This is a genomic window from Streptomyces sp. NPDC037273, from assembly GCF_055603625.1.
On the sequence record NZ_JBVJVO010000001.1, the window covers coordinates 617839 to 661087 of the forward strand.

Annotated in this window: 42 protein-coding genes; 18 read left to right on the forward strand and 24 right to left on the reverse strand. The window is 73.2% G+C overall.

Annotation, left to right across the window (positions count from 1 at the left end; translation table 11 throughout):
• The first annotated feature begins 244 nt into the window (after positions 1-244).
• The gene (locus tag ACZ7G1_RS02695) at positions 245-1501 is read left to right on the forward strand and encodes an MFS transporter (protein ID WP_470882017.1); all 1257 of its coding nucleotides are present in this window, start codon (positions 245-247) and stop codon (positions 1499-1501) included.
• On the opposite strand, the gene ACZ7G1_RS02700 is transcribed toward ACZ7G1_RS02695, so the two are convergent.
• The 5 genes from ACZ7G1_RS02700 to ACZ7G1_RS02720 all read right to left on the reverse strand — a co-directional run bounded on the left by ACZ7G1_RS02700 (position 1456) and on the right by ACZ7G1_RS02720 (position 6328).
• Positions 1456-2706 (reverse strand): MFS transporter, encoded by a 1251-nt coding sequence (locus ACZ7G1_RS02700; RefSeq protein WP_470882018.1) that lies wholly within the window; start codon positions 2704-2706, stop codon positions 1456-1458. The two genes, ACZ7G1_RS02695 and ACZ7G1_RS02700, sit on opposite strands and share 46 nt — an antisense overlap.
• 99 nt (positions 2707-2805) lie before the next feature.
• A complete protein-coding gene (locus ACZ7G1_RS02705; RefSeq protein ID WP_470882019.1) occupies positions 2806-3522 on the reverse strand; it encodes a flavodoxin family protein in 717 nt (238 codons plus the stop codon).
• Positions 3523-3673: 151 nt separating this feature from the next.
• Positions 3674-3937, reverse strand: coding sequence for a DUF6296 family protein (locus tag ACZ7G1_RS02710; protein ID WP_470882020.1), 264 nt, complete (start codon positions 3935-3937; stop codon positions 3674-3676).
• A 36-nt stretch (positions 3938-3973) separates the two neighbouring features.
• A complete protein-coding gene (locus ACZ7G1_RS02715) occupies positions 3974-5410 on the reverse strand; it encodes an eCIS core domain-containing protein (protein ID WP_470882021.1) in 1437 nt (478 codons plus the stop codon).
• A 123-nt stretch (positions 5411-5533) separates the two neighbouring features.
• The gene (locus ACZ7G1_RS02720) at positions 5534-6328 is read right to left on the reverse strand and encodes an N-formylglutamate amidohydrolase (protein WP_470882022.1); all 795 of its coding nucleotides are present in this window, start codon (positions 6326-6328) and stop codon (positions 5534-5536) included.
• A 218-nt stretch (positions 6329-6546) separates the two neighbouring features.
• Between ACZ7G1_RS02720 and ACZ7G1_RS02725 the strand changes: the two genes are divergently transcribed.
• Together ACZ7G1_RS02725 and ACZ7G1_RS02730 are read left to right on the forward strand one after the other, a co-directional pair.
• Positions 6547-7101, forward strand: coding sequence for an HPP family protein (locus ACZ7G1_RS02725; RefSeq protein WP_470882024.1), 555 nt, complete (start codon positions 6547-6549; stop codon positions 7099-7101).
• 251 nt (positions 7102-7352) lie between these two features.
• Positions 7353-8825 (forward strand): SulP family inorganic anion transporter, encoded by a 1473-nt coding sequence (locus ACZ7G1_RS02730; RefSeq protein ID WP_470882025.1) that lies wholly within the window; start codon positions 7353-7355, stop codon positions 8823-8825.
• On the opposite strand, the gene thpD is transcribed toward ACZ7G1_RS02730, so the two are convergent.
• The 6 genes from thpD to ACZ7G1_RS02760 all read right to left on the reverse strand — a co-directional run bounded on the left by thpD (position 8794) and on the right by ACZ7G1_RS02760 (position 13816).
• On the reverse strand, positions 8794-9690 hold the full coding sequence (thpD, locus tag ACZ7G1_RS02735; RefSeq protein ID WP_470882027.1) for an ectoine hydroxylase: 897 nt from the start codon (positions 9688-9690) through the stop codon (positions 8794-8796). The genes ACZ7G1_RS02730 and thpD overlap by 32 nt on opposite strands.
• 61 nt (positions 9691-9751) lie before the next feature.
• On the reverse strand, positions 9752-10156 hold the full coding sequence (locus tag ACZ7G1_RS02740) for an ectoine synthase (RefSeq protein WP_470882029.1): 405 nt from the start codon (positions 10154-10156) through the stop codon (positions 9752-9754).
• Between the two features lie 38 nt (positions 10157-10194).
• Complete coding sequence (gene ectB / locus ACZ7G1_RS02745; RefSeq protein ID WP_470882031.1) at positions 10195-11478, reverse strand: diaminobutyrate--2-oxoglutarate transaminase; 1284 nt, start codon at positions 11476-11478, stop codon at positions 10195-10197.
• A 45-nt stretch (positions 11479-11523) separates the two neighbouring features.
• A complete protein-coding gene (gene ectA / locus ACZ7G1_RS02750; RefSeq protein WP_470882033.1) occupies positions 11524-12054 on the reverse strand; it encodes a diaminobutyrate acetyltransferase in 531 nt (176 codons plus the stop codon).
• Positions 12055-12359: 305 nt separating this feature from the next.
• A complete protein-coding gene (locus ACZ7G1_RS02755) occupies positions 12360-13163 on the reverse strand; it encodes an endonuclease I family protein (RefSeq protein ID WP_470882035.1) in 804 nt (267 codons plus the stop codon).
• A 188-nt stretch (positions 13164-13351) separates the two neighbouring features.
• On the reverse strand, positions 13352-13816 hold the full coding sequence (locus ACZ7G1_RS02760) for an Lrp/AsnC family transcriptional regulator (RefSeq protein WP_033211184.1): 465 nt from the start codon (positions 13814-13816) through the stop codon (positions 13352-13354).
• Between the two features lie 118 nt (positions 13817-13934).
• Here ACZ7G1_RS02760 and ACZ7G1_RS02765 point away from each other — a divergent pair, with 118 nt between their 5' ends.
• From ACZ7G1_RS02765 to ACZ7G1_RS02780, 4 genes are all read left to right on the forward strand, one after another.
• Positions 13935-15050, forward strand: a complete 1116-nt coding sequence (locus ACZ7G1_RS02765; protein ID WP_470882037.1) for an asparaginase — start codon at positions 13935-13937, stop codon at positions 15048-15050.
• 89 nt (positions 15051-15139) lie between these two features.
• Positions 15140-16576 (forward strand): aspartate ammonia-lyase, encoded by a 1437-nt coding sequence (locus tag ACZ7G1_RS02770; protein WP_470882038.1) that lies wholly within the window; start codon positions 15140-15142, stop codon positions 16574-16576.
• 68 nt (positions 16577-16644) lie between these two features.
• Positions 16645-17445, forward strand: coding sequence for an aminoglycoside adenylyltransferase family protein (locus ACZ7G1_RS02775; RefSeq protein WP_470882040.1), 801 nt, complete (start codon positions 16645-16647; stop codon positions 17443-17445).
• A gap of 88 nt (positions 17446-17533) precedes the next feature.
• On the forward strand, positions 17534-19183 hold the full coding sequence (locus tag ACZ7G1_RS02780) for a GMC oxidoreductase (RefSeq protein WP_470882042.1): 1650 nt from the start codon (positions 17534-17536) through the stop codon (positions 19181-19183).
• A gap of 72 nt (positions 19184-19255) precedes the next feature.
• On the opposite strand, the gene ACZ7G1_RS02785 is transcribed toward ACZ7G1_RS02780, so the two are convergent.
• From ACZ7G1_RS02785 to ACZ7G1_RS02800, 4 genes are all read right to left on the reverse strand, one after another.
• Positions 19256-19744, reverse strand: coding sequence for a carboxymuconolactone decarboxylase family protein (locus tag ACZ7G1_RS02785; protein WP_470882043.1), 489 nt, complete (start codon positions 19742-19744; stop codon positions 19256-19258).
• The gene (locus ACZ7G1_RS02790; protein WP_470882044.1) at positions 19741-20820 is read right to left on the reverse strand and encodes an NAD(P)H-dependent amine dehydrogenase family protein; all 1080 of its coding nucleotides are present in this window, start codon (positions 20818-20820) and stop codon (positions 19741-19743) included. Before ACZ7G1_RS02790 ends, ACZ7G1_RS02785 begins: the two co-directional genes overlap by 4 nt.
• Before the next feature lie 102 nt (positions 20821-20922).
• On the reverse strand, positions 20923-21363 hold the full coding sequence (locus ACZ7G1_RS02795; protein WP_470882045.1) for a GNAT family N-acetyltransferase: 441 nt from the start codon (positions 21361-21363) through the stop codon (positions 20923-20925).
• 52 nt (positions 21364-21415) lie between these two features.
• Entirely contained in the window at positions 21416-22828 is a 1413-nt protein-coding gene (locus ACZ7G1_RS02800) for a pyridoxal phosphate-dependent decarboxylase family protein (RefSeq protein ID WP_470882046.1), read from the reverse strand.
• 192 nt (positions 22829-23020) lie between these two features.
• On the opposite strand from ACZ7G1_RS02800, the gene ACZ7G1_RS02805 reads away from it, so the two are divergent.
• The gene (locus ACZ7G1_RS02805; RefSeq protein WP_470882048.1) at positions 23021-23818 is read left to right on the forward strand and encodes a hypothetical protein; all 798 of its coding nucleotides are present in this window, start codon (positions 23021-23023) and stop codon (positions 23816-23818) included.
• Positions 23819-23841: 23 nt separating this feature from the next.
• Here ACZ7G1_RS02805 and ACZ7G1_RS02810 read toward each other — a convergent pair whose 3' ends face one another.
• Entirely contained in the window at positions 23842-25221 is a 1380-nt protein-coding gene (locus tag ACZ7G1_RS02810; RefSeq protein WP_470882050.1) for an NAD(P)/FAD-dependent oxidoreductase, read from the reverse strand.
• Between the two features lie 58 nt (positions 25222-25279).
• On the opposite strand from ACZ7G1_RS02810, the gene ACZ7G1_RS02815 reads away from it, so the two are divergent.
• Positions 25280-26860 (forward strand): aspartate:alanine exchanger family transporter, encoded by a 1581-nt coding sequence (locus ACZ7G1_RS02815; protein WP_470882052.1) that lies wholly within the window; start codon positions 25280-25282, stop codon positions 26858-26860.
• A 34-nt stretch (positions 26861-26894) separates the two neighbouring features.
• On the opposite strand, the gene ACZ7G1_RS02820 is transcribed toward ACZ7G1_RS02815, so the two are convergent.
• From ACZ7G1_RS02820 to ACZ7G1_RS02830, 3 genes are all read right to left on the reverse strand, one after another.
• A complete protein-coding gene (locus ACZ7G1_RS02820; protein WP_470882054.1) occupies positions 26895-28073 on the reverse strand; it encodes a hypothetical protein in 1179 nt (392 codons plus the stop codon).
• A 295-nt stretch (positions 28074-28368) separates the two neighbouring features.
• A complete protein-coding gene (locus tag ACZ7G1_RS02825; protein ID WP_470882055.1) occupies positions 28369-28950 on the reverse strand; it encodes a dienelactone hydrolase family protein in 582 nt (193 codons plus the stop codon).
• Between the two features lie 142 nt (positions 28951-29092).
• Positions 29093-29500: a hypothetical protein gene (locus ACZ7G1_RS02830; RefSeq protein WP_470882057.1), complete on the reverse strand. Its 408-nt coding sequence runs from the start codon at positions 29498-29500 to the stop codon at positions 29093-29095.
• 202 nt (positions 29501-29702) lie between these two features.
• On the opposite strand from ACZ7G1_RS02830, the gene ACZ7G1_RS02835 reads away from it, so the two are divergent.
• The 4 genes from ACZ7G1_RS02835 (at position 29703) to ACZ7G1_RS02850 (ending at position 33600) form a co-directional block, all read left to right on the forward strand.
• Complete coding sequence (locus tag ACZ7G1_RS02835) at positions 29703-30911, forward strand: RNA ligase (protein ID WP_470882059.1); 1209 nt, start codon at positions 29703-29705, stop codon at positions 30909-30911.
• A 2-nt stretch (positions 30912-30913) separates the two neighbouring features.
• Complete coding sequence (locus ACZ7G1_RS02840) at positions 30914-31828, forward strand: phosphatase domain-containing protein (protein WP_470882061.1); 915 nt, start codon at positions 30914-30916, stop codon at positions 31826-31828.
• Positions 31829-31905: 77 nt separating this feature from the next.
• Entirely contained in the window at positions 31906-32628 is a 723-nt protein-coding gene (locus ACZ7G1_RS02845) for a ribonuclease H family protein (protein WP_470882063.1), read from the forward strand.
• Between the two features lie 288 nt (positions 32629-32916).
• Entirely contained in the window at positions 32917-33600 is a 684-nt protein-coding gene (locus ACZ7G1_RS02850; RefSeq protein WP_470882065.1) for a GNAT family N-acetyltransferase, read from the forward strand.
• 299 nt (positions 33601-33899) lie between these two features.
• Here the strand turns inward: ACZ7G1_RS02850 and ACZ7G1_RS02855 are convergent, their stop codons facing one another.
• The gene (locus ACZ7G1_RS02855) at positions 33900-34331 is read right to left on the reverse strand and encodes a cupin domain-containing protein (protein WP_470882067.1); all 432 of its coding nucleotides are present in this window, start codon (positions 34329-34331) and stop codon (positions 33900-33902) included.
• A gap of 114 nt (positions 34332-34445) precedes the next feature.
• Between ACZ7G1_RS02855 and ACZ7G1_RS02860 the strand changes: the two genes are divergently transcribed.
• Together ACZ7G1_RS02860 and ACZ7G1_RS02865 are read left to right on the forward strand one after the other, a co-directional pair.
• The gene (locus ACZ7G1_RS02860) at positions 34446-35549 is read left to right on the forward strand and encodes an enoyl-CoA hydratase/isomerase family protein (protein WP_470882069.1); all 1104 of its coding nucleotides are present in this window, start codon (positions 34446-34448) and stop codon (positions 35547-35549) included.
• Complete coding sequence (locus tag ACZ7G1_RS02865) at positions 35546-36469, forward strand: glutaminase (RefSeq protein ID WP_470882071.1); 924 nt, start codon at positions 35546-35548, stop codon at positions 36467-36469. The genes ACZ7G1_RS02860 and ACZ7G1_RS02865 overlap by 4 nt, the downstream gene beginning before the upstream one ends.
• Positions 36470-36487: 18 nt before the next feature.
• Here ACZ7G1_RS02865 and ACZ7G1_RS02870 read toward each other — a convergent pair whose 3' ends face one another.
• Complete coding sequence (locus ACZ7G1_RS02870) at positions 36488-37096, reverse strand: TetR/AcrR family transcriptional regulator (protein ID WP_470882073.1); 609 nt, start codon at positions 37094-37096, stop codon at positions 36488-36490.
• Between the two features lie 94 nt (positions 37097-37190).
• Here ACZ7G1_RS02870 and ACZ7G1_RS02875 point away from each other — a divergent pair, with 94 nt between their 5' ends.
• Positions 37191-37643 (forward strand): DUF4345 domain-containing protein, encoded by a 453-nt coding sequence (locus ACZ7G1_RS02875; RefSeq protein WP_470882075.1) that lies wholly within the window; start codon positions 37191-37193, stop codon positions 37641-37643.
• Positions 37644-37658: 15 nt separating this feature from the next.
• Here the strand turns inward: ACZ7G1_RS02875 and ACZ7G1_RS02880 are convergent, their stop codons facing one another.
• A complete protein-coding gene (locus tag ACZ7G1_RS02880; protein ID WP_470882077.1) occupies positions 37659-38384 on the reverse strand; it encodes a lysophospholipid acyltransferase family protein in 726 nt (241 codons plus the stop codon).
• Positions 38385-38581: 197 nt separating this feature from the next.
• Between ACZ7G1_RS02880 and ACZ7G1_RS02885 the strand changes: the two genes are divergently transcribed.
• Together ACZ7G1_RS02885 and secD are read left to right on the forward strand one after the other, a co-directional pair.
• Positions 38582-38974 carry a hypothetical protein gene (locus tag ACZ7G1_RS02885; RefSeq protein WP_470882078.1) on the forward strand — a complete coding sequence of 131 codons (393 nt, stop codon included), beginning with the start codon at positions 38582-38584 and terminating at the stop codon, positions 38972-38974.
• A 139-nt stretch (positions 38975-39113) separates the two neighbouring features.
• A complete protein-coding gene (gene secD, locus ACZ7G1_RS02890; RefSeq protein WP_470882080.1) occupies positions 39114-41393 on the forward strand; it encodes a protein translocase subunit SecD in 2280 nt (759 codons plus the stop codon).
• Positions 41394-41447: 54 nt separating this feature from the next.
• On the opposite strand, the gene ACZ7G1_RS02895 is transcribed toward secD, so the two are convergent.
• Together ACZ7G1_RS02895 and mgt are read right to left on the reverse strand one after the other, a co-directional pair.
• A complete protein-coding gene (locus ACZ7G1_RS02895) occupies positions 41448-41846 on the reverse strand; it encodes a nuclear transport factor 2 family protein (RefSeq protein WP_470882082.1) in 399 nt (132 codons plus the stop codon).
• A gap of 9 nt (positions 41847-41855) precedes the next feature.
• Positions 41856-43073 carry a macrolide-inactivating glycosyltransferase gene (gene mgt, locus ACZ7G1_RS02900; protein ID WP_470882083.1) on the reverse strand — a complete coding sequence of 406 codons (1218 nt, stop codon included), beginning with the start codon at positions 43071-43073 and terminating at the stop codon, positions 41856-41858.
• Between the last annotated feature and the right edge of the window lie 176 nt (positions 43074-43249).

Sequence of the window (43249 nt, forward strand, 5' to 3'; positions counted from 1 at the left end):
CCCCACCTCCCCACCCAAGCCCACCACCCCCCCCCCCCCCCCCCCCCCCCCCCCCCCCCCCCCCCCCCCCCCCCCCCCCCCGTCCCGCTCGGGCACCGACCTCATCACAGCGTCTCCACTCCTCCGCGCACGGCGGCCGCTCGTCGGGACCATCTTGCGCCATGAGGTCAGTTCCCGATAGAAACTCACCCGGAACGAGTGAGTTCCCAAAGGAGACTAACGAGACCCAGGGGGTGGGCGCCGTATGGGCGGGACACGAACGATCCCGGAGCACGACCGACACGACGACGAGCGGGAGACCTCGCCGCCCGGCGTCTTCTGGCGCTACTGGGCCGCCGCCACCGTCAGCGGCGCGGGCAGCGCCGTCACCGCCCTCGCCCTGCCCCTCGTCGCCCTCACCGTCCTCGACGCCACCGCCTTCGAGGTCGCCCTGCTCGCCGCCGCCGGACAGGTCTCCTGGCTGCTGCTCAGCCTCCCGGCGGGCGTCGTGGCGCAGCGCGTACCGCTGCGCCGGCTCCAGGTCACCCTCGACCTCGTACGGTTCGCCGCGCTCGGATCGCTGCCGCTCGCCTGGTGGCTCGGCACCCTCACGTACCCGCACCTGCTCTTCGCGGCGCTCGTCACCGGCGCGGCGACGGTGCTGTTCGACATCGGCAACTCGACCTTCCTGCCCGCCGTCGTCCCGGCCCAGCAGCTCGCCGCCCGCAACAGCGTCATGTCCGGCACGCATGCCGTCACCGACACCGGCGGCCCCTCCCTCGGCGGCGTCCTGATCGGCGCGACCGGCCCCGTCGGCGCCCTCGTCGTCGACGCCGCCAGCTACCTGGCCTCCGCCGCGCTCCTGCGCACCCTCCCCGAGAGCCGCCCCGGGCCCCGCACCGGCGAGAGCGCGCTCCGGCTGATGCGCGAGGGCTGGCGGTACGTCACCAGGCACCCCGTCATGCGGCCTTGCATGATCTGGGCGAGCGCCGCCAACTTCCTCAACGCGGCCCTCGTCGCCCTCACCCCCCTCTACCTGGTCCGCGAGGCCGGCCTCGACTCCGTACAGCTCGGTCTCGTCCTCGCCATGGACGGGGTCGGCGCGCTCGCCGGCGCCGCCGTCGCGGTCCGGGTGACCACCCGCCTCGGCACCGCGTGGGGCATCATCGCGGCCGACCTGGCCGGCGGTGCGCTGCTGCTGCTCGCCCCGCTGACCACGTCGGCGGGTGACGCGTACTGGTTCGCCCTGGGCAACGCCGGCTTCGCCTTCGGCACCGTCATCGGCTCCATCACCACCCGCACCTACCGGCAGACCCAGTCGCCCCCGGAGCTGCTGTCCCGCGTGATGGCCACGGTCCGCTTCGTCTCCTGGGGCGCCCTGCCGCTCGGCGCGCTCACCGCCGGACTCCTCGCCACCTGGGTCGGCGCCCACACGGCCCTCTGGACCGTCTGCGCCGCCGCCTTCCTGCCCCCGGTCTACCTCTTCTCCACCGGAGTGGGCCGCCACTGCGACCTCGCCTGACGCCCCGCGAACCTCCCCGTCCAGTGGACCCAGACCACGGGAATCACCAGGACGGCCGCCAGTCCGCCCAGCACCATCACCGTGGAGGGCGAGGAACGGTCGAGGACGGCTCCTCCCACCAGGGCCCCGAGGGAGATGGTGGCCTGGAAGGAGGCGGTGAAGAGGACGGAGGACGCCTCCGGGGACTCGGGGGCGGCCTTGGAGAACCACGTCTGCGAGCAGACGGGGACGGCGCCGTAGGCGACGCCCCAGACGACCAGCAGCGCCACCGCGCCCGCGTCCGACCGTCCCAGGACCGGCAGGAGCAGGGTCGCGGCGGCGATCAGGGCCGCCGCCGCGGCGAAGGTGGACCGCGGGCGGCGCCCCACCGCGGATCCGCCGAGGAAGTTGCCGGCGATGCCGGCCGCACCGTAGACGAGCAGGTAGACCGTGATGAGACCGGAACCGACGTGGGTCACCCGCTCCAGGAAGGGGGTGACGTACGTGTACGCGCCGAAGTGGGCGAGCACGACGAAGAAGGTCGCGACCAGGGCGAAGCGGGTGTCGACGCGTCGGAGCGTGCCGCCCAGGACATCGAGTCGCGTCGCCCGGTCGGCGGGCAGGGGTGGGACGACCGCGAGGAGCAGCACGAGGACGGCAAGGGCGAAGACGCCCATGACGAGGAACGCCGTCCGCCAGCCCGCCATGTCGCCGATCAATGTGCCCAGCGGTACTCCGACCACGGAGCCGAGCGGTACGGCGGAGAAGATCACCGAGGTCGCGCGGCCCACGGACTTCGCGGGAACCAGCTGACCGGCGAGCCCGGCCCCGATGGACCAGAAGCCGCCGATGGTGACGCCCACCATCACGCGGGAGATCAGGACCAGCCAGTAGCTCGACGCCGCGGCGGCAAGGAAGTTGGCCAGCGCCAGGAGAAGGATGAACACGCCCAGCATGACCCGCCGGTCGACACGTCCTGTGGCCACCGTGACCACGGGGGCCGAGACCGCGGCGAGGAATCCCGGCATGGTCATCATGAGACCGGCCATTCCGTCCGAGATCGCCAGACTCGATCCGATCGACGTGAGCAGGCCGATCGGAAGGATCTCGGTCGTGACGATGGAGAAGATCCCCAGCATCACCGAAACGACGGCCAGCCAGGAGACGAAAGGCGAGCGGTCCGGCGATGCCGGGGATCGGACCGAAGAGATGGTTGCTGTGGACATGAATCCCGTCCTGAGGTGGTCACCGCACGGAGCGTGCGACCTCCAGTCCAGCAGCGACGGGCGCCGACGTCTGGCAGGTTCCCGACGCCGATGACCGGCTCAGCGGTGCTCGGGGTTCTCGAAGTCGAAGCGGCAGCCCGCGTCCCACTCGGAGCGCTGGTTTCCGTAGGCCGGGATGCCGCCGGCGTCCTTGAGCATCCTCGCCAGGTGGAGCTGGTTCCAGGTCATGAAGGTGGTGTTGCGGTTGGTGAAGTCGTTCTCCGGCCCGCCCGAGCCCTCGTCGAGGTAGGAGGGGCCGGGTCCGGCCGGGCCGACCCAGCCCGCGTCCGCCTGCGGCGGAAGGACGTATCCGAGGTGCTGCAGGCTGTAGAGGACGTTCATCGCGCAGTGCTTGGCGCCGTCCTCGTTGCCGGTGATCAGACAGCCGCCGACGCGGCCGTAGTAGGCGTACTGGCCGCGCTCGTTGAGGATCGACGAGCAGGCGTAGAGACGCTCGATCACCCTCTTCATGACCGAGGAGTTGTCACCCAGCCAGACGGGTCCCGCCAGGGTCAGGATGTCGGCGGCCATCACCTGCGAGTAGATGACCGGCCACTCGTCCGTCTCCCAGCCGTGCTCCGTCATGTCCGGCCAGACACCGGTCGCGATGTCGATGTCCACCGCCCTGATCACGTCGACCCGCACGCCCTGGCGCTCCATGATCCCGGTGCTGATGTCGATCAGCCCCTGCGTGTGGCTCCGCTCCGGCGACCGCTTGAGGGTGCAGTTGATCACCAGGGCGCGGAGATCACGGTAGGACGTGCCGGTGTCGGTCATCGATGCGTTCCCCTGCGGACGAGTGGGTGGCCGGACGACCGGCCACGCGCGGTGGCCGGCGTCGAGAGGGCCCCGGGTCGGTCCGGCCGAGAATCCCGTCCACTGTCCCGCCCCGTCGGGCGGAACGACCGAGTGCCGCGCCGAAGGTCCCTCAGGCGGCCGAACCCGCGGAATCGCCCGGACCGGTCTCGGGCAGGGGGCGAGCCACCACCCCTTGGACGAACTCCTGGTGTCCGCCGGAGGCGAGGATGCGGACCTCGTCGCGGTCGCTGATCTCCGCGCGGATGATGCCGGTCGCGTCGGCGTAGACGGGGTGGCCCCCGGACCCCGTGGAGTCCGTACGCTCCACGACCACGACGTCCCGGGCCGCCCCGGTGGCATCGGAGAACACCAGCTCGTACCTGAGTGTGCTCATCTGCCATATTTTACGCTGTTTCGCTCGGGCGACCGGTTAGGCGTCGCCGCCCGGGGCGGGGCCTTCGCCCTGCTGGTCGTCGGGCTGCTGGGGGGCGGGCTGCTGGGCCGCGTTCTGGGCGCGAAGGAACTGGATGGCGTCGCGCGTGGCGTTCAGGGCGGCGACGATGGCGGCGAAGAGCGCGAGGTAGCGGCGCTGGGCCTCCGCGCGCCAGGTGTCGAAGTTCCGCCGGTCGGCCGGCGCGGTGAGCCGGTTGTCACGTACCTTCTTCGCCGCGTCCGCGTCGTAGATCCGCGCGGCCAGATAGGCCGGCCACGCGGTCGCCTCCGAGGCGGTCACCATCTCCTGGGGGACCGACCAGGACTGTGCGGCACAGGTGGTCGCCAGAGTGCCGAGACTGCGGCTGAAGTCGCTGTACGTGGTGGAGTTGGCGTCCTCGCCGACCGTGGAGTCCTCCGGCAGGGTGGCGATGTAGGAGCTGAACGGGGAGCCCTTCTTCGGGTGACCGTACTCGTGGGCGGCCCTCGCCGCCGTTTCCAGGGCCGTCATGGCCGCCCGTTGCGCGGTCCGGAGCGCGGTCCATTGCGCCCGCAGGGCGGCGGACGCCCCGATGGCATTGCGCGTGGCGGTGTCGAGGGTGTCGGAGTACGTCGTCAGCGCGTTGTTGAGCTCCGTGACGATGTCATCGGCGGCGGAGTCGAGGGAGTTGAAGACGTGGTCTCCCTGGACCTTCCCGCCCTTCCCGCCCTTCGCCGGCTTCGACGACCCTTCGCCAGGATTCTTCTTCCCGCCCTTCTTGTCGCCCGGCACCCGCTGGACCGAGACATCCCCGCCGGACTGTCCGGAGGCGGCCCGCTGGAGGGGTGCCTCGCCGGGAGGCGCGCTCATGACGCGGCGGGCGTTGGCCTCCGCCTCGCGCTCGAAGCGGTCGGAGGGATCGGAGACCTTGAGGCCGGCGCCGTTGTCGGAGCCGGCGACGGGGCCCTGGCGCTGCTGGACGACATGGGTGAGCTCGTGGGCCAGGGTGTGCTTGTCGCCGCCGCCGTCACCGATGACGACATGGCTGCCGGAGGTGTACGCGCGGGCGCCGACCTCGGCGGCGGAGGCCCGGGCCGCGGAGTCGTCGTGGATGCGGACGTCGGAGAAGTCCGCGCCGAGACGGGCCTCCATGTCGGTACGGGTCGCCTCGTCCAGCGCGCGTCCGCCGGAGCGCAGGACCTCGTGGACGGCGGAGCGCTGCACGGCCGGCCGCTCGGCGTCGGCGTGCCCGCAGCCGGCTCCGTGCCGGTGCTCCTCCTGGGCCCAGGCGTGCCCGGAATTCTTGAGCAGCTGCACCACGGCGGCGTTCCCCGCCAGCCGCTGTATCCCGGCGAGATCGGGCCGCTCCGCCCCGAGGGGAGCCGGGGCCGGAGACCTCCGCCGCTCCGGCCGGCCGGCGGCGGACGCCGTTTCGGGCGCCTGGTCGTGCCTCATCGAGTGCCTTTCGTCGGATGCGGGACGCATCCGACTCCACCGGAGTCCCGGGAGCGGCGGAAGGGCCCCGGGTGCAGCCCTTCGGGCAGACCGCGCTGCCCGAAGGGGCGCCGGGCGCGTCCGCTACCCGGCGGCCACCGCGTCGACCAGCGCCGCCAGCGCCGCGCCGAGGGCCTCGACGCCCTGGCCCGCCGCCCCGCCCGGCTCGTCCATGTAGAGATCGCGGCGGATCTCGACCATCAGCGCCGTGACCCGCGGATCGCGGCCGTAGTACCGCAGCGGCACGTACGTCCCGGCGAAGGGCGTGTCCGTCTCGACACCGCCGAAGCCGCCGAAGGCCCGCCGCGCCGCGTCGAGCAGCGCGGGCGGCGTGTGGAACGCGTCCGTGCCGAGGCAGACCGGCGGGCGGGGCCCGGCGCCGTGGAGCTCGTACGGCAGCGGCTTCGTCGGGTACGAGTGGACGTCCACGATCACCGCCCTGCCGGTCTCCCGGAGCCGCCCCGCCACGGCCTCCGTCATGGCTTCGGCGTACGGGGTGAAGTACCGGTCGATCAGCGGCTCGGGGTCGAAACCGGCGGGCCGCAGCCCGGCGCGGTGCGTGGTGCGGGTGTACACCGCGCCCATGCCCACCGAGAGCATCTCCTCGCGCTCGTCGGGGAAGCGCTCCGGGTCGACGACCAGTCGGGACAGCCGGTTGACGAACCGCCAGGGGGTCGTGCCGGCCGCCCCGGCCGCGACGGCGGCGATCGCCTCGGTGTGGGAGTCGGTGATGTGGGCCAGTTCGAGGGCGAGTTCCTCGTCGTCGAGGACGATGTCCGCGCGCACGTCCGGAGGCACCACGGGCGAGGAGTGCGGTACGTGGAGGAGGACGGGGGAGTCCGCGGCGCCGGCGACGAGGGCGAAGGAGTCCTGGGTCATCGGACCACCCTTCCACAGACCGGCGCGCCGCCGGGGGCTTCGCGTCCCACCCCCCGCCCGCCCCGCCGCATAAGCCCTGGTTAGAGTGGTGCGAGGTCGCGCCGACGCACCAGGTTCGGACGCGCAACCGGGCCGACTGTCGACCACAGGGTCCCGCAAGACCACCCTGCCACCCGTCGTCCCGGCCCACGGCCGCCCGCCCGGAAACGCCGCATCACATGAGTACCGACACCGCCCTGCGCCCCGACGCGCGTTCCGCCGGCTCCGGGGGCTCCCGCCGAGCGAGGATGGCCGGACGGGCACCGGCCCGCCCGGCGCCCGTGGCGGCGTTCCACAGCGTGAGCGCCGCGACGGCCGCGCTGCTCGGGCTCGTCGCCATCGGAGCCCTGATCCACGAGCCGGTCCTGATACCGCCGCTGGCGGCCAGCGCGGCCCTGGTCCATTGCGCACCCGCGCTGCCCCTGGCCCAGCCGCGCAGTGTGGTCGTGGGCCATCTGCTCGGGGCCGCGGCCGGCTACGCGGTGGCGGCGGCCGCCGGGCACAGCGCGTGGGCGGCGGCCGTCGCCGCTGGGGTGACCCTCGCGCTGACCACCCTGGCCAGGACCCCGCACTCCCCGGCCTGCGCGACCTCCGTCGTCATCGTGCTCCAGTCGCCCGCGCCGGCCCGTTTCGTCCCGCTGCTCTTCGGGTCCACGATCCTGCTGGTCCTGACCGCGTACTGCGCGTCCCGGATCCGCCGCCGGGCACCGAGGTATCCCGCCTACTGGTGGTGAGCCGGGCCCGCGCCCCATATGAGCGCCGTACGCCCTCCGCGGCGCGGGTGAGCGGGCGCTTGCGGCCGGTGCGCCCCTGATCATCGCGCTCCCGGGCGCCGTTCCCGTAGGTGATCGGGTCAGCTTGCGGACGGTTCCGGCCGGAAACCCCGGTGTTGCCCCGGATCGTCCACGTCCGGCGCCCCCGAGGGCGTATCCCCTTGGGTGCCGACGCGCGAACGCGGGTCGGCGCCTTGAGGGGAGAGAACCCCATGCCGTCCTCCTTGCCTCATCTCCGGCAGGACTTCGCCGCGTCCCTCGTCGTCTTCCTCGTGGCCCTTCCGCTCTGCATCGGGGTGGCCGTCGCCTCGGGCGTCCCCGCCGAACTCGGCCTGGTCACCGGCATCGTCGGCGGGGTCGTCACCGGCCTGATGCGGGGCAGCAGCCTCCAGGTGTCCGGTCCCGCCGCGGGGCTCACCGTGCTGGTCTTCGAGGCGGTCCGCAGCTTCGGACTGCCCGCCCTGGGCGTGGCCGTGCTGCTCGCCGGGCTGCTCCAGGTCATGGTCGGCCTGCTGAAGTGGGGCCGCTGGTTCCGGGCCATCTCCGTCTCGGTCGTCGAGGGCATGCTCGCCGGCATCGGCCTCGTCATCGTGGCCGGCCAGCTGTACGCGGCCGTCGGCCTCAGCGCCCCGGCCTCCGGCCTCGCCCGGCTCTTCGGACTGCCCGCCGCCCTCTGGCGGGGGCTGACCGGCGCCGCGACCACCCTGGCGCCGCTCGCCGTCGCGGCCGCCACCGTCGTCGTGATCGTGGGGTGGCGGCACGCCCCGAAACGGGTGCGGGCGGTGCCGGGCGCGCTCGTCGCGGTCGTGCTCACGGCCCTGGCGACCGCCTTGCTCGACCTGCCGGTGGCCACCGTGCGGGTGAGCGGGGTGCTGGACGCGGTCCGGCTGCCAGGACCGGACGCCTTCGCCGCCCTCGCCGATGTCGCCCTCCTCGGAACGGTCCTCGCTTTCGCCCTGATCGCCTCCGCCGAGTCGCTGTTCGGCGCGGCGGCGGTGGACCGGCTGCACGACGGACCGCGCACCGACTACGACCGGGAACTGGTCGCCCAGGGCCTCGGCAACACCGTCTGCGGTCTGCTCGGGGCGCTGCCCATGACCGCCGTGATCGTCCGCAGCTCGGCCAACGTCCAGGCCGGTGCCAGGACCAAGGCCTCCCGCGTCCTGCACGGGGTCTGGCTGCTCCTGTTCGCCGCCCTGCTCCCCGGCACCCTCACGCACGTGCCGCTCGCGGCGCTCGCCGGCATCCTCGTCCACGCCGGCTGGAAGCTGATCCCGTTCAGGGGAGTGGTGGCGCTGTGGCGCGGCCACCGCGGCGAGGCGCTCGTCCTCGTCGTGACGGCCGTCGCCATCGTCACCCTCGACATGCTCCAAGGGGTCCTGACCGGTCTCGTCCTCTCCGTCGCCAAGGCGGCCTGGGACGCCTCGCACGTCCGGGTCGAGCACACCGACGACGGCGAAGGGCCGGTGCGGGTGCGGCTCTTCGGCAACGCGAACTTCCTGCGTCTGCCGAAGATCCTGGACACCCTCGAAGACCTGCCGGGCGACCGCCCCGTCGAGCTGGACCTCGCCGGGGTCCACCACCTCGACCACGCCTGCCGCGCGGCCCTCGACGCCTGGGCGGAGCGTCACCGCGCGGCGGCGGCCGCCTCCGTCACGACCGGTCCTCCGGGCGGGCCGCGATGAACGAGGGACGGCGGACCGGGGCCGCGAACGGCAGCTCCGGCAGGTTCTCGACGCTGTTGAAGACGAGGAACACATTGCTGCGCGGGTACGGGGTGATGTTGTCGCCCGACCCGTGCAGGGCGTTGCAGTCGAACCAGGTGGCGGAGCCCGCGGGTCCCGTGAAGTGGCGGATCCCGCAGGCGTCCGCGAAGGTCGTCAGCGCCTCGTGGGACGGCGTCCCGGCGTCCTGCATCCGCAGCGACTGCTTGTAGTTGTCCCGGGGCGTCTCGCCCGCGCAGCCGAGGAACGTGCGGTGCGAGCCCGGCATGATCATCAGGCTGCCGTTGGTCGTGTGGTTGGCGGTGAGCGCGATCGACACCGAGACCGTCCGCATCTGCGGCAGGCCGTCCTCGGCGTGCCAGGTCTCGAAGTCGGAGTGCCAGTAGAAGCCGCTCGCGCCGAAGCCGGGCTTGACGTTGATCCGCGACTGGTGGACATACACCTCGGAGCCCAGGATCTGGCGGGCGCGGCCCGCGATCCGCGGGTCCGCCGCGAGCCGGGCGAAGACCTCGCTGATCCGGTGGACCTCGAAGACGGAGCGGATCTCCTGGGAGCGGGGCTCGACGACCGCCCGCTCGTCGGTCCGTACGGCGGGGTCGGCGACGAGCCGGTCCAGCTCGGCCCTCAGCTCGTCGACCTCGGCGGGGGTGACGAGCTCGTCCACCGTGACGAACCCGTCGCGGTCGTACTCGGCGAGCTCACGGGCCCAGAACGGTCCGGGCGTGCCGGGCTCGGACCACACCACGGGGTCCTTGCGGCCGATGAGCACCTCCTCGGCGCCGCGGGTGGGGTAGAGGTCGACGGGGCGGGCGGGGGCGGAGGTCATGGGGTGACGGTGCCTTCCTTGCGCGTACGGACGGGGTGCGGGTTCGGTGCGGGAGGGGGGATCAGGCCGGGCCGGGTTCGGTGAGCAGCGGGTAGACGCCGTTCGCGTCGTGGTCCTCGCGGCCGGTGACCGGCGGGTTGAAGACGCACAGGCAGCGGAAGTCCCGCTTGACCTTGAGGGTGTGGCGTTCGTGCCGGTCGAGCAGGTACATCGTCCCGGGCAGGATCGTGTACGTCAGGCCCGTCTCGTGGTCGGTGAGTTCGGCCTCGCCCGCGGTGCAGACGACGGCCTCCACGTGGTGCGCGTACCACATGGACGTCTCGGTCCCGGCGTACAGGACGGTCTCGTGGAGGGAGAAGCCGACCCGCTCGCGCGCGAGGACGATCCGCTTGCTCTCCCAGGTCCCGGAAGCGGCCCTGACATGCCGCTCGGTGTTCTCCAGCTCGTCGAAGGAACGGACGATCATGGGTGGTGCCTTTCCGTTGGCGGGTGCGCGGCGGGTGCTCAGGCGGCGCGGCGGTCCGCGGTGTGGCGTACGGAGCGGGCCAGGATGCCGAGGCCCTCGTCGAGTTCGTCGTCGGTGGCGGTCAGCGGCGGCAGGAGTTTGACGACCTCGCCGCGCGGCCCGGAGGTCTCCAGGAGCAGCCCGAGTTCGAAGGCGCGCCGGCACACGGCTTCGGCGCGCTCGCCGTCGGCGAACTCCAGGCCCCAGACCAGGCCTCGGCCGCGGACGGTGAGGCCGGCCCGCCGGTCGCCGCCGCAGAGGTCGAACAGGGCGGCCTCCACGCGGGCGGCGCGGCCGAGGGTGCGGTCGCGCAGGGTGTCGTCGCGCCAGTACGCGTCGAGGGCGGCGGTGGCGGTGACGAAGGCGGGGTTGTTGCCGCGGAAGGTGCCGTTGTGCTCGCCCGGCTCCCAGACGTCGAGCTCCGGGCGGAACAGGCAGAGGGCCAGCGGGAGGCCGTAGCCGCTGATGGACTTGGAGAGGGTGACGATGTCCGGCGTGATGCCCGCGGCCTCGAAGGAGAAGAAGTCGCCGGTGCGTCCGCAGCCCATCTGGACGTCGTCGACGATGAGGAGCATGTCGTGCCGGCGGCAGAGTTCCGAGAGCGCGCGCAGCCACTCGGCGCGGGCGACGTTGACGCCGCCCTCGCCCTGGACGGTCTCGACGATCACGGCCGCGGGGCGGTCGAGGCCGGAACCGGGGTCGTCGAGGAGCCGCTCGAACCAGAGGAAGTCCGGGACCCGGCCACCGAGGTAGTGGTCGAAGGGCATCCGGGTGGCGTGCGGCAGGGGTACGCCCGCCCCGGCGCGTTTGGCGGCGTTGCCGGTGACGGCGAGCGAGCCGAGCGACATGCCGTGGAAGGCGTTCGTGAAGGAGACGACCGTCTCGCGTCCGGTGACCTTGCGGGCGAGTTTCAGGGCCGCCTCGACGGCGTTGGTGCCGGTGGGGCCGGGGAACATCACCTTGTAGGGCAGGGCGCGGGGTTCGAGGACCACCGAGCGGAAGGTCTCCAGGAAGGCGCGTTTGGCCGTCGTCGACATGTCGAGGCCGTGGGTGACGCCGTCGGCGGCGAGGTAGTCGAGCAGGGCGCGCTTGAGCACCGGGGCGTTGTGCCCGTAGTTCAGTGAGCCCGCGCCGGCGAAGAAGTCGAGGTACGACCGTCCCTGCTCGTCGTACAGCCTGCTGCCTGTGGCGCGCTCGAAGACGACCGGCCAGGCGCGGCAGTAGCTGCGGACCTCCGATTCGAGGGTCTCGAAGACGGAGGGGGCGATGTCGGTGAGGGTCACGGAGTGTCTTCTCCAGAGGTGGTGCGGGTGGGTGGGCGGGCCGGTTCAGGGCGTGGGGGAGCCGAGCGGGCCGATGCGGTAGAGCACCTCGGACTCGTGTCCTGAGGTCGGGAAGGCGGCGGCGGGGAAGAGGACCTCCTGGGTCAGGTCCGCCCCGTGCCGGCGCGCGTAGGACCGGAAGAGCCGGTCGGACGCCAGGTTCCCCGGCGTGACGGTCGCCTCGATCCGGTGGAGTCCCCGCTCGGCCGCCACCCGGTCGGACAGGGAGTCGAGCAGGGTCCCGGCTACCCCGGTTCCGCGGTGCGAACCCTCCACGGCGACCTGCCAGACGAAGAGGGTGCCGGGCGCGTCGGGGCGCAGGTATCCGGTGACGAAGCCGACCGGGCGCCCGGAGTCGTCACGGGCGACGGCGGTGGTGTCGGCGAAGTCGCGGCACCACAGCAGGTAGCTGTAGGGCGAGTTGAGGTCGAGTTCCCCCGAGCCGCGGGCGATCCGCCAGAGGTCGGCGCCGTCCGCGACGCGGGCCGGGCCGACGGAGACGCCGTCGACCGGTGAGGTCAGAGGGGCAGTGGTCATGTGCGCCGAAGTTACCGAGCGGCTGCCGGAACTTCCTGGGGTGAAGGGCTTGTTCGCGCACTGCTCGCGTGATAGGTGCGCCGAGGGGCCCGCCGGCTGAAATGGACCTCTGAACGCACGGCGTAGCGTGTGATTCTCGGGCAAAATGCCCGTTTATCACGGATGGATAACGCCTCCGGGGTCATGCGTACGGACTCTCAACAACATGAGAAAATCCCGCGCTTCGCGTTTGAAGACGGCGGGACCGGTGAGGCGTGAGGGTCGGCCCGGACGCCCCTCGGGGCGCCCGGGCCTTCGTGCGGGGTCTACCAGATCGCCTCGACCCACTCCGGGTGGTCGATGAACGGGTTCCGGTTGCCCTGGTAGGTGTTGAAGATGATGTCGTTGCGGCGCTCCTCGAAGGCGCTCGGCGGGTCCTGCTCGTTCCACTGCTTCAGGATCGAGAGGCGGCCGTGGAAGGGGACGCTGCCGTTGGTGGTCGACTCGTTCGGCTCCAGGTCGGCGAAGGCGTCGTCGCCCTCGTACCGGACGGCCATGTAGAGGATCATGCGGGCCACGTCGCCCTTGTCGGCGTTGCGCGGCTCGAAGGAGTTGGAGTCGGTGTAGCTGCCGGTGGCGCCGCTGACCGCGGTCCCGCCGAGGTCCCAGTCCTTGTTGCCCCGGGTGCTGTTGACCTGGACGTCGCAGGCGCGCAGGTGGTGGAGGTCCGTGCCGGGTCCGGCGCCGGTGCCGAAGTTGCCGTGGGACTGCGCCCAGACGTGCTCGCGGTTCCAGTCGCCGACGTCGCCGCCGTTGAGCGACTTGCTGCGCGAGACGCCGCTGTAGAGCAGGATGACGTTGTTGGTGTTGCCGGGGTCCTGGTCGGTGACCTTCAGCGCGTTCCAGACCGCGTCGTACGAGATCTTCGTCTGGCTGCTGATGATGGTGTGCAGCGAGGACTTGAGGCTCGTGCCCGTCTTGCCGACCGCGTTCTTGTAGTACGTGCTGTCGTACGCCGTGGTCGTGGCGCTCGCGGGGGACGCGGCCACGGTCGGCAGGGTGAGGGTGACGAGGACGGCGGCTATCGAGGCCGCCCAGCTCTTCCAGCGGCCTGTCTGTGCAGCGGACATGGGGGGTGCCCTTTCCCGGGTGCGTCACGCGCCGGTCCGCGGCCCCGGCTCAAGGGTTCCGCGTTCTACGCGTGTTGACTTCGTGTCAGCCGGGAGCGTGGCACAAGACAGGTACCTGTCATGTAACGGGGAGGAGGCTGTTGCGTGACGTTCCGGCATCCTGCGCAACGGAACCGTCCCAGGAGCGGTCAGACGCCCCTGACGTCCACCGGCATCCCCTTCGGTTCCTTGATCCGCTTCATGATGATCTGCGAGTTGACCTCGGTGACCCCGGCCAGCGTCGTCAGCCGCTCGATCCACAGCCGCTCGTAGGCGGCGAGGTCCGCCACCGCGATCCGCAGCAGGCAGCCGGGGCTGCCGAACAGGCGGTACGCCTCGATGACGTCCGGGACGTCCTGGAGCGCCTCCTCGAAGGCCTCCACCGTCTCCCGGTCCCGTCGCACCTCCACCGAGACGAGCACCTCGAAGCCCCGGCCCACCGCCTCCGGGTCGATGATCGCCCGGTAGCCCTGGATCACCCCGTCCTGCTCCAGCTGGCGCACCCGGCGCAGGCAGGGGGAGGCGCTGAGGCCGACCCGCTGGGCCAGCTCCTGGTTGCTCAGCCGGCCGTCGTTCTGGAGCTCACGCAAGATGTGGAGATCGATTCGGTCCATGGCGCAATTATCTATCACGCTGAAACGTTGGTGCGGGTGATTTCGCAATCGTCTTGCGCACCCCCTGGCCTATCGTTGCCGCAGCAAGGCATATCGGTACGGAGCGAGGGCGGCAGGCATGAAGCGGACGAACGACGGGGGAGAGCGCCGGATCGTCGTCATCAGCACCGGCGGCACGATCGCCAGCCGCTGGCAGGGCACCGGGTACGCGGCCGACGCCTCCGGCGACGACGTGCTCGCCACCGCGCCCCTGCCCGAGGGCGTCACCGTCGAGGTCGTCGACCTCTTCAACGTGAACAGCTCGCGCATGACCAGCGCCCACCAGCTCGCCGTCCTGCGGACCGTCCACGAGACCTTCGCCGACCCCGGCGTCGACGGCATCGTGATCACCCACGGCACCGACACCCTGGAAGAGACGGCCTTCTTCCTGGACCTCCACCACGCCGACGCCCGCCCGGTCGTCCTCACCGGCGCCCAGCGCCCCTTCGGCACCGGCGACGGCGACGGCCCCGGCAACCTCTACGACGCGCTCCAGGTCGCCGCCACCGTCCGCGACCTCGGCGTCCTCGTCGTCTTCGACGGCCGCGTCCACGCGGCCCGCGGCACCGTGAAGACCCAGACCCTGGCCGCCGACGCCTTCTCCGACCCGTCCGCCGAGCGCCTCGGCCGCGTCGGCTTCTCCCGCGTCGACATCGAGCGGCAGCCCGAGCGCCCCGCCCCGCTGCCGCTGCCCGCCGCCGCGCGGACCGCGATACCGGGCGCCACCGGCCCCGACGCCACCCCGCTGCCGCGCGTCGACATCATCAGCCACCACTCCGACGGCGACACGCTCCTCTTCGACGCGGCAATCGCCGCCGGCGCCCGCGGCATCGTCCTCGAAGCGACCGGCGCGGGCAACGCCACCCCCGAGATCACCGCCGCCGTCGCCGACGCGGTGTCCCAGGGCGTCCTCGTCGCCGTCAGCACCCGCGTCCCCGCCGGACCGCTCGCCGAGCTCTACACCGGCGGCGGCGCGGTCGACCTCGTCGCCGCCGGCGCCCTGCTCACCGGCACGCTCCGCCCGGCCCAGGCCCGTATCGCCCTCCTCGCCACCCTCCTGGCCGACGGCGCCGCCGGTGATCCCGCCCGCACCACCGCCGTCCTGCGCCGCCTCCTCGAAGGCCCGGTCCGCGCCGAGCCCGCCCTCGCCACCCACGGCTCCCGCCCGGCCACGGCCGTCGCCGGCCGCGCCTGACTCACCCCCCGGAACCCCGGTTCGCGGGCGGCGCACCCTCCTGCCCGCCCGCGACCCGGCGCCCACCCCTGCCCCGAAGGACAGCACTCATGGTTCCCGCACCGGCTCCGCACGCCTCCGCGCCCGTCCGCAGCGAGCACGACCTGCTCGGCGACCGGGACGTGCCCGCCGACGCCTACTGGGGTGTGCACACCCTGCGCGCCACCGAGAACTTCGCGATCACCGGCACGCCGATCTCCGTCTACCCGCTGCTGATCGAGGCGCTGGCCGCCGTCAAGGAGGCCGCGGCCCGCGCCAACGAGGAGCTGGGGCTGCTGCCCGCCGACAAGGCGGACGCCATCGCGGGCGCGTGCCGGGAGATCCGTACGGGGCACCTCCACGACCAGTTCGTCGTGGACGTCGTGCAGGGCGGGGCCGGCACCTCGACCAACATGAACGCCAACGAGGTCGTCGCCAACCGCGCCCTCGAACTCCTCGGCCACGCCAAGGGCGACTACGCGCACCTGCACCCCAACGAGGACGTCAACCTCGGCCAGTCCACCAACGACGTCTACCCGACCGCCATCCGCATCGCCGCGATCGGCGCGGCCCGCGAGCTCCTCAAGGCCATGGCCGTCCTCCAGGACGCCTTCGCCGAGAAGGCGCTGGAGTTCCGCGAGGTCGTCAAGATGGGCCGGACCCAGCTGCAGGACGCGGTGCCCATGACGCTGGGCCAGGAGTTCTCCACGTACGCCGTGATGCTGGAGGAGGACCGGGGCCGGCTCGCCGAGGCGATCGAGCTGATCCACGAGATCAACCTCGGCGCCACCGCCATCGGCACCGGGCTCAACGCCGCCCCCGGCTACGCCGAGACCGCCCGCCGCCGGCTCGCCGAACTGACCGGGCTGCCGCTCGTGACCTCCGCGAACCTCATCGAGGCCACCCAGGACTGCGGCGCCTTCGTCCAGCTCTCCGGCGTCCTCAAGCGCATCGCGGTCAAGCTCTCCAAGACATGCAACGACCTGAGGCTGCTGTCCTCCGGCCCGCGCGCGGGCCTCGGCGAGATCAACCTGCCGCCGGTACAGGCCGGTTCCAGCATCATGCCCGGCAAGGTCAACCCGGTGATCCCCGAGGTCGTCAACCAGGTCGCCTTCGAGGTGATCGGCAACGACATCACCATCACCATGGCCGCCGAGGCCGGGCAGCTCCAGCTCAACGCCTTCGAACCGGTCATCTTCCACGCCCTGTCCAAGAGCATCCTCTCGCTGCGCGCCGCCTGCCTGACCCTCGCCGAGCGCTGCGTCACCGGCATCACCGCCAACGCCGAGGCGCTCAGGACCGCCGTCGAGAACTCCATCGGCCTCGCCACCGCCCTCAACCCCCACCTCGGCTACACCGCCGCCACGGCCATCGCCCAGGAAGCCCTCGCCACCGGCCGCGGCGTCGTCGAACTCACCCTGGAGAAGGGCCTCATCCCGGCCCACCGCCTCGCCGAACTCCTCACCCCCGAACGCCTCACCGGCGCCCCGGGCCCCTCCCTGGCCTGACCGCCCGCACCACCGCCGCTCCGGTACGGTGACGGGCCCCGCGCCCGTCACCCCCCAGGAGCCGTCGCATGCCCAGCCACGCCGACGAAGGCCGCGCCCGCGAGAACGCCTCCCACGCATCCGCCCGCAGGGTCGTGCGGATCGTCCGCGAGACGCTCGGCGAGGACGCCGTCCTCGCCGCCTGCCCGCACGGCTCGGCCGTCCTCGGCGGCCTGCGCCCCACCAGCGACGTGGACGTCCTCGTCGCCCTCACCCGGCCCACCACCGAGGCCGAACGCCGCACCCTCACCGACGCCCTGCTCGCCGTCTCGGGCGAGCGCGCCCACGAAGGACCCGCCCGGCCCGTCGAACTGAGCCTGGTCGTCCACGCCGACGTGCGCCCCTGGCGCTACCCGCCGGTCTGCGAGTACCTCTACGGGGAATGGCTCCGCGACGACTACGAGCGCGGCCTCACCCCCGCCCCCGCGCCCTGCCCCGACCTCGCCCCGCTCCTCACCATGGCCCGCGCCGGAGACGTCTCGCTCCACGGCCCCCGCCCCTCCGAGGTGTTCGATCCGGTGCCGGAAGCCGATCTGCGGGCCGCGATCGTCGCGGGCGTACCCGAACTGCTCGCCGACCTCGACGGCGACACCCGCAACGTGCTGCTCACCCTGGCCCGCGTCCTCACCACCCTGCGCACCGGCCGGATCCTCTCGAAGGACGCGGCGGCGGCGTGGCTGCTGGGCGAGCTGCCGGAGGAGCACCGGGAGGTGCTGTCCGTGGCCCGGGACCAGTACCTGGCGGGGGAGTACGGGGAGTGGGCGGAGCTGCTGCCCGAGGCGCGGGCGCATGCCGCGTACGTAGCAGAGGCGATCAAGGGGGCCTCTTAGGACAGAAGTTACTCGGCAGTTTCTCGTGACTTCCTCGGCGGGCGGTCGTAGAACGTGTTCCCATTCACTCGCGAGTGAGGAAGATCACATGAGTGAACACCCCTTGTCCGCCCGGGTAAATCACGGAGTCAGCCGCCGCCGTTTTCTCACGGGAACAGGTTCTGTTCTCGGCGCGGCCGCCCTCGCCGGTACGGTCACCGCCCCCGCCCGCGCCGAGGTGCCCGGCCTGAACTGCACCCCCATCACCGACGGCTCGCACGTGCGGGCGCTGGTCGTCGGCACCGGCTACGGAGGGTCCGTGGCGGCGCTGCGGCTCGCCAGGGCCGGAGTCGACGTGCACATGATCGAGATGGGGATGGCCTGGGACACGCCGGGCCCCGACGGGAAGATCTTCGCCAACACCACCACGCCGGACTACCGGTCGTTCTGGCTGCGGACCCGCACGAAGCAGCCGCTGAGCCAGTTCCTCGGCTTCCCGCTCGACAAGGACGTGCCCCTCCACACCGGCATCCTCGACGCGGAGGACTTCGCCGGCATCACCGTCTACCAGGGGAGGGGCGTCGGCGGCGGGTCCCTCGTGAACGGCGGCATGGCCGTCACGCCGCTGCGGGAGCGCTTCCCGGCGATCCTGCCCACCGTCGACCCGGCCGAGATGTACTCCACGTACTACCCGCGCGCCAACGCGGGCCTGGGCGTCACCTCGGTCGACGTCAACTGGTGGGAGAACGCGGACTGCTACCAGTACGCCCGGGTCGGCCGCAAGCACGCCCAGCGCTCCGGGTTCCCCTTCGTCTTCGTGCCCAACGTCTACGACTGGGACTACATGAAGCAGGAGGCCGCCGGAGGCGTCCAGAAGTCGGCCCTGGCGGGCGAGGTCATCTACGGCAACAACGTCGGCAAGAAGAGCCTCCAGAAGACCTATCTCGCCCAGGCCGCCGCCACCGGCCGCGTGAACGTCTCGCCGCTGCACCGGGTGACCTCGGTCAGCCCGGCCGCCGCCGGCGGCTACACCGTCGTCATCGAGCAGATCGACACCACCGGCGCCACGCTCGTGACCAAGACGGTCCGCGCCGACCGGGTCTTCTTCGCCGCCGGCAGCGTCGGCACCAGCAAGCTGCTCACCCGCCTCAAGGCGACCGGCGCCCTGGGCTCGCTCAACGAGCACATCGGCAAGGGCTGGGGCGACAACGGCAACGTCATGTGCGGCCGCGCCAACCACATGTGGGACCCCACCGGAAAGCTCCAGTCCTCCATGCCCACCGCGGGCATCGACAACTGGGACGCCGGCGGCGCCTTCGCCGAGGTCGCCCCGCTGCCCACCGGCATCGAGACCTACGCCTCCTTCTACCTCTCCATCACCCGCACCCCCCGCCGCGCCGAGTTCTCCTGGAACCCGAGCACCGGCCGGGTCGACCTCAGCTGGGACCGGGCCTGGAAGCAGACGTCCATCGACATGGCCAAGTCCATCTTCGACAAGATCAACAGCAAGGAGGGGACGATCTACCGGACCGACCTCTTCGGCGCCTACAAGATCTGGGGCGACCACCTCACCTACCACCCGCTCGGCGGCGCCGTCCTCGACCGGGCCACCGACAACCACGGCCGCCTCCACGGCTACCAGGGGCTCTACGTCATCGACGGCTCCCTCATCCCGGGCAACACGAGCGTCAACCCCTTCGTCACCATCACCGCCCTCGCCGAGCGCAACATCGAACGCATCATCGCCGAGGACTTCTGACGCGGCGGGCACGTGAAGGGGCCGGCCGGTTCTCGAACCGGCCGGCCCCTTCACGCGCGCGCGTGCCGGCCGTCAGCCCGTGGGCAGGACGCACACCTCGTCGAGCCCGAGCACCCGGTTGAGCCGCCCGAACGCCAGCCACGAGCCCAGGCTCATGGTCAGCTCCACGATCTCCGCCTGGCTGTAGCGGGCCGTCATCCGCTCCCAGAACTCCTCGTCCAGGCCGTGGTGGTCGAGGGCGTACCGCTCGGCGTACTCAGCGGCGAGGCGGGTGCGTTCGTCGAAGAGCTCCGAGACCTCCGTCGTGCGCCAGGCCGCGACGAGCTCGTCGAAGCCCTCCTCGACCTTGACGCCGTCGCGGTCGGTCCGCCAGTCCAGACAGAACCCGCAGCCGTTGATCTGCGCGATCCGCAGCCGCGCCGCCTCGAACTCGCGCAGCCCCAGCGTCGTATGGGCGTACACCGACAGCGAGAAGTTCGCCGCGGCCGTCCCGATCTCCGGGACCATGTCGCCCCACACGTACCCGATCGGCTCCTGGCCCTCGGGAATGTCGATGATCATCGTGGTCTCCTTCCCAGCTTCCCGACCGCCGGCCGCAGCGGCACGTCCAGCGCGTCGTACAGTCCCGGTTCCGCCGCCACCAGCCAGTCGATCGCGCCGACGAGCCGGCCGACCGCCGTGGCGTTGCCGCCCGCCGAGCGGTTCTCGCCCTCGTCGGTGGCGGCGACCGTCACCTCGATCCGCGGGCTGCCCTCGACGATCACCCGGTGGGCGCCCGCGCCGTCCGGCGGCACCGGCCAGTCCGGCGCGCAGGAGGGGTGGATGCGGGTGACGTGCTCGATGACGATGCGCGGCTCCCCGCCGACGATCCCCTGCACCTCGAAGCGGATCGCGCCCTGCGTCCCCGCCTCGAAGACGCCCATCGTCCGCGTCTTCACCGTGGACTCCAGCGGACGCCGCTCCATCGTCTCGCGGATCTCGTCCACCTCGGCACCGAGCGCGCGGGCCATGAGCCGTATCTGACCGCCCCAGATCATCGTGGGCACCGAGGGCCACAGCATCGGCGGGTCGTAGTCCAGGGGCTTGCCCATGCCGACCAGCTCGCGGACGGACTCCTCCTGCTCGTACGTCGAGTAGTCGAAGATCTCCTGGCAGCGGATCACGTCCACCGTGGCGACGAGCCCGCTCACGAGCAGCGGCAGCACGTCGTTGCCCCAACCCGGGTCCACACCGGACACGAACAGCGAACCACCGCCCTCGGCGACCGCCGCGAGCACCGGGTCCCGGAACTCCGGCGGCGCGTTGCGCTGGTCGTAGAGCGGATAGAGCGCGGGCGTCACCACCACGGCGCCCGCCGCCACCGCCCGCGCCACATCGGCGAGCGCCCCGTCGGGCCGCGTGTCGCCGGAGGCGGCGTACACCACCGCCCCCGGCCGCCCGCCGAGCACCGCGGCGACGTCGTCGCTCGCCGCCACCCCGAGATCGTGCCCGAGCCCCGCGAGCCGGCCCGCGTCACGGCCGACCTTGGCCGGATCGGACACCAGCACGGCCGCGAGTTCGAGTCCTGGATGGGCGTCCACAGCGCGAATGGCCGCGCGCCCGACATTTCCGGTACCCCACACCACCGTCCGAATCATGCGCGGAGGGTAGCGCCGGGCCCCGAAGGTTCCCAGACCCGCGACGCCACGATCTGACGATTCGTCAGTTCTCTTGGCCGGGAAGGGCTTCCGGCCGGCCGCTCAGGCCAGTCTCAGCGTGACGAAGGCGATCGTGTCGCCCGGCAGGACGTACCGCTCCACCTCCACGAACCCGCGCGCCAGGGCGAACCGCAGCCCCTCCTCGTTCGAGGCCAGGACCACCGTCTCGACGCCCTCCTCGCTCAGCGTCCGCGCGTGCGCGAGCCCCCGCTCGTACAGCGCCGTCCCGAACCCGCGGCCCCGGAACCCGGGCAGCGTCCGGGCGATGACCGTCGCCGCCGGGGTCTCCCCGTCGGGCGGGCGCACCGTCGAGCAGCCCACCGCCACGTCCCCGAGATAGGCGACCTCCAGCCGGTTCCGGCCCGCCCGCTCCCGCACCTCCTCGGCGGAGAGGACCGCCGTCGGGATGATCGTGTTGTGGACGGCCCGCCAGTCGGCGAGCTGCTCCGCCGTCCGCGCCCGCTCGATACGAAGATCACTCATCCCGGCAGCAAACCGCCCGCCCGCCGGGCGGGTCAAGCGCATTCAGGGGCCGTCACGCGCCCTTCGCGGCCGGGAGCCCCGCCACCGCCCGCGCGAGCGCGTCCCGCACCCGGTCCGTGTCCGCCTCTGTCGTACGCCAGTTGCTGAAGGCGGCGCGCAGCGCGGGCGTCCCGTGCAGGACCGTGGGCGTCAGGAAGGCCTCGCCGGAATCGGCGACCGCCCCGGCCAGGGCGGCGAGGCGTTCCGCCGTCGGATCCTCGGCGAGGGTGAAGCAGACGACGTTCAGGTGCACCGGCGCGAGGAGCCGGAGACCGGGGACCGCGGCGACGCCCTCCCCGAGCCGCCGGGCCAGCGCGGCGCAGCGCTCCACGATCTCGGCGTGGCCCTCGCGCCCGTACGCCGTCAGCGAGAACCAGGTCGCCAGGGCGCGCAGCCGCCGGGAGTTCTCCGGCGTGAGGTGCAGGAAGTCGGGGGTGCCGGTGGGGAGGCCGAGGTACGGCGACTCGTTGTGGAAGACCCGCACCTGGAGGTCCTGCCGGCGGGTGAACTGGACGGCGGCGTCGTACGGGACGTTCAGCCACTTGTGCAGGTCCACGCAGATCGAGTCGGCCGCGTCGAGCCCCTCGACGAGCGAGGCGTGCGCGGGGGAGAGGGCGGCGAAAGCGCCGAACGCCGCGTCCACGTGCAGCCAGAAGTCGTACCGCTCCTTCAGCGCGGCGATCGCCCGCAGATCGTCGAAGTCGACCGTGTTCACCGTCCCCGCGTTGGCCACCACCACGGCGGGCTCCCCGTCGAGCGCCTCCAGCGCCTCGGCCAGCCGCGCCACGTCCACGGCCTCCCGCGCCCCGCCGAGCAGCGGCACCTTCCGCAGCCGGTCCCTGCCGACTCCCAGGACCGACAGCGCCTTCGTGACGCTGGAGTGCGGGCTCCCGGACAGCACGTGCACCGGCCCGAGCGCGCCCACCCCCTCCCGCGACACCGACACGCCCCGCCGCTCGCCCAGCCACTCCCGGGCCACGGCGAGGCCCACCGTGTTGGACATCGTGGCCCCGCTGACGAACGCGCCCTTGTGCTCCTCGCCCAGCGCGAAGAGCTCACGCAGCCACCCGACCGTCTCCAGTTCCAAGGCCTTGGTGGTCGAACCGCCGCCGCTCGAACCGTTCTGGTCGTACGTGCCGGTGAGCCAGTCGCCGGCGAGCGCGGCGGGCGTGGTGCCGCCGGTCACGAAGCCCAGGTAGCGCGGCCCCGCCGAACCGGAGAACCCGGCCTCCCAGCGCTCCGCGAACCGCTCGACCGCCCCCCGCGCCCCGACGCCTTCCGCCGGGAGCCCCTCGGGTTCCGGCGCCCTCGCAGCGGTGGCGGCCGGCCGCTCCCCGATCCCGGAGAGCTCACGGGTCGCGAAGTCGCGGGCGTACTGGAGGAGTTCGGGAAGCCGGTCGAGGTCGGCGGCGAGCGTGGGATGCATGGAGCCAGGGTAATCAGGCCACTGAGGCGTGCGCGGGGGCCAATTCGAGGAAAGTGGCCTGGTGTCGGCGGAGCCGTCCGCGGAGCCCCTACGGACGCGGCCGTACGGGTGAGGGCGCGGGCCCGGCGCGACGCCGGACCGCCGAAGGGGTACGGATCGCTGCATTGCCCCCCGCCAGGAGGTTGCCGACCCATGTCCGTACGCAAGGGCGCCCCCGCGCTGCTGAGCGCCGGCACACTGTGCGCGGCCCTGCTGCTCACCGGCTGCGCGAGCACCACGCCCCCCGCCACCGGCGCCGCCCGGGCGCCGGCGAGCGCGCCCGCCGCCGGTGACTCCCGCCCCGAGGCGGCCCCGCCGGACACCGCCGCCAACAGCCTCGCGTCCGCGCCGGTCGCCCCGCCCCGCATCCCCGGCATCGGCCCCGCCACCCACGCCTTCGTCCCGGACGGCACCTCCCAGGCACTCGTCGTCACCGGCGCAGGCCCGGACGCCAACACGGCCGTCGCCACGCTGTACGCGCGGGACCCGTCCGGCCGCTGGACCGAGGCCGCCGGGCCCTGGCCCGCGCACAACGCGCTCCAGGGCTGGACGTCCGACCACATCGCGGGCGACCTGCGCACCCCGATCGGCGTGTTCCGGCTCGGCGACGCGGGCGGCCGGCTGCCCGACCCCGGCGCCCGCATCCCGTACGACCAGGACGAGGAGTTCGCGATCAGCGGCACGGGCTTCTCCGGCGAGCCGCTGGAAGGCTCCTTCGACCACGTCATCGCCATCGACTACAACCGGGTCCCGGGCAGGACCCCGCTCGACAAGGAACGCCCGCTCGGCGCCGACAAGGGCGGCGGGGTCTGGATCCACGTCGACCACGGCGGGCCCACCCAGGCCTGCGTCGCCCTGGAGATGGACGCCCTGCGCGAACTCCTCCGCGCCCTCGACCCGGCGAGCGAGCCCGTCGTGGTCATGGGCCCGGCCCCCGAGCTCGCGCGCTGACGGCGACCCCGCGCGCGAGCCCGTCAGTTCCCGCCCGCCCCCACCGCCCCGCGGAACGAGGCCGTGTGACCGCGGACCTGCTCCGGTGTCAGATAGGCGTCGGTGTACTCGAAGTCCCGCAGCGTCCCCGACTTCGAGGCGAGGAACCCGGTCCGTACGTAGTCGTCGCCGGCGGCGGCGTTGAGCAGCCAGTTCGTCATCACCCGGGTCTTGGCGACGTTGGTCCGCAGCGCCGCCCAGTGGTAGGCGCGGGCCACCGCCTGGGCGGGCATGCCGTGCAGCTCGACACCGAGCGGCTTCGAGACGCCGTCCATGCCACCGAGATCGACCACAAGACCCAGGTCCTTGTGGATGTACGGGTGGGTGGGCTCACCGCGCAGGGTGGCGACCAGGTTGTCGGCGACCGCCTTGCCCTGCCGCATCGCGTGCTGCGCCGTCGGCGGACAGATCGCGCCCTCCTCGCCCTTGGCGAGGTCGGGCACGGCGGCCGCGTCGCCGAGCGCCCACACGTCGTCGAGCCCCGGCACGGCCATCTCGGCGGAGACGACGAGCCGCCCGCGAAGGGTCTCCGCGCCCAGGGTGCCGATCAGCGGACTGGCGGCGACGCCGGCCGTCCAGATCAGGGTCCGGCTGGGCAGCACGCGCCCGTCGGTGAGCGTCACCGTCTCCTCGTCGACCGAGGCCACCGAGACGCCGAGGGAGACCTCGATGCCGCGCTTGGTGAGGATGTCCATGGCGGCGGCGCCGAGCTTCTCGCCCAGTTCCGGCATCAGCTTCGGGGCGATGTCGACCAGATGCCACTTGATGAGGTCCGGGTCGAGCCGCGGATACCGCTTCACCGCGTTGCGCGTGAGCAGCTGGAGGCAGGCCGCGGTCTCCGTACCCGCGTAACCGCCGCCGACCACCACGAACCGCAGCCGGGCGGCCCGCTCCTCGTCGTCGTTGCTGGCGTCGGCCAGATCGAGCTGGGCGATGACGTGGTCGCGGATGTACACGGCCTCGGCCAGGGTCTTCATGCCGCGCGCGTGCTCGGCGAGCCCGGGGATGTCGAAGCTGCGGGTGACACTGCCGGGCGCGAGGACCAGGTGGTCGTAGGGCTCGGTCACGTACTCGCCGGAGATCGTGCGCACCACGCAGACCTTCGCCGCCGTGTCGATCCCCACCACGCCACCGGGCACGATCCGCGTCCGGTGCCGCTGGCTGCGCCGCAGCGACAGCGCGACCGACTGCGGGGTCAGCACCCCCGCCGCCACCTGGGGGAGCAGCGGCAGGTACAGCTGGTACGAGAACGGCGACAGGAGCGTGATCATCGCCTCCCGCTCCGTGAGCCGCCGTTCGAGCCTCCGCACACAGCCCACTCCGGCGAATCCCGCGCCCACCACCAGAATCCTCGGTCGAGTCACGCTGTCCGCCCTTCCGTATGAGCGTGCAATACGCCATCGAATATGGCTGAGTAAGCCCATGTGGCAATTTTTCGCTGACTATCCGTGGTTCACCCTTTTTATCGTCATTGCGGCCGGATCGCTCTTCGGCATGGTCCGCTTCGGGCCGGTGAAGCTCGGGGCCGCGGGTGTCCTCTTCGTCGGTCTGCTGCTCGGCGCGCTCGATCCCGACATCGGTCCGGCCGTCCCCGCGGGCCTGTCCGTCCTCGGCCTGGCGCTGTACGTGTACACCGTCGGCCTCGAAGCGGGACCGGCGTTCTTCCGCGAACTCCGGCCGCAGCTCGCGGTGATGGTGGGCGCCGTCGCCGCGCTGGTCGTCACCGCCCTCGCCGTCGGCTTCCTGGGCAGCAAGGTATTCGGCATCGACGGCCCCTACCTCGCCGGCGGCTACGCGGGCATCGGCACCACCACCCCCGGCCTCGCCGCCGCCCAGGCCGCCTCGTCCGACCCGGCGGAACCCGCCACCGGGTACGCGATCGGCTATCCGCTCGCCGTCGTCCTCACGATCCTCTTCGTCGCCGCGATCGCCTCCGTACGGAACTGGCCCGCCCGTCGCGATCCCGGCGCCGGACTGCCCAGGGAGCTGATCACCCGCACCGTGGACGTCACCCGGCCACTGCGCTGGGCCGACGTGCCCGGTGCCGCCGACGGCTCGCTCCTCGCCAGCGTCCACCGGCCCGCCGGCGGCACGCCCGCGGTCGCCCGCGAACTCGACGCCCTCGCCCCCGGCGACCAGGTCGTCCTCGTCGGCGGCCCCGAGGCGGTCGCCGCCGGCGTCGCCGCCCTCGGCGCCGAGGCGCCCACGCACCTCCTCGACCGGCGTGACGTCGTCGACTACCGCCGCATCCTCCTCACCAACCCCGACCTGGCCGCCCGGACCGTCGCCGAACTCGGCCTCGGCGACCGCTTCGGAGCCAAGGCCACCCGCGTCCGCCGCGGCGACCAGGACCTCCTGGCCCACGACGACCTGCTGCTCCAGCTCGACGACCGGGTCCGGGTCGCCATGCCCAGGGACCGCACCGCGGAGGTGACGGCCTACCTCGGCGACACCGAGGCCAGGGTGAGCGAGGTCAGCGCCGTCAGCATGGGCCTCGGCCTCGCCGCGGGCTTCCTCATCGGCATCCCCAAGCTGACCCTCGGCTCGACGGTCCTGTCCCTCGGCACCGCCGCCGGGCCGCTCGTCATGGCCATGGTCCTCGGCAGGCTGCGCCGCACCGGCCCGCTGGTCTGGGTCCTGCCGACCCGCGCCAACCTCACGCTCCGCCAGATCGGCCTGCTGATCTTCCTCGCCTGCGTCGGCCTCACCTCGGGCTACGCCTTCCGCCGTGACGCCTTCTCCCTCTTCGGCCTCAAACTCCTCGCGGTGCTCGTCATCGGCGCCGTCCTCAGCTACGCCCTGATGGTGCTCGTCGCCCGGCTGCTAGGCCAGAGCCGGCCCCGCACGATGGGGCTGCTCGCCGGCTACGTCGGCAACCCCGCCATCACCGCGTACGCCAACAGCCGGGTCTCCGACAGCCGCGTCAACACCGGCTACGCGACCCTCTTCGCCCTCGCCATCCTCGTCAAGATCGTCTGCATCCAGCTCATCGTGGGCCTCTGAGGCCGCGCGTGAGGCTCCGGAGACCGAAGGCCGGTCAGAGGACCACGATCCCCAGCGGCCGCGAACCGGCCGCCAGGCGGTGGGTGTCACCCGAGGCGAGGTCGACGACCGTCAGCCCGTCCCAGTACCCGTCCCGGGTGAAACCGCCGGTCACATAGGCGGTGCGCCCGTCGCGGGACACGGCCACGTTCTCGTGCGGCCCCTCCAGCGGGTAGACGCGCTCCTTGCCCGCGGGCGTACGGACCGTCAGGGAGGGCCCGCGGTCGACGTCCGGGTCGATCGGGCCGGTGCCCACCGTGAGCAGCGTGCCGTCGGGGGTCACGGTGGCGCCGTGCTGATGGGTGTTCGCCGTCATCGGCTCGATCGTCGTCCGGCCCGTCCTGGGGTCGACCACCGCGAGCCGCTCGCCCTCGAAGGGCAGCAGCAGCTTGCCGTCCGAAGGGCGCACGGCCGTGTAGTGCGGCTTGAGCCACGAGCCGAGCCCGCCCTCGGTGCCGTACGGGGCGACCTCCACGCGGCGCGTCCGCAGGGTGCCGGCGGCGACGACGGCGACGTCGAAGGAGTCGTGGTTCGTCGCGTACACCTCGGCGCCGTCGCGGGACACGTCCACGTCGAAGGGACGCCTGCCCACCTCCACCGCGTCCGTGATCCGCAGCGTCGACGTGTCGACGACCTCCAGGACGCCGTTGCCGCCGGGCACGTTCACCCCCACGTACACCCGGCGCCCGTCCGGCGACAGCGCGATGCCCATCCCACCGCCCCGGTACTCGCCCGTCGTCACCGGCCCGGTGTCCGTCCGGTACGGGATCAGGGCGAGCCGCTGCCGCGTACCGGTGTCCACGACCGCCACCCCTTCGGCGGTCGCCACCCACGCGCGCCCGTCCTCGCCGAGGACAAGCCCGTACGGCGCGGTCCCCACCTTCACCGAGCCCGTCGCCCCGCGCGCGGGGTCGACGAAGGTCACGGTGTCGGAACCGAAGTCGGAGACGAGCAGCGTGCCCCGGGCCGCCCCGGCCGAGCCGCTCGGCACCGGGGTCACGGTCACGGAGGAGCCCGGCGCGGTCGACCCCGCCGAGACCCCGGCCGACGGGGTCGCGTCCACCGCGGAGGCCCCGCCCCCGGCCCCCTGAGCGCACCCCGCGAGCAGGGCGACGGCCACCGCCACGGGCACGAGCACCCGGGCGGAACGGGACGGACGACGGAACGCTGTCATGACGGGACTCCTCGGTACGGGGGACCGGACGGCCCGCCCCGAGAACCCGTCCCACGGATCAGGCCCCAGGGCCGGCGCCCTGCCCCGATCCTCCGCCCGCGTCCCGCCCCGCGCGGTCCACCGCGCGGCCCCACGCCCACGGCGGATCGGACGACCCCGGGGTCCACCGATCGGCTGACCCGCCCCCCCCCACGCGCGAAGACCGGCTGGACGCCGCAGACCGGCTCAGCGCGAAGACCGGCTCAGCGCTTCAGACCGGGTCAGCGCGAAGACCGGCTGAGCGCTTCAGACCAGTTCAGCGCTTGAGACCGTCCAGGAAGCAGAGCACCCGCTCCACGCACAGCGCGGTCGCCTCCGGCACGAAGGACGCGGCCCCGCGCTCGGCGAACAGGTGCGAGGTGCCCGGGTACAGGAACAGTCTCCGGTCCGCGGAGTCCGCCACGAGCGCGCGCGCCGCGTCGATGTCGCCCTCGCCGACGAAGAACGGGTCGGCGTCCATGCCGTGCACCTGCGCGGGCACGCCCTCCGGCCAGGCCGTGCCGAAGGCGTCCACCGGCACACAGGCGCTCAGGAGCACGGCGCCGCGCGCCCCCACCCTGGTCTGCGCCAGCTTCTGGGCGGGCAGCACACCGAGCGAGAACCCGCCGTACACGAGCTCGTCCGGCAGACCGTCCGCGGCCCGCACCCCACGCTCGGTCAGCGTGTCGAAGCCGACCTCCTCGGCAAACCCGGCACCGGCCTCCAGGTCCGTGAACGTACGCCCCTCGTACAGGTCGGGCGTGTGCACCGTGTGCCCGGACCGGCGCAGCTCGTCCGCGAAGGCGGCGACCCCCTCCGTCAGTCCGAGCACGTGGTGGAAGAGCAGAACCTCGGCCATGTCGTCATCCCCGATCCCGTACGCGGCCCGCCCCCTTCGCGGCACAGGCCGTTTGCGGGGACAGCATGGCGTACGGCACTGACAACGGGAGATCGGCGCCCGAACCGGCGGGCGGGCACCGGGAGAGCGACCCGGGTCGGTCCTAGTGCAGCGGGCGCTGCGGCAGCGCGACGGCCCCCGGCTGCGGGTGCGCCATCACGGCGGCGCCCTGGCCCATGCCGTTCATGCCCGGACCGGCCTGGCCCATGCCGCCGGGGCCCATGCCGCCGGGGCCCATGCCGTTCATGCCCGGACCCGCCTGGCCCATGGGACCCGGGCCCATGCCGTTCTGGCCCATGCCGCCCGGGTGGCCGGCGACGGCGACCTGGGCGCCGACGCCCGCGTGCGCCACGGGACCCTGCTGCGCGGGAACGCCCTGCGGCGGCATCTGGATGACCCGGCTCAGGTCCCGCAGAACGTCCTCGGCGGCCTGACGGACGTCACCCGGAACATCCCCCCGCTCCCGTATGAGCTCGGCGTAGATCGGTGCGGTGCCGTCCGCGTGGTTCATGGGGCTCGCTTCCTTCGACTGCGCCGGTTCGTCACCGACGGGGCGACGGCGAGTCTACGGGGCACCACCGACACGCCCGGGCTCGGGAGCCCGCCCGGCGACCCGATCCCGGGCCTCACGAGGCCCCTCCAGCGCGAAAATCAGTGGGCTCCGAGGACCGCTCGACCGAGAATGGATCACCGAACAACCGGGAGGGACCCCCATGAGCCAGGCGACCCTGACTCTGCACGACCTGATGCCGTCCGACGAGCTCGACACCGCGCTCGCCGAGGGGCATGTCACACGCAAGCGGCACCCCGAGCTGCCGCTGTCGATCTACACGTACACGCGCGCGTGCCAGTACGCCCAGCTCTGGAACCGGGCCACGACCCGGTGCCGCGGCCTGGTCGCGGACGACGCCACCGGACGGATCGTCGCCCTCCCCCTCCCCAAGTTCTTCAACCTCTCCGAACACGCCACCGGCCGCCCCTACGCGCCGCCGCTCCCCGACGAACCCTTCGAGGTGTACGACAAGGTCGACGGCAGCCTCGGCGTGATCTTCCACTACGAGGACCGCTGGCACGCGGCTTCCAAGGGCTCCTTCACCAGCGCCCAGGCCGCCTGGGCGCAGCGCCGCCTCGACGCCGCCGACACCTCGGGCCTGACCCCCGGCGTCACGTACCTCGCCGAGATCGTCTACCCGCGGAACCGGATCGTCGTGAACTACGGAGACCGGCGCGACCTCGTGCTGCTCGCCGCCTTCGGCCGGGACGGCACGGAGATCGCCCTCGCCGAGGCCGCCGCACCCTGGCAGCCCATCGGCTCGGTGGTCCGCACATGGCCCGCCATGAGCGTGGCCGAACTCACCGCCCTGACCGAGTCCAACACCCTCCCCGGCGGTGTGCCGGCCACCGGCACCGACGCCGAGGGCTTCGTGCTGCGCTTCGCCTCCGGCGTGCGCGCCAAGGCCAAGCTCACCGAGTACGTGCGCCTCCACAAGGTCCTCACCGGCGTCACCGAACGGGACATCTGGCGCGGCCACGGCATCCAGCGCTTCGCCGCCGTGCCCGCGGCGCGGCTGGCCAAGGGCATCGGCTGCTCCGTCGCCGAGGTCGAGGCCGCCGGCGGCAAGCCGCTCGACGCCCTCCTCGAACAGGTCCCGGACGAGTTCGACGCCTGGGTCCGCGAGGTCGTCACCGGCCTCGAAGAGGCCGCCGGCCGGCGCGAGCGGGCCCTCGACGAGGCCTACGATCGCCTGGCGCACCTCGCGGGGGACCGGGCCGCGTTCGCCCGCGCCGCCGCGGCCGAGCCCGACCGGGGACTGCGGGCCGCCCTCTTCCTGCGGCTCGACGGCCGCCCCACCGACCTCCTCGTGTGGCGTCAGATACGCCCCGAGGCCTCCGACCCCTTCACCCACGACGAGGAGAACTGACCGTGCCTGTCGTCCACGTCATGACCGGCCTCCCGGCCTCCGGGAAGACGACGGCCGCCCGTGCCCTCCAGGCCGCCGCCGAGGGACGCGTCCGCCGCGTCAACCTCGACGACCTGCGTTCCATGCTCGACCTCCCGGCCGGCGACCGCCGCTCCCACCCGCACGAGCAGACCGTGCTCGGCATCCAGGACGCGGCCGTCCGCGCCGCCGTCGACGACGGCTTCGACGTGGTCGTCGACAACACCCACCTGACCCCGCACATCCCCAAGCGGCTCAAGGCGGCCGTGGCGGGCCGGTCCGCCACCTTCGTCGTCCACGACTTCACCGACGTGCCCGTCGACGAGTGCGTCCGCCGCGACGCCGCCCGCGAGCGGCCCGTCGGCGAGGAGATCATCCGCCTGCTCGCCGACAAGCACGCCAAGGCCACCCGGGGCGGCTGGCGCCTCACCGCGGAGTGGCTCAACGACCGGCCCGCCGGCCTGCCCTACGTCGCCGACCCGGCGCTCCCCTCGGCCGTCATGTGCGACATCGACGGCACCCTCGCCCTGCGCGGCGACCGGGGCCCGTACGACTTCACCCGCTGCGACCAGGACCTGCTCAACCCCTCGGTGCGGGACGCCCTGCGCGCCTTCCGGCACGCCGAGCGCGACCGGATCGTCCTCCTTTCCGGCCGCAGCGAGGACCACCGCGCCCTCACCGAGGCCTGGCTCGCCCGGCACGAGGTCCCGTACGACGAGCTGTGGATGCGCGCATCCGGCGACGGCCGGGGCGACGACATCGTGAAGGCGGAGCTCTTCGACGCGCATGTGCGCCACCGCTACGCGGTCCGCGTCTCCCTCGACGACCGCGACCGCGTCGTCGCGCTCTGGCGCCACATGGGCCTGCCCACCTGGCAGGTCAACTACGGCGCGTTCTGACGGGGTCGGACGGAGCGACGGGGGTGGCCGGGCCCGGATGGGCCTGGCCACCCCCGTGGCCATGTCAGGATCGTGGGATGGTGGAAAAGATCATCGCGGCGTGCGACGGCGCGTCGAAGGGAAACCCGGGCCCCGCGGCCTGGGCATGGGTCATCGGCCGCTCCGACGGCGAGGTCGACCGCTGGGAGGCGGGGCCCCTCGGCCGGGCGACCAACAACGTGGCGGAACTCACGGCTCTGGAACGGCTCCTCGAAGCCCTCGACCCCGAGGTGCCGGCCGAGGTCCGGATGGACTCGCAGTACGCCATGAAGGCCGTCACGACCTGGCTGCCGGGCTGGCGCCGCAAGGGCTGGAAGACCTCCTCGGGCAGCCCCGTCGCCAACAAGGACCTCGTCGTCCGCATCGACGCCCTGCTCACCGGCCGCGACGTCGCCTTCGTCTACGTACCCGCCCACCAGGTCGACGGAGACCCCCTCAACGACGCCGCCGACCGCGCGGCCAGCCACACCGCCCGCACCCAGGAACCCATCGGCTCCGCCTCCGGCGCGCCCCTGCCGCCGCCGGAAGCTCCGTCGCGCGCCTTCACGCCCCGGGCACGCACCTCCGCGCCCGCCCGCTCCTCGTCGGGCCCGGCGTCCTCCACGGCCTCGTCAGGGGGCTCGTCGGCCCGGCGGAGTCGCCCGTCCGGCGGCACCCTCAAAGCGAAGTTTCCGGGCCGCTGCCGCTGTGGCACCGCCTACGACAAGGGCGAGACCATCGCCAAGAATCCCGACGGCTGGGGCCATCCCACCTGCGTGTGAGTGCACGGGCCGTCCGACTGGCGGGCGGCCCCGTCCGGCCCGTGAGACCGCTGGAACGGCCCGTCCGGCAGGCTTCACCCACGTGTGGGCGCGGGTTCGCTCCGGGTTCTGTTCTCGGAGCGGTTGTGGCTGCATACTGTTCCTCCTCGCACCTGGTGACGAACCGTTTTACCTGCTCATTTGTCGCTCTCACGACGTGATCGGCACCCGGCGAGAACCTCCCTCCTGCTGCCGCCGCGGCCTCTCCGCGGCGGAAGCTTTCCCTGCCCGTGAAAGACCCGAGGTTCCGTGCCAGTACCTGTTCTCCTGACCGGGCGCTCCGTGCGCCTGGAGCCGCTGGCGATGCGGCACGCCGAAGCCCTTGCGCGGGCCGGCGGGGCGGACCGATCGGCCTACGCCTTCACCCCCGTACCCGACGGCCTCGAATCGGCCCTCGATTACATCGCCCGCGCCCTCTCCGATCAGGCGGCAGGCCGATGCCTGCCCTTCGCCCTGGTCAGTACGGCCGACGAACGAGTCATCGGGTCCACCCGATTCCTCGAACTCGACTACTGGCGGGGACCGCTGATCTGGCCCCCCGTCCCCGGCATGCCCCACGGCGATCCGCTGACCGCCGTCCCGGACGCCGCCGAGATCGGGAACACCTGGATCTCCGGTGCCGCCCGGGGGACCGGCATCAACACCGAGGCCAAGTACCTCATGCTCCGGCACGCCTTCGATGCCTGGGGCGTCCGCCGCATCTCGCTGCGCGCCGACGCCCGCAACACCCGCTCGCGGGTCGCCATCGAACGGCTCGGAGCCACCTGCGAAGGGGTCCGCCGGGCCCATTCGCGCGGTCTCGACGGAGCCGTCAGGGACACGGCCTTCTACTCGATCCTCGACGAGGAATGGCCCGCCGTGCGGGACATCATCGAGCTCCGTATGGCCACCCCCCGGCAGGTCCGCATCCCGCAGGACCTCCTCCCGGCCTGACCCCCTCCCCGGCGGGTCCCGACCCCGCCCCGGCCGCCCGGCGAACCCCGCCGCGCGACCGGGGCGGTGCCCTCCCACCCCCGGCCCGCGGGCGCTCGCGCACCCGTCGGCCGGGTGGTTCCATGGAGGTGACGGGAAGGACTCGGCATGAGGATGCGGAGTAGCGGCAGCAACCGGGCCGCGCACCGTGCAATCAGGATCCGCGAGAAGCGGATGAGTCCTTCCCGCCCTTGACCCCGGGCCCGCCCGGCACCGCACCCGCGTGCCCGCCCCGCCCCTTCACGGACCCAGGCCCCGGCTCACCCGGCGCCCACCGGCAGTGGGCCCACCCGCGCCTCCAGCCAGCCGGGCAGGTCGAGGAGCCGCACCCCTTCCTGTTCGTTCGGGTCGGTCCGCGCGACCAGGCACACCATGTCCTGTGCACCGGTGTTCACCGGCAGGTGCGGGACGTCGGCCGGGACGTGCAGGTAGTCGCCGGCCGCGAGCACCGTGTGCTCGGCGAGGTCGGGCCCGTGCCACACCTCGACCTGTCCGGACTCGATGTAGATGGCCGATTCGTGCCCCTCGTGGAGATGCGGGCGCCCTCGTGTCCCGGCCGGCATGACGAGCCGGTGCAGGCACAGCCGCTCCGCCCCGGTCGACTGGGCGCTGACCCCCGCACCGAAGACGCCCCCCTGGATGCCCTCGTACGATCCGGTACGCACCACCGTGCACTGCTTGTGATCAGACATACGCGCAGTACAGCAGCCCGCACACGCTGTTCGACCAGATCGCGCCGCACGCCACGCGCGCCCGGTACGGTGGCCGGGACAGTGATCAGCGCCGCCCGAAAGGACCGAGTGACCGTGCCGACCGGAACCCCTGACGTACTCCTCCGGACGGAGGGCCGAGCCGGGTTCGTGACCCTGAACCGGCCCCGCGCGATCAACGCGCTCACCCACGACATGGTGCTCGCCGTCGACGGGGCGCTCACCGCGTGGGAGCGGGACCCCGGCATCGGAACGGTCGTCATCGAGGGCGCGGGCGAGCGGGGACTGTGCGCCGGCGGAGACATCCGGGCGATCCACGAGGACGCCCGCGCCGGCGGCTCGGCCTCGGCGGCCTTCTGGCGGGACGAGTACCGGCTCAACGCGCGGATCGCCCGCTACCCGAAGCCGTACGTCGCCCTCATGGACGGCATCGTGATGGGCGGCGGCGTCGGCGTCTCCGCGCACGGCTCCGTGCGCGTGGTCACCGAGCGCTCTCGGATCGCCATGCCGGAGACCGGCATCGGCTTCGTCCCCGACGTCGGCGGCACGTACCTCCTCGGGCGCGCCCCCGGCGAGCTCGGCACCCACCTGGCCCTCACCGGCGGAGTCGTCGGCGCGGCCGACGCGCTCCTCACCGGCCTCGCCGACCACTTCGTCCCCGCCGGCGAACTGCCCTCCCTGATCAGGGACCTGGCGCTGCTGCCGGCCGCCGAGGCCGTCGCCCGGCACGCGGCCACGCCCCCGGCCGGCGTCCTCGCCGAGCAGCGGGAGTGGATCGACGCCTGCTACGGCGCCGCGGACGTCGAGACCGTCGTCGAGCGGCTCTTCGACACCGGTGTCGCCGCCGCCAAGGAGGCCGCCACCACCCTGCTCGCGCGGTCGCCGATGGCGCTGAAGGCCACGCTCGCCGCCGTCCGCCGGGCCCGCGCGCTCGGCACCCTGGAAGAGGTCCTGGACCTGGAGTACCGCGCTTCCTGTGCCGCCCTGACCACCCCCGACCTCGTCGAGGGCATCCGGGCCCAGGTCGTCGACAAGGACCGTGACCCCCGCTGGACCCCGCCGACCCTCGCCGAGGTCACCGAGGCGGACGTCGCCCGCTACTTCACCGAGCCCGCGGGCGGTGACCTCGGGCTCGCCGCCGCCCTGTCCGAGTTCCCGCCGACGGACGCCGGCCGGGACGCCCGAGACCCCGACGCATGACCGCGAACACCTCCTTCCAGCCCGTCCTCGACCGCATCGCCGAGGAGATCGCGGAGCTCACCGACCGGGGCACCCCCGCCGACTACATCCCGGCCCTCGCGGCGGGCGACCCGCGCCGCTTCGGCATGGCCGTGGCGGAACTCGACGGCACGGTCTACGGGGTGGGGGACTGGCAGCACCCCTTCTCCACCCAGTCCGTCACCAAGGTCTTCACCCTCGCGCTGGCCCTCGCCGGGGAGGGCGACGAGCTCTGGGCCCACGTCGGCAGGGAACCCTCGGGCGACCCCTTCAACTCCCTCGTACAGCTGGAGTACGAGAACGGCATCCCGCGCAATCCGTTCATCAACGCCGGCGCCCTCGTCGTCACCGACCGCCTGCACCGCCTCACCGGCGACGCCTCCGGCGCCCTGCTCGACTTCCTCCGCGCCGAGAGCGGCAACCCCGGCCTGGCCTTCGACACGGACGTCGCCGCCTCCGAGGCGGCCCACGGCGACCGCAACGCCGCCCTCGCCCACTTCATGGCCTCCTACGGCAACATCACCGGCCCGGTGCCCGACCTGCTGCGCGAGTACTTCCGCCAGTGCTCCCTCGAAGCCACCTGCGCCGACCTCGCCCTCGCCACCGGCTTCCTCGCCCGGCACGGCCTCCGCGCCGACGGCACCCGCCTGCTGACCCGCAGTCAGGCCAAGCAGGTCAACGCCGTCATGCTCACCTGCGGCACCTACGACGCCGCCGGCGACTTCGCGTACCGCGTCGGCCTCCCCGGCAAGAGCGGCGTCGGCGGAGCCGTCGTCGCCGTCGTCCCCGGCCGCTGCACCCTCTGCGTCTGGAGCCCCGGCCTCGACCCCCGCGGCAACTCCGTCGCCGGCGTCACCGCCCTCGACCGCTTCACCACCATCACCGGCCTGTCCGTCTTCTGACCCGGCGGACGTACCTCCTCAGCGCGGCCAGTCGGGCGCCGGGTCCTCGTCGAGCAGCGGCCGCAGCGCGCCGACGACCGCGCCGACGCACACGTCGCGCAGTTCGGTTCGCGTGCAGGTCTCCTGAGTCAGCCAGTCGAGGCACAGCACCTGCACGAAGACCAGCCAGCTCTTCAGGACGCCCGACACGGCCTCCCGCGCCCGCTCGTCCGCGAGCGGCAGCACCCCGAGCAGCCGTTCGCGCAGCGCGTCGAGTTCGCCGGCGATGATCGTCTGGACGAGCCGGTCCCCGGCCAGGACGCGGTTGGCCGCCAGGACCGTGTTGCGGTTCTCGGCGAAGTACCCGATGTGCGCGTCCAGGCCTTCGACGAGCTGCTCGACCAGGGTGTCGGCGGGGTCGAGCCGGGTCTTCACGAGCAGCTCGTCAGAGACCGCCTGGTAGAGCGCGGCGAAGAGGTCACGCTTGCTCGGGAAGTGCTGGTAGAGCAGGGCCCGGGAGACGCCGGCCTGTTCGGCGACCGCCTCCATCCGTACCTCGTCGTACGGCTGGGCCGCGAAGAGGCGGGCCGCGACGTCCAGGAGCTGGGTGCGGCGTGCGGCGGGGCTGAGGCGTCGGCGAGGAGGCACCCCGACATGTTACTTGACACACGTCTAGTAGGCGGCCGTACCCTGCGGAGGACGGGCTTACTGGATGCGTGTCTACTAGATGGGGGTCGCGAGCATGACCAAAGCCACGGCATTACGGGGACTCGCCCTGGCCATGGGCTACGCCTGCGTGGCGATCGGCCTCGCCCACGTCCTGCTCGGCAACGCCGTGATTCCCGGCGCCGAGTCGGCTGGCCCGACGGTCGACAGCCTCGGCCGTTTCCTCGGCGCGACCTTCGCCGGCTACGGCCTCGCATGGCTCTGGGCGGCCCGGCAGTCGCCGATCCCCGCCACCGCCGTCCGATGGCTCACCGCCGTCTTCCTCCTGGGCGCCCTCGGCCGCCTGCTCTCCCTCGCCGTCGAAGGGCGCCCGCAAGGGTTCCAGCTCGCGCTCGGCGCCCTCGAAGTCGCCCTCTCCCCCCTGCTGTTCTGGCTGGCGGGCGCGGACACGGACGCGCACGCGCACGCGGGGGTACGGACGGAGGCCGACGCCCGTCCGGCGACCCGTGCCCGGGACGAGCACGCCTGACGGACCGTCGGAGCCTCAGCCCCGGCGCAGGGCCGACCACCGCCGCCACCCCGGGCGCACCTGGGCGGCAGGCTCCCCGTCGGCCAGGGCAGCCGGTTCGCCGAGCGCTCCGGCGGCCGTCCGCCAGGCGTCGGTGACGGCGCTGTGGGCGAGGACGGTGGCGGCGGCCACATCGTCGGGGAGGCGCAGCGGGGTGCCGATGTGGACGTGGAGGCCGGGGCGGCGGACGGGGGCGGTGAGGACGCCGGCGATCTGCTTGCCGCGGCTGCCGGAGATGATGCGGCGGGCGCCGGCCTGGCCGATGGGGACGACCGGGGCGCCGGTGGCGCGGGCGAGCCGGGCGAGACCGGTGCGGAACATCTCGGGCGGGTTCTCCGCGGAGTCCGGGCGGGGCGGGATGCGGCCCTCGGCGTAGAGCATCACGTGCCGGCCGGAGGCGAGCGCGACGGCGGCCGCGTCGAGCGACGCGGCCGCCCGTGCCGTGTTCCGGTGGACCGGGACGTGGCCCTCGCGGGTCAGGGCGCGGCCGAGCACCGGCACCCGCCACAGACCCGCCGTGGCGAGTACCACCGGCTCCACGGCGAGGCGCTTGCGCAGCGCGGCGAGGACGAGCGCCGGGTCGGCCGTCGAGGTGTGGTTCACGACCAGGATGCTGCCGGGCTCGACGCGGGCCCCGGCGTCGGCGGTGACGGTCAGTCGGCCGAAGAACGGCACGACACGGGCGGCGAGGCGACTGAGCACGGACGACCCCTGGTTCCGGGAAGGATGCGCTGACCCCTTCATCGTCGCCGCGCCGGGCGGCACGGAGATGAGCACGCGTACTCACCCGCGTACCCAACCGCCCTGCGTTCGGGGCTGGGTGATCCGCGCACGCGCCGCCTCGTCTACGCTGAGCCGGACGGGCGACGGCACGACGGACCAGGGGAGGCGCGGGGGCGGTGAAGCGCGCACCACGACGTTCGCCGCGGCAGCTCGTGGCCCTCCTGCCCGCACTGCTCTGTGTGATCTGGTCCCTCCTGCTCGTCCCGCCGCCCGCCGCGGCGGCCACGGCCGCACCGGCCGCCCCGCACACGCCGGCCGCACCGGCCTCCGGTCAGTTCACGGCGCCTGATCCGCACTTCGGGCCGGCCGCTGTCGTCCGGACGTCGGCGGCCGTCGAGAACCCCGTGCGGTTCCCGGTGGCTCCTGTGGTGCCGGCCGTGACACGCACCGACGTCCCCGTACCCGTACGGGGAGTCCTGGCCGGCGACCCGCGCCGTGAGCGGGCGCCGCCCGGCGGCTTCCGTGGTCCGCGGGATCCCCGAGGGCCGCCCTCCACCCGGCACGACTGACGTTCTCCCGCGTCGCCGTCCGGGGCATCGGCATGCCCCGGACCGGTCGGCGACGCGCATCCGACCGTACGTCCGGCACGGATCGAGCGGGCCCCCGTGAGGGCGCCCGCCGGTTCCGTGCGCTGCCAGTGGAGTACCCATGCCCGCACGTTCCGCGCTCCGGCGCGCGCTGCTCGCGCTCACCGTCGTCGCGCTGTCCCTCTGGATCGCCCTGACCACCGCGCCCCGCCTCGGACTCGACCTCCGGGGCGGGACGCGCATCGTCCTCCAGACCGAGGACGGACCCACCACCCGCGCCGACTCCGCGGCCACCGACCGCGCCCTGGAGGTGCTCCGCAAGCGCGTCGACGGCCTCGGCGTCGCCGAGCCCTCGCTCGCCAGGGCCGGTGAGCGGCGCATCGTCGTCGAACTGCCCGGCCTCCGCGACCCGCGCCAGGCGGCCGAGGTGATCGGCCGGACCGCTCAGCTCACCTTCCACGCCGTCACCGGCGAGGCCCGGGGCCCGGCCGGCCCCGCCGCCGCGGACGGCACACGCGTTCTGCCGGACCCGGACGCGCCGGGGCGCTTCCTCGCCCTGGCCGCGCCCGCGCTCAGCGGCGACGGAGTCAAGGGCGCCGAAGCGTCCCTCGACACGACGAACGGCCGTGGCTGGACGGTCGACCTGTCCTTCCGCGACCGGGCCGCCGCCACCTGGGCGCGGCTGACGGGCGACGCCGCCTGCGCGGCACCCGGCGACCCGGCACGCAGGGTCGCGATCGTGCTCGACGACCGGATCGTCTCCGCCCCGGGCATGCTGAACGGCGTCCCCTGCGGATCGGGCATCCCGGGCGGCTCCGCCCAGATCACCGGGGGCTTCTCGGCGGAGGAGGCGCGAGACCTCGCGGCGCTCGTCGAGGGCGGCGCGCTGCCCGTACCGGTGACGACCGTCGAACAGAGCACCGTGGGCCCGACGCTCGGCGCCGAGGCGATCAGGGCCAGCGCGCTCGCCGCCGCGATCGGCCTCGCCTGCACGGGACTGTTCGTCATGGTGGTCTACCGCCTGCTCGGCGCGCTCGCCACGGTCGCCCTGCTGCTTTACGGACTCGTCTCGTACGCCGCCGTCGTGGCCCTCGGCGCCACCCTCACGCTGCCCGGCCTCGCCGGGTTCGTCCTGGCCGTCGGCATCGCCGTCGACGCCAACGTCCTGGTCTTCGAACGGGCCAGGGAGGAGTACGCGGCCCTGGGCCGGGCCGCCGGGCGTGACCTGCGGCGACCGGTGTCGGTGGCCTTCGGCAAGGTGTGGAGCGCGGTCGCCGACTCCCACGTCACCACCCTGCTCGCGGCCGGCCTCCTGTTCGCCTTCGCCACCGGACCCGTCAAGGGCTTCGGCGTCACGCTCGCGATCGGCGTCGGGACCTCGGTCCTCACCGCGATGGTCATCACCCGGCTCCTCGCCGACGCGGCCCTGCGACTCCCCGCCGTGCGCCGGCGCCCGAACCTCACCGGCATCGCCTCGCTCGGCCGGCTGCGGACGCGGCTGGCCCGCCGCGCCCCGCGCGTGATGGCGTACCGCCGCCGTTGGCTCACCGGCTGCGCGGGACTCCTCCTGGTGGCCCTGGCCGGGATCGGCGTCAGGGGCGTCGAGTTCGGCGTGGAGTTCACCGGCGGCCGCGTCGTCCAGTACGCCGCAGAACGCCCGGTGGACGCCGACACGGCCCGCACGGCCGTCGCCGCCGCCGGTTTCCCCGACGCCGTGGTCCAGACGACCGGCGACGCGGGCGTGTCGGTCCGCGTCAAGGAGACCGGCGACGGCGAGCAGAGGGAGATCCGCGAGGCCCTCACCGGCGTCGCGGGCCCGGTCACCGTGGAGCGCGACGACCTGATCGGCCCGAGCCTCGGCGGCGAGCTGCGCACCCACGCCGTGCTCGCGCTCGGGCTCGCCGTGGCGGCCCAACTCCTGTATCTGACCGTGCGGTTCCGCTGGACGTACGCGACGGCTGCGGTGGCCGCGATGACCCAGGACGTGCTGCTCGTGGCGGGCCTCTTCGCGTGGCTCGGCAAGCCGTTCGACAGCGTGTTCCTCGCCGCGCTCCTGACCGTCGTGGGCTACTCGGTCAACGACTCGGTCGTCGTCCTCGACCGGCTGCGGGAACTGCGCCGGCGCGGCGGCGGCGTTCCGCTCGCGGAGCTCGCCGACCGTGCCGTGGCCCAGACCCTGCCCCGTACCGTCAACACCGGCATGGGGGCGCTGTTCGTCCTGGTGGCGCTGGCCGTCCTCGGCGGCGACTCGCTCACCGACTTCTCCGTCGCCCTGCTCGCGGGCGTCGTCCTCGGCATGGCCTCCACCGTGTTCACGGCGATGCCGCTGGCCGTCGTCCTGGAGACCCGCCACCCGACTCCCGCCGCCGCACCACGCCGGCGCGCGGGCGCCCTGGTCTGACCCGGCGGCCGGACCCCGGCGGCCCGTCGCTCCCGTGACGGGCCGCCGGCCAGGTCAGGCGTGGTCGAACCAGGAGAGCGCCGCGATCCTCCAGCCGTCCGGCGTCCGCACGAACTGGATGGTCTTCGTGCCGGTGCCCTCGTACGGCTTCCCGTCCAGGACACCGGACTTGCCGTACGTCCCGAACCGCGAGGCGACATCCCCCTCGACCCGCGTCTCCTCCGAGATCTCCCACTCCGAGAACTCCACGAGCCGCCCGTCCGAGAGGAGCCGCTCGCGCGGCACCACGAACTCCTCCACGGAGTACGCCGTGAACGTGGGGGCGGTGCACACGATCACCCCCTGCGGCAGCACGAGCCGCCGAATCCGCCCCACGTCCGCGGGCTTCCCGCCCCGGTTGTCGAACGCGCCGTAGAACTCGGCGGTCACCCTGTCTATCTCGCTCTTGGACATGCCGAAACTCTAGGCTTGGGCCGCCCCGTCCGGCACCCCGCCGAGCTCCGCCTCGACGAGGTCGGCGGCCCGTCGCGTGCCGCCCTCGCGGGCCATCGACTCCTGGATCTCCCGGGCGCGGAGGGCCACTTCGGGGTCGTCGACGAGGGAGAGGACCGCCTCGCGCAGGCGCTCGGGCGTGACGTCCTCCATCGGGAGGTGGCGGGCGACGCCCAGGGACTCCAGCATGGCGGCGTTCGCGAACTGGTCGACGGCCTGCGGCACGGCCACCATCGGGGTGGCGGTCGCGAGGCCCTCCTGGCTGCCGCCCGCGCCCGCGTGCGTGATGAAGGCGTCGGCCTCGCGCAGGATCGCGAGCTGGGGGACCCAGGTGTGCGCCTCGACGTTGGCGGGCAGGTCGCCGAGTTCGGCGGGGTCGACGAACTTCCCTATCTGCAGCACGACGTGCCATTCCGGGAGCCCGCCGAACGCCGCCACGCAGTCCCGGTAGAAGCCCGGCTGCTTGGTGAAGGACGACCCGAGCGAGACCAGGAGCACCTTCTCGGCACCGTCCGGACGCCGCCATGCGCCCTGGTCGGCGCGTGTGCCCTGGCAGGCGCCGACGAAGGTGTACACGGACTCGTCCACCCGGTCGGCGTTCGGCTGCAGCGCCTTCGGGATGAGCACGACCGCGCGTCGAGGACGGGCGACGAACCGGTCGGGATCCTTCTCGATCCCGTGGGCGGCCAGCCACGCCTGGAATCGGGCGTAGTACGCCTGGCCGCGCTCCGAGGCCTTGAGCTCGGCGGTCATCGGCTCGGCGACCTCCTCCTCGTACCCCTCCCACGGCACCAGGTTCGGCCACAGGGACAGGGCGGGCACGCCCCAGGTGTGGGCGAGGACGGGCGCCGGGTACGAGGTGATGTCGTGCAGGACGAGATCGGGGCGGTCCCCGTCGAAGGCCTCGGCGAGCCGGGGGAGCGCCTGTACGGCATCGGCCAGGAACGGTTCGAGGTTGTCGATGAGTTCCGTGCCCCAGGCGTCCGGATCGTCGTCCGTCGGCAGGGTCGACTCGTAGACGACGGGCGTCGCCCCGGTCTCGGCGACCTTCTCCGCGAAGGAGGCGGGGATGGCGTAGCTGACCCGGTGGCCGCGGGCGACGAGCTCGCGGATGACCTCGATGCTGGGGTTGACGTGTCCGTGGGCGGCGATGGAGAACATGGCGATGTGCGCGGGGGTGGTGGTCATGACGCCACTCTAAGCGAGACGAAACGTATCGTCTAGCTGAATTTTCCTGACCGGCTCGCCCCGAACGCCACGAGGGGCGGGGGGGGGGGGGGGGGGGGGGGGGGGAGAGGGGGGGGGGGGGGGGGGGGGGGGGGGGGGGGGGGGGGGGTGAGGAGAACCACCGTTTTGGGTGGTCT

Excerpts from the sequence above, each read along its gene's own strand:
- ACZ7G1_RS02755 (WP_470882035.1), bottom strand. The coding sequence starts at position 13,163 with ATGTCCGCTGCACAGACAGGCCGCTGGAAGAGCTGGGCGGCCTCGATA.
- ACZ7G1_RS02710 (WP_470882020.1), bottom strand. The coding sequence starts at position 3,937 with ATGAGCACACTCAGGTACGAGCTGGTGTTCTCCGATGCCACCGGGGCG.
- ACZ7G1_RS02835 (WP_470882059.1), top strand. The coding sequence starts at position 29,703 with ATGAGCCAGGCGACCCTGACTCTGCACGACCTGATGCCGTCCGACGAG.
- ACZ7G1_RS02805 (WP_470882048.1), top strand. The coding sequence starts at position 23,021 with ATGTCCGTACGCAAGGGCGCCCCCGCGCTGCTGAGCGCCGGCACACTG.
- secD (WP_470882080.1), top strand. The coding sequence starts at position 39,114 with ATGCCCGCACGTTCCGCGCTCCGGCGCGCGCTGCTCGCGCTCACCGTC.
- mgt (WP_470882083.1), bottom strand. The coding sequence starts at position 43,073 with ATGACCACCACCCCCGCGCACATCGCCATGTTCTCCATCGCCGCCCAC.
- ACZ7G1_RS02825 (WP_470882055.1), bottom strand. The coding sequence starts at position 28,950 with ATGGCCGAGGTTCTGCTCTTCCACCACGTGCTCGGACTGACGGAGGGG.
- ectA (WP_470882033.1), bottom strand. The coding sequence starts at position 12,054 with ATGACCACTGCCCCTCTGACCTCACCGGTCGACGGCGTCTCCGTCGGC.
- ACZ7G1_RS02830 (WP_470882057.1), bottom strand. The coding sequence starts at position 29,500 with ATGAACCACGCGGACGGCACCGCACCGATCTACGCCGAGCTCATACGG.
- ACZ7G1_RS02820 (WP_470882054.1), bottom strand. The coding sequence starts at position 28,073 with ATGACAGCGTTCCGTCGTCCGTCCCGTTCCGCCCGGGTGCTCGTGCCC.
- ACZ7G1_RS02775 (WP_470882040.1), top strand. The coding sequence starts at position 16,645 with ATGCCCAGCCACGCCGACGAAGGCCGCGCCCGCGAGAACGCCTCCCAC.
- ACZ7G1_RS02855 (WP_470882067.1), bottom strand. The coding sequence starts at position 34,331 with ATGTCTGATCACAAGCAGTGCACGGTGGTGCGTACCGGATCGTACGAG.
- ACZ7G1_RS02740 (WP_470882029.1), bottom strand. The coding sequence starts at position 10,156 with ATGATCGTCCGTTCCTTCGACGAGCTGGAGAACACCGAGCGGCATGTC.
- ACZ7G1_RS02790 (WP_470882044.1), bottom strand. The coding sequence starts at position 20,820 with ATGATTCGGACGGTGGTGTGGGGTACCGGAAATGTCGGGCGCGCGGCC.
- ACZ7G1_RS02780 (WP_470882042.1), top strand. The coding sequence starts at position 17,534 with ATGAGTGAACACCCCTTGTCCGCCCGGGTAAATCACGGAGTCAGCCGC.
- ACZ7G1_RS02715 (WP_470882021.1), bottom strand. The coding sequence starts at position 5,410 with ATGAGGCACGACCAGGCGCCCGAAACGGCGTCCGCCGCCGGCCGGCCG.
- ACZ7G1_RS02770 (WP_470882038.1), top strand. The coding sequence starts at position 15,140 with ATGGTTCCCGCACCGGCTCCGCACGCCTCCGCGCCCGTCCGCAGCGAG.
- ACZ7G1_RS02725 (WP_470882024.1), top strand. The coding sequence starts at position 6,547 with ATGAGTACCGACACCGCCCTGCGCCCCGACGCGCGTTCCGCCGGCTCC.
- ACZ7G1_RS02695 (WP_470882017.1), top strand. The coding sequence starts at position 245 with ATGGGCGGGACACGAACGATCCCGGAGCACGACCGACACGACGACGAG.
- ACZ7G1_RS02800 (WP_470882046.1), bottom strand. The coding sequence starts at position 22,828 with ATGCATCCCACGCTCGCCGCCGACCTCGACCGGCTTCCCGAACTCCTC.
- ACZ7G1_RS02705 (WP_470882019.1), bottom strand. The coding sequence starts at position 3,522 with ATGACCGACACCGGCACGTCCTACCGTGATCTCCGCGCCCTGGTGATC.
- thpD (WP_470882027.1), bottom strand. The coding sequence starts at position 9,690 with ATGACCTCCGCCCCCGCCCGCCCCGTCGACCTCTACCCCACCCGCGGC.
- ACZ7G1_RS02815 (WP_470882052.1), top strand. The coding sequence starts at position 25,280 with ATGTGGCAATTTTTCGCTGACTATCCGTGGTTCACCCTTTTTATCGTC.
- ACZ7G1_RS02730 (WP_470882025.1), top strand. The coding sequence starts at position 7,353 with ATGCCGTCCTCCTTGCCTCATCTCCGGCAGGACTTCGCCGCGTCCCTC.
- ACZ7G1_RS02895 (WP_470882082.1), bottom strand. The coding sequence starts at position 41,846 with ATGTCCAAGAGCGAGATAGACAGGGTGACCGCCGAGTTCTACGGCGCG.
- ACZ7G1_RS02720 (WP_470882022.1), bottom strand. The coding sequence starts at position 6,328 with ATGACCCAGGACTCCTTCGCCCTCGTCGCCGGCGCCGCGGACTCCCCC.
- ACZ7G1_RS02795 (WP_470882045.1), bottom strand. The coding sequence starts at position 21,363 with ATGAGTGATCTTCGTATCGAGCGGGCGCGGACGGCGGAGCAGCTCGCC.
- ACZ7G1_RS02785 (WP_470882043.1), bottom strand. The coding sequence starts at position 19,744 with ATGATCATCGACATTCCCGAGGGCCAGGAGCCGATCGGGTACGTGTGG.
- ACZ7G1_RS02700 (WP_470882018.1), bottom strand. The coding sequence starts at position 2,706 with ATGTCCACAGCAACCATCTCTTCGGTCCGATCCCCGGCATCGCCGGAC.
- ACZ7G1_RS02845 (WP_470882063.1), top strand. The coding sequence starts at position 31,906 with ATGGTGGAAAAGATCATCGCGGCGTGCGACGGCGCGTCGAAGGGAAAC.
- ACZ7G1_RS02760 (WP_033211184.1), bottom strand. The coding sequence starts at position 13,816 with ATGGACCGAATCGATCTCCACATCTTGCGTGAGCTCCAGAACGACGGC.
- ACZ7G1_RS02865 (WP_470882071.1), top strand. The coding sequence starts at position 35,546 with ATGACCGCGAACACCTCCTTCCAGCCCGTCCTCGACCGCATCGCCGAG.
- ACZ7G1_RS02765 (WP_470882037.1), top strand. The coding sequence starts at position 13,935 with ATGAAGCGGACGAACGACGGGGGAGAGCGCCGGATCGTCGTCATCAGC.
- ACZ7G1_RS02875 (WP_470882075.1), top strand. The coding sequence starts at position 37,191 with ATGACCAAAGCCACGGCATTACGGGGACTCGCCCTGGCCATGGGCTAC.